Genomic DNA, 54,939 nt, shown 5'->3' with positions numbered 1-54,939 from the left:
CGCCGCCGCGCCAAGGGGCGGGACGGCGACGGCGCGGGGATCGCGCTGTGGATCGTCCTCGGGCTCGTGCTCACCGTGGCGCAGCTGCTCGGCCGTACCGGCCTGCACTGGACCGACGGCCTGCTGCCCTGGCTCGGCTGGACCCCGTTCCTGTGGGGCTTCCTGCTGCTGCAGGCCGTGTGGTGGGCGGTGCGGCGGTACGCGCCGGGCGAGCCGCAGGCGGTCCTCGGGATCCTCGCCAACATCCTGCACGCCGCCGGTCTGCTGGTGATCGTCGTCGAGGTGTGCCTGATCTACGCCACGGCGGGCTGGTACAAGGTCCAGGGCTCGCGCTGGCAGGACGGCACCGCGGTGTACTACCCGCTCCACCTGGACGACTTCAGTCCCTGGCCGGGGCTGTCCCACGCGATGGCCGCCAGCGGACTGATGGTCATGGTGATCACCTACGGCACGGTGATCGTCCAGGTCGCCTTCCCCTTCACCCTCTTCAACCGCCGGGTGAAGAACGTGCTCCTCGCGTTGATGATGCTGGAGCACGCCTCGATCGCGGTCGTCCTCGGACTGCCGTTCTTCTCGCTGGCGATGATCGCCGCCGACGCGGTCTTCCTGCCCACCGGCTTCCTGCGCTGGGCGGGCGACCGGGTGACGCGTCCGCTGCGGCGCGGCTCCGCCGGGGAGCCGGAGGACGGCCGGCCGCAGGACGCGGAAGGCGGGGAAGGCGGGGAAGGCGGGGAAGGAGCGGGGGACGTGCAGGCGCGGGCGGTCGCGGGGCAGCGAGAGCCGGGACCGGCCGGCGAGCCCGCCCCCTCTAATCTCGTGGTGTGAGCACCAGCCAGGACGACGCGGCCGAGCCGCTGCAGTACGACGATGGCTTCGGCCCCGAGGTCGGGGTCGGGCCGCACCCGCGGCCCTGGCCGGAGGACCCGCGCTACGACGCCGAGCTGCTCGCGCAGGGCGACCGCCGCAACGTGGTGGACGAGTACCGCTACTGGACGCGGGAGGCGATCGTCGCCGACCTCGACACCCGGCGCCACGACTTCCACGTCGCCGTCGAGAACTGGCAGCACGACTTCAACATCGGGTCCGTGGTGCGCACCGCCAACGCCTTCCTGGCCAAGGAGGTGCACATCGTGGGGCGGCGCCGCTGGAACCGGCGCGGCGCCATGGTGACCGACCGCTACCAGCACGTGCGCCACCACCTGGACGTCGCGGCGCTGGCCACGTGGGCGGCCGCGGAGGACCTGCCGATCATCGGGATCGACAACCTCCCCGGTGCCGTGCCGCTGGAGACCACCGAGCTGCCACGGCGCTGCGTGCTGCTCTTCGGGCAGGAGGGGCCCGGGCTGACCGACGAGGCGTGGAAGCACGCGGCGGCGGTCTGCTCGATCGCCCAGTTCGGCTCCACGCGCTCGATCAATGCGGGCGCCGCGGCGGCCATCGCCATGCACGCCTGGATCCAGCGCTACGCGCAGGTGGGTACGGAGCAGCCCCGTCCGGAGTGACAGGGCTGCTCCGGACGGGGCTGTCGGTGGTGCGGGCGGGCCGGATCAGGCCTGGCGGCGGACCTCGATGACCCGGAAGCGGCTCGCGACGAAGGCGCCGTCGCACAGGGCCGCGTTGGCGGCCGGGTTGCCGCCGGAGCCGTGGAAGTCGGAGAAGGCGGCCGTCTGGTTGACGTACACCCCGCCGGTCAGGTTGAGGGAGAGCTGGGCGGCCTCCTCCAGGCAGACCTCCTCGATCTGCTGTTCCACCTCGCCGGAGGTGGTGTAGGCGCCGACCGTCATGGCGCCCTTCTCCCGCACGGTGCGGCGCAGCAGGTCGACCGAGTCCTTGGAGGAGTCCATGGCGACCGCGAAGGCGACCGGGCCGAAGCACTCCGACATGTAGGCGGCCTCGTCGTCCGGCTTCGCGCCGTCCAGCTTCACGATCACCGGGGTGCGGACCACGGCGTCCGGGAAGTCGGGGTGCGCGACCTCGCGGGAGGCGAGCGCGACCTCGCCGAGGGAGGCGGCGGCCTCCAGGCGTGCCTTCACATCGGGGTTGACCAGGGCGCCCAGCAGGGCGTTGGCCCGGGCGTCGTCGCCGAGCAGCCCGCCCACGGCGGCCGACAGATCGCCCACCACCTCGTCGAAGCCCTTGTGGCCGTCGTCGGTGGCGATGCCGTCACGCGGGATCAGCAGGTTCTGCGGGGTGGTGCACATCTGGCCGCTGTACAGGGACAGGGAGAAGGCCAGGTTGGACAGCATGCCCTTGTAGTCGTCCGTGGAGTCGACGACGACGGTGTTGACGCCGGCCTTCTCGGTGAAGACCTGGGCCTGGCGGGCGTTGTCCTCCAGCCAGTCGCCGAAGGCGGTGGAGCCCGTGTAGTCGATGACGCGGACCTCGGGGCGCAGCGCCAGCGTCTTGGCCAGGCCCTCGCCGGGGCGCTCGGCCGCCAGGCAGACCAGGTTCGGGTCGAAGCCGGACTCGGCGAGCACCTCGCGGGCGATCCTGACCGTCAGCGCGAGCGGGAGCACGGCGCGCGGGTGCGGCTTGACCACGACCGCGTTGCCGGTGGCCAGGGAGGCGAAGAGGCCCGGGTACCCGTTCCAGGTGGGGAAGGTGTTGCAGCCGATCACGAGCGCGATGCCGCGCGGCACCGTCGTGAAGTCCTTGCGCAGGGTCAGCGGGTCGCGCTTGCCCTGCGGCTTGACCCACTCGGCCGTGCCGGGGGTGCGCACCTGCTCCACGTAGGCGTACGCGACCGCTTCGAGGCCGCGGTCCTGCGCGTGCGGGCCGCCGGCCTGGAAGGCCATCATGAAGGCCTGGCCGGAGGTGTGCATGACCGTGTGGGCCATCTCCGTGGTGCGCGCGTTGATCCGGGCCAGGATCTCCAGGCAGACCAGGGCCCGGTTCTCCGGGCCGGCCTCGCGCCAGGCGGGCATCGCGGCCTTCATCGCGGGGAGGAGCACGTCGACGTCCGGGTGCGGGTACTCCACACCCAGCTCGATGCCGTACGGGGACACCTCGCCGCCGGTCCAGCCGTCGGTGCCGGGCTGGTCCAGGTCGAAGCGGGTGCCGCGCAGGGCGTCGAACGCGGCCTGGGCGGTCTCGCCGTCCGCGTATGCCTTCGGGTGCTCGGGGTACGGAGACCAGTACTCGCGGGTACGGATCGCCTCGAGCGCCTTGTCGAGCGTCTCGCGGTGCTGTGCGACCGACGTGACAGCGGTGGGTTCGGCAGCCATGGGGCCAACTCCTCGTCGAGCTGGATTGGGGTGGGCAGGGTGCTGGCTTCCCCGCTAGATTAACCGAATGTTCGGTCGGGACAAGGGGGCCGACCGAAGCTGTGGACAACTGGCGAGGAGCAGTGGCGGCGATGAGCGCTCTTGACCGATCCAGCACGGTCGCGGTGGTGGGCACGGGGACGATGGGCCAGGGGATCGCCCAGGTCGCGCTGGTGGCGGGCCATTCCGTACGGCTCTACGACGCGGGCCCCGGCCGGGCCGAGCAGGCCGAGCGGGCCCTGGCGGAACGGCTGGACCGCCTGGTGGAGAAGGGCCGGCTGCCCGCCGCCGAGCGTGACGCGGCCCGCGGCCGGCTCTCGGCCGTCCGGGAGATCGAGGAACTGGCGGGCGTGTCGCTCGTCGTCGAGGCGATCCTGGAGGACCTGGGCGCCAAGCAGCAGCTCTTCACGGCCCTGGAGTCGGTGGTCGCCGAGGACTGCCTGCTGGCCACCAACACCTCCTCCCTGTCGGTCACCGCCGTGGGCGGCGCGCTGCGGCGCCCGGGCCGTTTCGTCGGCCTCCACTTCTTCAACCCCGCCCCCCTGCTGCCGTTGGTCGAGGTGGTCTCCGGCGCCGCCACCGACGAGGCCGCCGCCCAGGCCGTGTACGACACCGCCGCCGCCTGGGGCAAGACGCCGGTGCGCTGCACCGACACCCCCGGCTTCATCGTCAACCGGGTCGCCCGCCCCTTCTACGCCGAGGCCTTCCGGCTCCACGAGGAGCGCGTGGCCGACCCCGCCACCATCGACGCGGTGCTGCGGGAGAGCGGCGGCTTCCGGATGGGCCCGTTCGAGCTCACCGACCTGATCGGCCAGGACGTCAACGAGGCCGTCACACGCTCGGTGTGGGACTCCTTCTTCCAGGACCCCAAGTTCACCCCCTCCCTCGCCCAGCGGCGGCTGGTGGAGTCCGGGCGGCTCGGCCGCAAGAGCGGGCACGGCTGGTACGACCACGCCGAGGGCGCCGCCGCCCCGGCCCCCCACACCGCGGGGCCGGAGAAGCCGCCCGCCGAGCTCACCGTGTGCATGGGCGGCCGCGGCCCGGCCGCGGTGCTGCCCCGGCTGATCGCCGAGGCGGGCATCGAGGTGCTGGACGGCGAGGTCGCCGACCCGGACGACGGGTACCTCGAGCTGCCCGGCGGCGGCCGGCTCTACCTGGCGGACGGCGGCCCGGCCACCACGGGCCCGGCCCTCGACTACGTGCAGTTCGACCTCGCGCTGGACTACCGGGTGGCCACCCGGGTCGCGATCGCGCCGTCCGACTCGGCACGCCCGGAGACCGTGCAGGCGGCGATCGGGCTGTTCCAGGCGCTGGGCAAGAAGGTCAGCGTCATCGAGGACGTCCCGGGCATGATCGTCGCCCGTACCGTGGCGATGCTGGTGGACTTCGCCACCGACGCCGTCGCCCGGGGGGTGGCCTCACCGGAGGACGTCGACGCCGCGATGCGGCTCGGCGTGAACTACCCGCGCGGTCCGCTCGCCTGGGGGGCCGAACTCGGCCCGGAGTGGGTCCGCGAGGTGCTGCGCAACCTGCACCAGGCGTACCCCGGCGGGCGCTACGCGCCGTCCCGTCCGCTGAACCGCCGCGCGGCGGCCGAGGGGAGACTGCTGTAATCATGACCATGGCACAGCGCGACAACTCCGCCCCCAAGAGGGACACCTACACCCCGGACTCGCTGCTGGCCGTGGCCGTGACGGTCTTCATCGAGCGCGGTTACGACGGCACGTCCATGGAGCACCTGTCGCGGGCCGCCGGCATCTCCAAGTCCTCGATCTACCACCATGTGCGGGGCAAGGAGGAGCTCCTGGAGCGCGCCGTCGGCCGTGCCCTGGACGGTCTCTTCGGCATCCTGGAGGAGCCCGGAGCGCGCGGTGGGCGCGCCGTGGAGCGGCTGGAGTACGTCACGCGCCGCACCACGGAGGTGCTGATGGCGGAGCTGCCCTACGTCACGCTGCTGCTGCGGGTACGAGGGAACACCAGGACCGAGCGCGCCGCCCTGGAGCGCCGCAGGGAGTTCGACCACCGGGTCGCCGACCTGCTGAAGTCGGCCGTCGCGGAGGGGGACCTGCGCGGTGACGTGGAGCCCAGGCTCGCGACCAGGCTGCTCTTCGGAATGATCAATTCCATAGTCGAGTGGTACCAGCCGCACACGGCCGGTACCCGGGAGCACGACGACGCCGCGGTCGTGGACGCCGTCGTGCGACTGGCCTTCGACGGCTTGCGCGTCTCTTGACGCTGGTCCAGACCAACCCTCACGATCAGGGCCATGTCCTTCACCCTCCGTGCCCGCCTGTGCGCCGCCTCAGCCGCCGTCCTGCTGCTCGCCGGGTGCGGAGGGGGTGACGGCGGCGGTCAGGCCGCCGACGCCACACCGCCGGAGGACTTCGGCTGCCTCACGGCCGCGCAGGCGAAGTCCGGGTCCGTCAGCTACGACGACACCGACGACAACCCCGTGGACGCCTGGTTCGCCGGCAAGGGCGACACCTCCGTCCTGCTGATGCACCAGGCGGACGGCGACATGTGCCAGTGGCTGCCGCAGGCCGACCTCCTGCTCAAGGACGGCTACCGCGTCCTGGTCGTCGATTCCAACGGCAGCGAGGTGCCCGAGGTCGTGGGCGGGGTGGCGTTCCTGCGCGCCAAGGGCGCGCGGCACGTCCTGCTGATGGGCGCGTCCAAGGGCGGCACGGCGGTCCTGGAGGGCGCCGCATCGGTGGACCCGCCGGTCGACGCCGTGGTCTCGCTCTCCGCGCCCGAGACCTACGGGACCATGGACGCGGGCTCCGCGGTGCCGCGGCTGACCGCGCCCGTGCTCTACATGGCGGCCGCGGGCGACACCGCGTTCGCGGAGTCGACCGAGGCGCTGAGCAAGGCCACGAAGAAGGCGGCCGAGAACCGGCTCGACATCGTCAGCGGACCCCAGCACGGCGTGGGCATGCTCACCTACGACCCCAACTGGGCCACCGTGACGGCCTTCCTGCAGAAGTACGCCGGATAGCCGCGCCGGGGGAGCCCGCGGGCGGCGCCGACGGGCGGCGCCGGTGGGTCAGTCGGTCAGCACCCGGTCGGTCTCCTCGAAGACCAGCAGCGTGCGGCTGCTGAGCACCTCGGGCACCGCCTGGATGCGGGTGAGCACCAGTTCGCGCAGGCTGCGGTTGTCGGGGGTGTGGACGAGCAGCAGCACGTCGAAGTCCCCGCTCACCAGGGCGATGTGCGCCACCCCCGGCAGTTCCAGCAGCTTCTCCCGCACGGTGCGCCAGGAGTTCTGCACGATCTTCAAGGTGATGTAGGCGGACGCGCCGTGACCTGCGCGTTCGTGGTCGACCCGGGCCGTGAAGCCGCGGATGACCCCGTCCTCGATGAGGCGGTTGATCCGGGCGTAGGCGTTGGCGCGGGACACGTGGACGTGCTCGGCCACCGATCGTATGGACGCCCGCCCGTCCTCCTGCAGGTAGCGCAGGATCGCGCGGTCGATCGCGTCCAGCGGACGCACCGCCGCAGGACCGGTGTCCGGCGCCGCTGCCTGCGGTCCCGGGGCACCGCCCCGAGAAATTTGGGAATCCGTCACGCCCCCGAGCCTCCCTAGCATGGACGTACTGGCTCCATCTCAGGGTGTGGAGAACCGTTTGTCCACAGGCGGGACACACCTGTAGCCAAAATGCCTCCGGCGACCGAACAATCGGTAGGGGAGCGATACCCGCTCCCCCCACCGAACACGCCCACGAGGAGGTGCTCGCGATGACCGTCCTGGACCAGCACGTCTGGCAACCCCGCACCGACCCGGCGCCGCTGCTGCCCGACCCTGAGCCGTACCGACTGCTCGGCACCCCCGAGGCAGGCGCGCTCGACGCCGGAGTGCTGACCACGATGTACGGACAGCTGGTGCGCGGCCGCCGTTACAACCGGCAGGCCACCGCGCTCACCAAGCAGGGCAGACTGGCCGTCTACCCCTCCAGCACCGGTCAGGAGGCGTGCGAGGTCGCCGCGGCACTCGCCCTGGAGCCCCAGGACTGGCTGTTCCCGAGCTATCGCGACACCCTGGCCGCCGTCGCCCGCGGCGTCGACCCCGTCGAGGCGCTGACGCTGCTGCGCGGTGACTGGCACACCGGCTACGACCCGCGCGAGCACCGGGTAGCCCCGCTCAGCACGCCGCTGGCCACCCAGCTGCCGCACGCCGTGGGCCTCGCGCACGCCGCCAGGCTCAAGGGCGACGACGTCGTCGCCCTGGCCATGGTCGGCGACGGAGGCACCAGCGAGGGCGACTTCCACGAGGCGCTGAACTTCGCCGCCGTGTGGCACTCCCCCGTCGTCTTCCTCGTGCAGAACAACGGCTTCGCCATCTCGGTGCCGCTCGCCAAGCAGACCGCCGCCCCGTCGCTGGCCCACAAGGCCGTCGGCTACGGGATGCCCGGGCGGCTCGTCGACGGCAACGACGTCGCGGCCGTCCACGCCGTGCTCACCGAGGCCGTGGCCCGCGCCCGCGAGGGCGGCGGCCCGACCCTGGTGGAGGCGATCACCTACCGCGTGGACGCCCACACCAACGCCGACGACGCCACCCGCTACCGGGAGGACGCCGAGGTCGAGGCCTGGCGCGAGCACGACCCGATCGCCGTGCTCGAGCGCGCCCTGCGCGAGCGCGACCTGCTCGACGACGCGATGGTCCGCGCCGCCGAGGAGGACGCGGAGCGGATGGCCGCCGCGCTGCGGGAACGGATGAACGAGGACCCGGTCCTCGACCCGATGGACCTGTTCGCACACGTCTACGCCGAGCCCACCCCGCAGCTGCGCGAGCAGGCCGCGATGCTGAGGGCCGAGCTGGAGGCCGAGGCACAGTCATGAGCACCGCCACCACCGCGACCCCCGTGGCCACCGGACGCAAGCCGGCCACCATGGCCCAGGCGCTCAACCGCGCGCTGCGCGACTCCCTCGCCGAGGACCCGTCGGTCCACCTCTTCGGCGAGGACATCGGCACCCTCGGCGGCGTCTTCCGGATCACCGACGGCCTCGCCAAGGAGTTCGGCGACAGCCGCTGCACCGACACCCCGCTCGCCGAGGCCGGCATCCTCGGCACGGCCGTGGGCATGGCGATGTACGGCATGCGCCCCGTGGTCGAGATGCAGTTCGACGCCTTCGCCTACCCGGCGTTCGAGCAGCTCGTCAGCCACGTCGCCAAGATGCGCAACCGTACGCGCGGCACCATGCCGCTGCCCCTGACCATCCGGGTGCCGTACGGCGGCGGCATCGGCGGCGTCGAGCACCACAGCGACGCCTCCGAGGCGTACTACGCGCACACCCCCGGGCTGCACGTCGTCACCCCCGCCACGGTGGCGGACGCCTACGGGCTGCTGAGGGCCTCGATCGCCTCCGACGACCCGGTGATCTTCCTCGAGCCGAAGCGGCTGTACTGGTCCAAGGCCGACTGGTCGGTGGACGCGCCGGAGGAGGTGGCCCCCATCGGACGGGCCGTCGTCCGCCGCAGCGGCCGCTCCGCGACGCTCATCACCTACGGCCCGTCGCTCACGGTCTGCATGGAGGCGGCCGAGGCCGCGGTGCAGGAAGGCTGGGACCTGGAGGTCGTCGACCTGCGCAGCCTGGTGCCCTTCGACGACGAGACGGTCACCGCGTCGGTGCGCCGTACCGGCCGCGCGGTCGTCGTCCACGAGTCCTCGGGCTTCGGCGGTGTGGGCGCCGAGATCGCCGCCCGGGTGAGCGAGCGCTGCTTCCACCACCTGGAGGCCCCGGTCCTGCGGGTCGCCGGCTTCGACATCCCCTACCCGCCGCCGATGCTGGAGCGGCACCACCTGCCCGGCGTCGACCGCATCCTCGACGCGGTCGGGCGCCTGCAGTGGGAGGAGGCGTGATGGCCGTCGTCCGCGAGTTCGCCCTCCCCGACCTGGGTGAGGGGCTGACCGAGGCCGAGATCGTGCGCTGGCTGGTGCAGGTCGGCGATGTCGTCGCCATCGACCAGCCGGTCGTCGAGGTCGAGACGGCCAAGGCCGTGGTCGAGGTGCCCTGCCCCTACGGCGGCGTGGTCACCGCGCGCTTCGGCGAGGAGGGCCAGACCCTCGACGTCGGACGGCCGCTGCTGACGGTCGCGGTCGGCTCCCCCGACGGGCACGCCACCGGCGCACCCGCACCCGCACCCGCCGCCCCGGCCGCCGCGGCCGACGGCGACTCCGGATCCGGCAACGTGCTGGTCGGCTACGGAACCAGCGGCCCCGCGGCCCGGCGCCGCCGGGTGCGTCCCGCGCCGGCCACCGCCGCCCCGGTCCCGGTGCCCGTCCCGGTCCCGGTGGCCGCGGTCGCCGCGCCGGTCCGGCACGAGGGTCCCGTCGCCGTCATCTCCCCCCTGGTGCGGCGCAGGGCCCGTGAGCACGGCCTCGATCTGCGCGCGCTGACGGGCTCCGGCCCCGACGGGCTGATCCTGCGTTCCGACGTGGAACGGGCCATCACGACCGGGTCCGCGGCGCCGGTCACCGTGGCCGCCCCCGCGGCGCCCGCGGCCCCCGCCGCCGAGGGCACCCGCATCCCGCTGCGCGGCATCCGCGGCGCCGTGGCCGAGAAGCTCGGCCGCAGCAGGCGGGAGATCCCCGACGCCACCTGCTGGGTGGACGCCGACGCGACGGAGCTGCTCGCGGCACGGGCGGCGATGAACGCCGCGGGAGGTCCCAAGGTCTCGGTGCTCGCGCTGTTCGCGCGGATCTGCGCGGCGGCCCTGGCCCGCTACCCGGAGCTCAACTCCACGGTGGACACCGAGCGCGGTGAGATCGTCGTGCTGCCGCAGGTGCACATCGGCTTCGCGGCGCAGACCGATCGCGGCCTGGTCGTGCCGGTCGTCCGGGACGCCCACCGGCGCAGCACCGAGGAGCTGTCGGCGGAGATCGGCCGGCTCACCGAGGCGGCCCGCGCCGGCGGCCTGACCCCGGCCCAGCTGACCAGTGGCACCTTCACGCTCAACAACTACGGCGTGTTCGGTGTCGACGGATCCACGCCGATCATCAACCACCCCGAGGCCGCGATGCTCGGCGTCGGCCGGATCACCCCCAAGCCGTGGGTGCACCAAGGCGAGCTGGCGGTGCGTCAGGTGGTCCAGCTGTCGTTCACCTTCGACCACCGGGTGTGCGACGGCGGCACGGCGGGCGGCTTCCTCCGCTTCGTCGCGGACTGCGTGGAACAACCGGCGGTGCTGCTCCGGGCGGTGTGAACGCGTCACGGTGGGCGATACTCCGGGCATGACTCCGGAGCCAGGTGAGCCGCGTGACCACCCCTCGCCGCGTTCGCCGCACGAGCAGCCCTACGACGCGGTCGTCCTCGCCGGCGGCGCCGCCAGGCGCCTCGGCGGGGCCGACAAGCCGGGACTGCCGGTCGCCGGGCGCGCGCTGATCGACCGTGTCCTGGACGCGTGCGCGGGCGCGGCCACCACGGTGGTCGTCGGCCCGCGCCGCCCCACCGTCCGCCCGGTGGCCTGGGCCCGCGAGGAACCACCGGGCGGGGGCCCGCTGCCCGCGCTCTCCGCCGGGCTGCGCGAGGTCACCGCGGACGTCGTGCTGGTGCTCGCCGCCGACCTGCCGTTCCTCTCCCGTGCGACGGTGGGCGCGCTGCTCACCTCGCTGCGCGGCGGGCAGGGCGAGGACGGGGTCGTGCTCACCGATCCCGACGGCCGTGACCAGACGCTGGCGGCCGCCTACCGCACGGAGGCGCTGCGCCAGCACCTTGCGCTGATCGCCGCCGAGCACGGGACCCTCGCCGGGCTGCCGTTGCGTCTGCTCACCGGTGAACTGGCCCTGCGGAGGCTGCCCGACCCCACCGGGCAGGCCTCCTTCGACTGCGACACCTGGGACGACCTCTCCACAGCCCGGGCCCGCATCAGGGAGCATGGGGGCGTGTTGGATGAATGGATCACCGCAGCCAAGGCCGAACTCGGCATCGACCTCGACGTCGACATCCGTATGCTCCTCGATCTCGCCCGGGACGCCGCGCACGGCGTCGACCGCCCTGCCGCGCCGCTGACCACCTTCCTGGTGGGCTACGCGGCGGCCACGGCGGGCGGCGGCGAGCAGGCCGTCGCGGAGGCCGTCAGGCGCGCCGCCGCGCTGGCCGAGCGGTGGGCGAAGGAAGCGGAGAGCGGGGACCCGGGCGCATGAACCTGCCGGGTGCGGCGGGCGGTGCCCGCGACACCGGTGCCGGGGACGCCGCCGACGACGAGTTGGCCGCGGCGCTCGCCCTGGCCAACGGGCGGGCCACCGGGCGGTACGACCCCGTGCAGCCATCATCAGGCGGCACCGGCGCCGACGGCTCCCGGTCGTCCCTCCCCCGTCCCCACGGGACCGACGGCCGGACGCACGGCGGGACCCGGGCCGGCGCCCACGGCGGGCACCACGACCTGCCGTGGCCGCGGGCGCGGCACATCGCAGGCTCCGCCGCGGGACCGCTGGGACGGCTGTCCGTGCCGCTCGGCGCCGCTCTGGGGCACGCGCTGGCCGAGCCGTTGACCGCGCTCACGGACCTGCCCGCCTTCGACACCTCCGCGATGGACGGCTGGGCCGTCGCGGGCCCCGGCCCGTGGCGCACCGAAGGCAGCGTCCTGGCCGGGCAGCGTTCCGCGGCCCCGCTGCTCGACGGCCACGCGACCGTCATCGCCACCGGGGCCGCACTGCCCCCCGGCACGACGGCGGTGCTGCGCCGGGAGCACGGACGCGTCACCGCCGACGGGCACCTGCACGCCACGCGGGGCGGTCCCGGGCCCGGGCAGGACGTGCGGCCCCGCGGCCAGGAGTGCCGTGGCGGCGACGAGTTGCTGACGGCCGGCGTGCTGGTCACGCCCGCGGTGCTCGGCTTGGCCGCGGCGGCGGGCTACGACGAACTGACCGTCACCGCGCGGCCCTCGGTGGAGGTCCTCGTCCTGGGCGACGAGCTGCTGGACGCCGGCGCCCCCGGCGGCGGACGGGTGCGGGACGCGCTCGGCCCGCTGCTGCCCGCATGGCTCACCGCGCTCGGGGCCGGCACGGTTCGCGCGCGGCGGCTCAAGGACGACGCCGGCCTGCTGCAGGACGCCGTCACCGCGTCCACCGCCGATCTCGTCGTCACCACAGGCGGCACGGCGGGCGGCCCGGTGGACTTCGTCCACCCCGTGCTGGAGCGCATCGGCGCGCGGTTGCTCGTCGACGGCGTCGCGGTCCGCCCCGGTCACCCCATGCTGCTGGCCGAACTGCCCGGTGGCGGCCGCCTGGTGGGCCTGCCGGGCAACCCGCTCGCGGCGGTCTCCGGGGTGCTGACCCTGGCCGTCCCCCTGCTGCGCGCGCTCGCGGGCCGCCCGGCCCCTGTGGCGTACGAGGCGCGGCTGACCGGCGACGTGCACGGCCACCCCACCGACACCCGCCTGGTGCCGGTGGTCGTCGACGAGGAGTCGCAGGCGGCCCCGCTGCACTTCAGCGGTCCCGCCATGCTGCGCGGCATCGCGACGGCCGACGGCATGGCCGTCATCCCGCCCGGCGGAGCCGTCAAGGGCGACCGTACGGCCGTCCTGGAGACGGGCTGGGGGCGGCTGTGAGGGACGCGGGCCGCGGACGCACCACCGGGTGGGCGGACGGCGACGTCGTCCACCTGCCCCACAAGAGCCCCGTCGGCCCACTGCGCCAGGTCGTCCGGCGGCTGCTGATGGCGCTGTTCGTCCTGGTGCTCACCGTGCTGATCGTGTACCTGGACCGGGGCGGCTACCACGACAACGCCGGCGGTTCGATGTCGCTGCTGGACTGCGTCTACTACGCCACCGTCACCCTCTCCACCACCGGCTACGGCGACGTCGTCCCGTACAGCCCGAGCGCGCGGCTGACCAATGTGCTCCTGGTGACGCCGCTTCGCGTGCTCTTCCTGATCATCCTCGTCGGCACCACTCTGGAGGTGCTCACCGAGCGCACCCGCGAGCAGTACCGGCAGCAGCGCTGGAGGTCCACCGTGCGCGACCACACCGTCATCGTCGGATACGGCACCAAGGGACGTTCCGCGGCCAGGACGCTGACCGGGCACGGCGTGCCCGCCCAGCAGATCGTGGTGGTCGACCCCGACCCCAAGGCGGTGGAGTCCGCGGTCGCCGCCGGGTTCGCGGGCGTCACCGGTGACGCGACCCGCAACGCCGTCCTGCTGCGTGCGGAGATCCAGCGGGCCAAGGAGCTGATCATCGCCGCGCAACGGGACGACACCGCCGTCCTGGTGGCGCTCACGGCCCGCCAGTTGAGCAAGCGGATCAACATCGTCGCGTCCGTGCGCGAGGAGGAGAACGCCCCGCTGCTCCGCCAGTCCGGTGCCAACGCCGTCGTCACCAGCTCCGGCGCGGCGGGCCGGCTGCTCGGGATGTCGATGCTCAGCCCGAGCGCCGGCGAGGTGATGGAGGAGCTGATCACCTACGGCAGCGGGCTGGACCTGATCGAGCGTCCCGTCACCAAGGCAGAGGCCGGGCTCGATCCGCGGGAGGTCGCCGACCTGGTGGTGGTCGTCAAGCGCGGCCACCGGATGCTCGACCACGACAACCCCGAGGCGAGCCCCCTGCAGTTGACCGATCGGCTCATCGTCATCCACAGGACGAGTCAGGACGACCCGTCGCACGTCCCGCAGGGGTAGCGTCGGCCCCATGCATGCGATCACCATCCCCGAACCCGGCGGCCCGGACGCGCTCGTCTGGGCCGAGGTCCCCGATCCCGTACCCGCCGAGGGCGAGGTGCTGGTCGAGGTCGCCGCGACCGCCGTCAACCGTGCCGACCTGCTGCAGCGGCAGGGCTTCTACGACCCGCCACCCGGTGCGTCCCCCTACCCGGGCCTGGAGTGCTCGGGTCGCGTCGCCGCCCTCGGCCCGGGGGTGAGCGGCTGGACCGTGGGCGAGGAGGTGTGCGCGCTGCTCGCGGGCGGCGGCTACGCCGGGAAGGTGGCCGTCCCCGCCGGTCAGCTGCTGCCGGTGCCCAAGGGCGTGGGGCTCGTCGAGGCCGCGGCCCTGCCCGAGGTCGTCTGCACCGTCTGGTCCAACGTCTTCATGGTCGCCCACCTGCGCCCCGGCGAGACGTTGCTGGTCCACGGCGGTTCCAGCGGCATCGGCACGATGGCGATCCAGCTGGCCAAGGCGGTAGGCGCCAAGGTCGCGGTCACCGCGGGCAGCGAGGACAAGCTCGCGAAGTGCCGCGAGCTGGGCGCGGACCTCGGGATCAACTACCGCGAGCAGGACTTCACGGCCGAGGTGCGGGAGGCGTTCGGCGGCGCCGACGTCATCCTCGACATCATGGGCGCGAAGTACCTGGGCCGGAACGTCGACGCCCTCGCGGTCAACGGCAGGCTGGCCGTCATCGGGCTCCAGGGCGGCGTCAAGGGCGAGCTCGACCTCGGCAAGATGCTGGCCAAGCGGGCCGCGATCACCGCGACGTCACTGCGTGGACGGCCACTGGAGGAGAAGGCGGCCATCGTGGCGGCGGTGCGGGAGCACGTCTGGCCGCTGCTGGAGTCCGGCGTGGTGCGCCCGGTGGTGGACCGCGCCCTGCCGATGAGCGAGGCGGCGCAGGCGCACCGGCTGGTCGAGGCCAGCACCCACGTCGGCAAGGTGCTGCTCACGGTATGAGCCGCCGCCGGACGGCCGGTACGGGCCCGGTGGGCACGACTGGCCGCCCATGACGCTCCGTGTGACGCTGAAAGCATGGAGTTGCGGAAGGTGGTCGTGGCGGCGACGGTGACCGGGGTCGCCCTCCTGGTCACCGGCGCGGCCGCGCCGCCCCCGCCCCATCCGGCGGCGTCCTCCGGGCCGGCCGGCAGCGAGGCCGGCGAGGGGCGCAGGCACCCGGGGCGGGCGGAGCCGCCCGCGACCCCGGGCGACGGTGACGGCCGGCCCTCCGCGACGCTCCCCGTCCACGTCGAGGAACCGCAGGACCAGGGCCCGGCCGCCGTCCGGGCGCCCGTGGGACGGGTGCTGGAGGTGCTGCCGCTCGGTGCGGGGCTGGTGCTGATCGGGCTGGGTCTGGGTTTCCTCGGCCTGCGGCTGCGCCGTGGCCGCTGACGTCGCCCGCCCCCCGCACACCGGTCCCCGGCACGTCCACCGGCCGCGCACACGTCCGGGTCGCGCACCGGGCCGGCCTGGCCGAGGCGGACGAGTGCCGCGCGGGAGGGGTAGCGCGGGGCGGCGGGGGGCACAAATCCCGGAGGGGCGACGGTGCGCGACAATGGCGGCATGGAGATGCCGATGAACGAACGGTCGCAGGAGAGCCCGCAGGTCCTGGTCGTCGGCCCGGACGGGATGGCCCTCGGCGGCGGCGGACACGCCGGCCGCGCCGGAGAAGGCGACGAGCAGCGCGAGGTGCCCGTGACGGAGATGGTCGAACAGCCCGCGAAGGTCATGCGGATCGGCAGCATGATCAAGCAGCTCCTGGAAGAGGTCAAGGCGGCGCCGCTGGACGAGGCGAGCCGGGCGCGCCTGAAGGAGATCCACCACAGCTCCGTGAAGGAGCTGGAGGCGGGGCTCGCCCCCGAGCTCGTCGAGGAGCTGGAGCGGCTCTCGCTGCCCTTTGCCGAGGACGGCGTGCCGAGCGACGCCGAGCTGCGGATCGCCCAGGCGCAGCTGGTGGGATGGCTGGAGGGCCTCTTCCACGGCATCCAGACCGCCCTGTTCGCGCAGCAGATGGCCGCCCGCGCCCAGCTGGAGCAGATGCGCCGTGCGCTGCCGCCCGGTGTGGGCCACGAGGGCGACGAGGAGGGGCACGCCCCGGGCGGGGCGCGCACCGGCCCTTATCTGTGAGCGGTCGGCATCCGGACGGTACGTACGCGTAGGTACAGACGGCGGGGACCCGAGGGGTCACCCGCCGTCCGTCGTTGCCCCTCCGTCGTCGCCGCGAGGGCCCGCCCGGGGCGGGTCAGCCGCCCTGGCCGGTGGAGACCCAGATGGTGATCTTGTCCTTCTCCGGCTTGAGCGCGGTGTAGGTCTTGGGCTTCTGGTCGACGACCGCGCCCTTCCCGTAGATCTGCTCGTTGCGGTACTTGACCTCGTACTCCCAACCGGCCGCGTCCATGCAGGACTTGACGGAGTCGACGTACTTGGTGAAGAAGTCCGGCATCACCACGGCGTCCGGGTCGTCGCCCAGGTAGCTCTTGGTGGCCTCGGTGCAGCGCGAGGCGTCGATGGTGCGGGTCTGGTCGGCCTGGCTGACGCCCGGCGCGGGTTCGTCACCCGCCGGCTGCGAGGGGGTCTCCTCGCGGGCGGTGGCGGAGGCGTTGCCCCGGGAGTCGTAGGTGGGGGTGCCGCCGGTGTCCCCCATATCGCCCTTGCCGCCCATCGACATCGCGATGACGACGACCACGACCACCGCGATCACGGCGACCGTGGCGCCGATGGCGACGACCGCCGTCGAGGCGCCGCCGCCCCTGCGGCCGCTGCCCGCCGGGGTGCCCGGGCGCATCGTGTAGGGCGGGGTGGCGTGCTGCTGCACGGCCTGTGGATGGGGCTGGTGGGTCTGGTGGGGCGCGTGCGGGGCGTTCTGCGGGTAGCCGTAGGCCGGGCCCGGGCCGGGCGGCGGGGTGTGCGCGGGACCGCCCTGGCCTGCTGTGCCCCAGCGCTGCTGCGGCTGCGGCTGCGGCTGGGGCCGCGGGTAAGGAGCCGGGGCCTGGTACGGGGTCTGCACGTTCGGCGGCGGGGTGCGCAGGTCCCCCTGCACCGGCGGGAAGACCGCGGAGGAGACCTCCTCGCCGCGGCCGCGCGGGCGCGGTCCGCCGCCGATGATCAGCGGTGTGGTCCCGGCGCCGCGCGCCGGCGCGGCGACCCGCTCCGCCTCGTCGCGCATGGTGTCGGCGGTGGGGAAGCGCTCGGCGGGGTTCTTCTTCAGGGCCCGCGCGACGAGCGCGTCGACGCCCGGCTGCACCGCCCGGTTGAGCGCCGACGGGGCCGGCGGGAGCTCCTGGACGTGCTGGTAGGCGATGGACAGCGGGGAGTCGCCGTCGAAGGGCAGCCGTCCGGTGAGCAGCTCGAAGAGCAGACAGCCCACCGAGTACAGGTCGGAGCGCTCGTCCACGCCGCGTCCCAGTGCCTGTTCCGGCGACAGGTACTGCGGGGTGCCGACCACCATGCCGGTCTGCGTCATCGACGAGACGCCGGACTGCATCGCGCGGGCGATGCCGAAGTCCATCACCTTCACCACGCCGCGCTTGGTGAGCATCACGTTGCCCGGCTTGATGTCGCGGTGGACCAGGCCCATGCTGTGGCTCTCGGAGAGCGCCGCGAGCACGTCCGCGGTGATCTTCAGGGCCTTCTCGGTGGGCATGGCCCCGAACTGCGCGATGTCCTCGTCGAGCACCTCGCGCAGCGGCTTGCCCTCGACGTACTCCATGACGATGTACGGCACGAGCGCGCCGTCGACGGTGTCCTCGCCGGAGTCGAAGACCGAGACGATGTTGGTGTGGTTGAGCTTGGCGACGGCCTGCGCCTCGCGCCGGAACCGCTCGCGGAACGACTGTTCCCTGCCGAGGTCGGTGTGGAGCGTCTTGACGGCCACCGGCCGGTCCAGCACCGTGTCGTGTGCCAGGTGCACGGCCGCCATGCCGCCCTGGCCCAGCAGGTCGCGGAGGACGTAGCGACCGTTGCCGACCGAACGCCCCGAATGAGTGCCCCGCGTGCCGTCCCCGCTCATCCGTACCCGTCCCCTTGACGATCCCCCTGGGCGCACCGCGCGTACGCACAAGACAGTTGCCCCGATCCTGACCGCCCAGTCTGCCGGACGGCCTGGACAGGTCAAGTTCGTTGACCTGTTCGTCACCGGATGCGTATGAATCCCTTCATCGGGGGCACGGGTGCCACGGGAGCGCGTCCGTCCTGGAACGCGGTAGCGTGGTGCGCTGGAGGACCCTGTACGGCGACGATCGACGGCGAGGACTGATGGCACAGACGACAGCCGCCGGGGGCCCTGACGAGCCCTCTGCCGACGGCCGGGGCGTGCCCGACTCGCCCGAGCTGTGGGGCGCCGCGGGCCTGGTGGGCGACGGCCGCTACCGGCTGACCGGGCGTCTCGGACGCGGCGGCATGGCCGAGGTCTTCGCGGCGGAGGACGTGCGCCTGGGGCGGACGGTGGCCGTCAAGCTGCTCCGCTCCGACCTCGCCGAGGACCCGGTGTCCAAGGCCCGCTTCACGCGCGAGGCGCAGTCGGTCGCCGGGCTCAACCACCATGCGGTGGTGGCGGTGTACGACTCGGGCGAGGACGTCACGCCGGGCGGCACCGTGCCCTACATCGTGATGGAACTCGTGGAGGGCCGCACGATCCGCGACCTGCTGGTGGGTTCCGACGAGCCGCCGCCGGTCGACCAGGCGCTCATCATCGTCTCGGGCGTGCTGGAGGCGCTGGCCTACAGCCACGCGCACGGCATCGTCCACCGGGACATCAAGCCGGCGAACGTGATCATCACCAACACCGGCGCGGTGAAGGTGATGGACTTCGGCATCGCGCGGGCGCTGCACGGCGCCTCGACCACGATGACGCAGACCGGCATGGTCATGGGCACCCCGCAGTACCTGTCGCCGGAACAGGCGCTCGGCAAGACGGTCGACACCCGCTCCGACCTGTACGCGACGGGCTGCCTGCTCTACGAACTCCTGGCGCTGAGGCCGCCGTTCACCGGTGAGACCCCGCTGTCGGTGGTCTACCAGCACGTCCAGGACGAGGCGCGCCCGCCCTCCGAGCTCAGCGACCGGGTGCCGCCGGAGCTGGACGGGCTGGTGCTGCACGCGCTGGCCAAGCAACCGGACGACCGCTTCCAGACCGCCGAGGAGATGCGCGGCGTCGTCCAGTACGCGCTGGCCATGCTGAGCGAGCGCGGCGGTCACACCGGCACCTGGAACACCGGTTACGTGCCCGTGGCGAACGCCGCCCCGACCGCGCCGATGGGCGTCCCCCCGCAGTACGGGCAGCAGCACCCGCACACCACCGCGGAGTTGCAGCCGCCCCTGCTGCTCGGCCCGCCCGGCGGTGACGGCGGCGGCCACGGCTACGACGACGGACGGCCCCCGCACGGCGGCGGGCGGTGGGTGAAGCCCGTGCTGTTCGTGATCGCGGCGGTGCTCGCGGTCGCGCTCGGCATCTACTTCGCCGTCTCCAAGACCGGCGACAAGGCGCCCCCGGCGGAGAAGGTGACACCCACTCGGTCACAGCCGGAGAAGCCGACGTCGCAGCCGACCCAGGACGACTCGACGGGCGGTACGCAGGACAGCAGCGGCAGCGTCTCGGAGCAGCCCTCGTACACCCCGAGCCCCTCCTACACGCGGCCGACCTCGCAGGCCCCCTCGACCCCCGTGACGCCGACGCAGAAGCCGAGCACCCCGGCCACCTCCGCGCCGCCCACGCCGACGCCGACCGCGTCCGAGACCGGCGGCACCGAGGGGACCTCGGGGGACGTGTCCGGCGGCACGGCCGGCACCGAGGGCGCCGCGGACGGCGGCCTCACGGGCGGCTGACCGGCCGCCCACCGCCGGGTCAGCCCGTGAAGGCCTCCAGCACGGCCTCGTACGCCGCGGTCCACCAGACGACCAGGGCGGACGAGGCCGGGAAGAGGGGGTCGGTCCTGCGGTCGTCGAGGACGTAGCGCCAGCGCAGCATCCAGAAGTCGTTGAGCCGTTCCCACCACACCCGGTGCACGGCCGCGGCCAGTTCGTCCCCGGATACGCCCGCGGCGGCGCGGTAGGCCCGGGCGTACGCGCGGATCTTGTCGAGGTCCAGGGCGCCGCCGGGCTGCACGAAGAAGATCACGGCGGCCCGTACCGCCTCCTCGGCGCGCGGCTGCACGCCGAGCCGGTCCCAGTCGACGATGGCGACGGGTTCGTCCTCGCGGTAGAGCAGGTTGAGCGGGTGGAAGTCGCCGTGCACCCAGCCGGACACCGGGCCGGCCGCGTCGGGCGGGCGGCGGTGGGCGTGACGTTCCAGCAGGGCGCGGCGCTCCAGCAGCCGGTGCTCGGCCAGTTCGTCGAAGGTCTCGCGCGGGGCGCTGGCGCGCACCCGCCGCAGCAGCGCGGTGATCAGCGCGTAGGTCAGTTCGGGGTCGGCGCTGGCGTGCCGGCCCGGCTCGGGGGCGGGCTGCACCTGGGCCAGGGTGGTGTGGACGAGACCGAGCAAGGCGCCCAGGCGGCGGGAGTCGGCGGTGGTGAGTTCGCCGCCCTCGCGGTGCCGCCCCTCCACCCACGGGTAGAGCGCGAAGCAGCGGCCGCCGACCACGGCGACGGTACGGCCGTCGGCGTCGGGCACCGGGGAGGCGACGGGCAGGCCCACCTCGTCCAGCCGCTGGGTCGTCCGGTGCTGGCGGGCGATGACGGCGGAGTCGGCGGTGGCGCCGTCGACGTACAGCTTGAGGAAGTAGCGGCCGCTGGTGGTGGCCAGCCGGAATCCCCGGTTCAGTAGGCCCTGGGCAACGGGTTCGCAGGACAGCGGGGCGCCGGCGTCCGTGTATCGGCGCAGCAGGGTGTCCAGTGTCCCGGCGGAGGGCGGCGCCGTCGCCGAACTCCCGATCACCAGGCAGATGCTAGATCATTCCGGTGGTGGACTCGCGGGTCGAGACGTACGTACACATGGCCCGGCTCCCGGCTTGTATCGTTTTGACGATCTGTGCCGAAGAGCGCCCGCTGCGCCGTCGAAGGATGGAAGGCGCGTGCCGTCCCGAGGAACTGCACCGCCCAGCCCGCTTCGACGTCGTCCGCCTGGTAGGCCACGACCGTGCCGTCCACGCCCCATGAGCGGTCGGTGCGGATCAGCACGGAGCCGTCGGCGACGACGTGCCGGGCCACGGCGATGTACGGCAGGGCCCCCCGCGTCAGCGCCAGCCGCCCGTACCGGACCTTTCCCAGCAGCGCCAGCGCAGCGCGCCCCTCGAGTTCCATGGGAACCACCTTGCCGGGCCGGCCCCCCGCAGGCGCAGAGCACTCCGCCCCCACCTCCGGGGCCGATGGTCCCTGATGGGGCCATACCGCCTCAACCGGCCGAATCCGGCACCGGCAGCCCGAGCACGCGGTCGCGCAGCACCGGGAAGTCCGTCCGGGTCTTGGCCACCAGGCCGGGGTCGAGGTCGGCGGTGATGACCTCCTCGCCCGGTCCGGCCTCGGCGAGGACGGCGCCCCAGGGGTCGACGACGAGGCTGTGCCCGGCCAGCTCCACCCCGGCGTGGGTGCCCGCGGTGCCGCAGGCCACCACGTAGGCCTGCGACTCGATCGCGCGGGCACGGGCCAGCAGGGTCCAGTGCTCGCGGCGCCGCGCGGGCCAGCCGGCCGGGAGCAGGACGACGGTGGCGCCCGCGTCGACGAGCAGCCGGAACTGCTCGGGGAAACGCAGGTCGTAGCAGGTGGCCAGGCCCACGGGGACGCCCTGGACGTCGGTGGTGACGACGCGGTCGCCGCCGTGCATGAGCACGGCCTCGCCCTGGTCGAAGCCGAAGCGGTGGATCTTGCGGTAGGTCTCGCGCAGTTCGCCGTCGGGGGAGAAGAGCAGCGAGGTGTTGTACAGCGCGCCGTCGGGGGCGCGCTCGACGATCGAGCCCGCGTGCAGCCACACGCCCGCGTCGAGCGCGGCGGCGCTCATCACCTGCGCGGTGGGGCCCTGGAGCGGCTCGGCCTCTGGCTGGAAAAGATCGGCGGCGAAGGCGCCGACCGGCCACAGTTCGGGCAGGACGACCAGGTCCGACCCGGCTTGTCCGCGGACGAGCGACGCGACCCGTTCACGCCGGGCGTCCACCGCTTCGCCGGGGTCGACGTCGATCTGGAGCAGGGAAACGCGCACAGTACCACCGCCCATGAGTTCGGCATGTTCTTGCGGGCCTACGATCGTCACACGAAAGCACTCCCGTGGTGTCACTGCGCAGCGTAATTTAAGGCGCACACCACGACCGCGCCCGACCGTCGAGGGGTCCCGTGACCGGCACCGTCCACAGCCAGATCCAGCCGTACATCGACGCCTGGACCCACTCCATAGAATCCATAGCCGAGTTGGTCCGCCCCGTTCCGGCGGGCGCCTGGAACCGGCCGACCGAGTGCCCGTACTGGTCCGTGCGCGACATCGTGTCGCACGTGATCGGGTTCGAGTGCGAGCTGCTCGGCGATCCCCGGCCGATCCACACGCTCCCCAGCGACCTGCGGCACATGACCACGGAGCACGCCCGTTACGTGGAGGTGCCGGTCGACAAGCGGCGGCACCACACCGCGCCGGAGGTCGTCGGCGAGCTCGACTACACGATCATCCGCCGGTCCCGGCAGCTGCGGAACGAGACCCGTGGCGCGCAGGACACCGTCCGCGGCCCCATGGGCAGGGAGATGACCCTCGAGGGGCTGCTGCAGTGGCGGGTCTTCGACGTGTGGGTGCACGAGCAGGACCTGCGCCGGGCGCTGGGCGAGCCCGGCAACCTCGACTCCCCGGGCGCGGTCGTCGCCCGGGACCACATCCTCTCCGAGCTGCCCAAGGTGGTCGCCGAGCGCGCGGGCGCCCCGGCGGGTTCCGCCGTGGTGTTCGACGTCCACGGCGAGCTGGAGTTCATGCGGACGGTCCGGGTCGACACCGACGGCCAGGGCACGATCGACGGCAGCGTCTCGCTCGGCCCCGCGGTCACGCTGACCCTGGACTGGGAGACCTTCGTCCGGCTGAGCTGCGGGCGTACGCGCGCGCACGCGGTGGAGGGCCGGCTGAAGACCGAGGGCGACCAGGCGCTGGCCGCCGCGATCCTGGCGAACATCGCCGTCACACAGTGACGCCGGGGGGAGCGTTCATGTCCCCGCGGGGACGTGGACGCTCTCGACGCGGCTGACGGCGATGCGCTGCCGCTCCAGCTGCGCCGCCCGGCCGCGCAGCCGCAGGATCTGGACCAGGCCCAGCGCCTGCAGGACGAACACGCTGCTCCACGCCACCCGGTAGTCGTCGCCGCTGGCGTCCAGCAGGACGCCGATGGCCAGCAGCGCGGCCATCGAGGCGGTGAACCCGCCGATGTTGACGATGCCGGAGGCCGTGCCGAAGCGCTCGGGCGGGTTCGCCGGGCGCGCGAAGTCGAAGCCGATCATCGACGCCGGGCCGCAGGTGCCCAGCACGACGCAGAGCAGCACGAGCAGCCACAGCGGGGCGTGGTCCGCGGGCCAGACCAGGACCACCGCCCACATCACCGCGGTCGCCCCGACGACGCCCAGGGTGAGCGGCATCCGGGCACCGTGGTGGCGGCCGATGATCTGCCCGAAGAGCATCCCGAAGACCATGTTGGCGATCACGACGACCGTCAGCAGGGTGCCGGCCGTCTCGCGGGACAGTCCCTGGGCCTCGACGAGGTACGGCAGGCCCCACAGCAGCAGGAAGACCATCCCGGAGAACTGGGTGGTGAAGTGCGTCCACATCCCCAGCCGGGTGCCGGGCTCCCGCCAGGCGGCGGCGATCTGCCGCTTCACGTAACCGCGTCCGGGGTGCTCCGCGGGCGCCGGCGCGAAGCCCTCGGGGTGGTCCTTCATGAAGGCCAGCACCAGGACGAGGACGAGCGCGCCGCCCAGCGCCGTGCCGACGAAGGTGGGGGTCCAGCCCGCGGAGTGCAGCAGCCGCGCGAGCAGCACGGTGCTCAGCAGGTTGCCCGCCACGCCGAACAGCGCGGCACCCTGCGCGATCATCGGCCCGCGGCGGGCCGGGAACCAGCGCGAGCCCAGCCGCAGCACGCTCACGAAGGTCATGGCGTCGCCGCAGCCCAGCACCGCGCGGGCGGCCAGGGCCGTGCCGTAGGTGTGGGAGAGGGCGAAGCCGAGCTGGCCCAGGGTGAACAGGACGATGCCGATGCTCAGCACCCTCTTGGTGCCGAGGCGGTCGACCATCAGGCCCACGGGTATCTGCATGCCCGCGTAGACCAGCACCTGCAGGATGGAGAAGGTGGACAGCGCCGAGGCGCCGATGTGGAAGCGCTCCGCGGCGTCGATCCCGGCGACGCCGAGGCTGGTGCGGTGCACGACCGCGACCGTGTAGACGAGGGTGCCGATGCTCCAGACCGCGACCGCCTTGGTGCCGCCGGGCGGTTCGCCGGCCGGGGTGGCGTTCGCTGCCATCACTCGCCCCTGGCCAGGTACTTCACCCAGCTGACGTGCCGTTCGACCAGCGTGGCCGCCAGGGCGGCGTCCCCCGCGCGCAACGCGTGGAGGATCTCGGTGTGTTCGGCGACGTTCTTGGCGATCCGGCCCGGCTCCGCGTGCATCGTCGCCACCCCCATGCGCAGTTGACGGTCCCTCAACTGGTCGTACAGGTGCGCCAGGATGCGGTTGCCCGCGGCGCGCACGATCTCGGCGTGGAAGCAGCGGTCGGCCGCCGCGAAGGCGGCCAGGTCGCCCGTCGCTGCGTGCCCGCGCTGCTCGTCCAGCAGCTCCTCCAGGCGGGTCAGCAGCCGCTGTGGGGCAGGCACCACCTTCATCACCGCGTGGCGCTCCACGAGCAGCCGGGTCTCCACGACGTCCGCGATCTCCTGCGCGGAGACCGGCAGCACCAGGGCGCCCTTCTTCGGGTAGAGCTTCAGCAGGCCCTCGGCCTCCAGGCGCAGCAGCGCCTCGCGGACCGGGGTGCGCGAGACGCCCACGGCCTCGGCCAGCTCGCCCTCGCTCAGGAGGGTGCCGCCCTCGTAGCGGCGGTCGAGGACCGCCTGTTTGACGTGCGTGTAGACCCGCTCGGCGGCGGGCGGCTGCTTGGCGGCCGGCTCGGCGGTGGTGCCGGCGGTCGCGACGGGGCTCCGGGTCATGATGCGCACATCATAGATACAAGACGTATGCGCCAGCAGCCCACGTCCGGCATACGGACTGGTACGTGGGTCGCCGGGGCCCGGATCCGGACCGTCAGGATCCGGACCGACCCGGGCCCGTCCCCGCTCCCGTGTCCGGCCCCGGCGAGCCGCCGCTGCGCAGCCGGGCGACGTAGGCGGCGGCCTGGGTGCGCCGTTGCATCCCGAGCTTGGCGAGCAGGGAGGAGACGTAGTTCTTGACCGTCTTCTCCGCGAGGTGCAGCCGGTCGCCGATCTGCCGGTTGGTGAGGCCCTCGCCGATGAGGTCGAGGATCCGCTTCTCCTGGTCGGTCAGGTCGGCGAGGCGGCCCTCCTGGCGTTCCCCGCCGCCGCGCAGGCGCTCCAGGACGCGGGCGGTGGCGACCGGGTCCAGCAGTGACCGGCCGGCGGCGACGTCCCGTACGGCGCCGACCAGGTCGGTGGCGCGGATGTCCTTCAGCACGTAGCCCGACGCGCCCGCCATGATCGCGTCGAAGAGCGCCTCGTCGTCCGCGTAGGAGGTGAGCATCAGGCACGCGACGCCGGGCTGCGAGGAGCGGATCTCCCGGCACACCTCGACGCCGCTGCCGTCCGGCAGCCGGACGTCCAGCACCGCCACGTCGGGCCGCACGGCCGGGATCCGGGCCAGCGCCTCGGCGGCCGTGCCGGCCTCGCCGACGACCTCGATCCCGTCCTCGGCGGCGAGGAGCTCGTGCACCCCGCGCCGGACGACTTCGTGGTCGTCCAGTAGGAACACCGTGATTACCGACTTTTCGGTCACAACTTCAGCGTTGCACACGCGACCCGCGCCGACCTCTTACGAAGAATCGATCCTCGGGATACCGTGCCGTTGTCCCGGTGGCCTGCGAGAACGCCCATTTACTAGGAAATCCAAACAAAACCGCAGGTAGAACACCCTTCGCGCGAAAGCGGGAGGTGTGGGTAACGTTCACTTCGCAGGGCTGCCTGCCGGGTCGACCAACACTCCCGGCTCGGCCGTGCCGCACACACCCCGTGCGCCGCGACGAGTCGGGCAGGAGCCGCACTGGCCGCCGGCGGATCCCGGGGGCCGGACAGACGGAGGAGCAAGCGTGAGCGTGAAAAGCACTGCCGCGAAGCCCCGTACGCCCCGTACGGGCACGCGCGGTGGAGCGAAGCGCCGTGAGGGCGAGCCGGAGCTGGTGCAGCTCCTGACCCCCGAGGGCGAGCGCGTCCAGCACAGTGAGTACTCCATCGACCTGAGCCCCGAAGAGCTGCGCGGTCTGTACCGGGACATGGTCCTGACCCGCCGGTTCGACGCGGAGGCCACCTCCCTGCAGCGGCAGGGCGAGCTGGGTCTGTGGGCGTCGCTGCTGGGCCAGGAGGCCGCACAGATCGGCTCCGGGCGGGCCACCAGGCCGGACGACTACGTCTTCCCCACCTACCGCGAGCACGGCGTCGCCTGGTGCCGCGGGGTGGACCCGGTCAACCTGCTCGGCATGTTCCGCGGGGTGAACCACGGCGGCTGGGACCCGAACGAGAACAACTTCCACCTGTACACGATCGTGATCGGCTCCCAGACGCTGCACGCGACCGGCTACGCGATGGGCATCAGCAAGGACGGCGCGGATTCCGCCGTCATCGCCTACTTCGGCGACGGTGCCTCCAGCCAGGGCGACGTCGCGGAGGCCTTCACCTTCGCCGCCGTCTACAACGCCCCCGTGGTCTTCTTCTGCCAGAACAACCAGTGGGCGATCTCCGAGCCCACCGAGAAGCAGAGCCGCGTCCCGATCTACCAGCGCGCCGCCGGCTTCGGCTTCCCCGGCGTGCGGGTCGACGGCAACGACGTCCTCGCGGTCCTCGCGGTCACCCGTGCCGCCCTGGAGCACGCCCGCTCCGGCCAGGGACCGATGCTCGTCGAGGCCTTCACCTACCGCATGGGCGCCCACACCACGTCCGACGACCCCACCCGCTACCGCCTCGACGAGGAGCGGGAGCAGTGGGAGCACAAGGACCCGATCCTGCGGCTGCGCAGCTACCTGGAGAAGGACGGCATCGCCGACGAGGCCTTCTTCGCCGGTGTCGAGGAGGAGAGCGAGGCGCTCGGCAAGCGGGTCCGCGAGGCCGTGCGCGCCATGCCCGACCCCGACCCCATGTCGATCTTCGAGAACATCTACGCCGACGGCCACGCCCTCGTCGACGAGGAGCGCGCCCAGTTCGCGGAGTACCAGGCGTCCTTCGCCGACAGCACGGAGGGTCACTGACCATGGCAACGATGACCATCGCCAAGGCCCTCAACGAGGCACTGCGCAAGTCCCTGGAGACCGACCCCAAGGTCGTCCTCATGGGTGAGGACATCGGCAAGCTCGGCGGTGTCTTCCGGATCACCGACGGTCTGCACAAGGACTTCGGCGAGCAGCGGGTGATCGACACCCCGCTCGCGGAGTCCGGCATCGTCGGCACCGCGATCGGCCTGGCCCTGCGCGGCTACCGCCCCGTCGTGGAGATCCAGTTCGACGGCTTCGTCTTCCCCGCGTACGACCAGATCGTCACCCAGCTCGCCAAGATGCACGCGCGCGCCCTGGGCAAGATCAAGCTCCCGGTCGTCATTCGCATCCCCTACGGCGGTGGCATCGGCGCCGTCGAGCACCACAGCGAGTCGCCCGAGGCGTACTTCGCGCACACCGCCGGGCTCAAGGTCGTCTCCCCGTCGACCCCGCAGGACGCCTACTGGATGCTGCAGCAGGCGATCGACTCCGACGACCCGGTGATCTTCCTCGAGCCCAAGCGCCGTTACTGGGACAAGGGCGAGGTCGACACCGACGGCATCCCCGCGCCGCTGCACAAGGCCCGTACCGCCCGGGAGGGCACCGACCTCACCCTGGCCGCGTACGGCCCCATGGTGAAGGTCTGCCTGGAGGCGGCCGCCGCGGCCGCCGAGGAGGGCCGTAGCCTGGAGGTCGTGGACCTGCGGTCGCTGTCCCCGCTCGACTTCGACGCCGTCCAGGCGTCGGTGGAGAAGACCCGCCGCCTGGTCGTCGTGCACGAGGCGCCGGTGCAGCTCGGCATGGGCGCGGAGATCGCGGCCCGCATCACCGAGCGGTGCTTCTACCACCTGGAGGCCCCGGTGCTGAGGGTCGGCGGCTTCCACGCCCCGTACCCGCCGGCCCGGGTGGAGGAGGAGTACCTGCCCGGCCTGGACCGGGTGCTGGACGCCGTCGACCGATCGCTGGCGTTCTGAGGAGAGGGTTGTGACGACAGTGGCAGCACCGCAGCGCTTCCGTGAGTTCAAGATGCCGGACGTCGGCGAGGGACTCACCGAGGCCGAGATCCTCAAGTGGTACGTCAAGCCCGGCGACACCGTCACCGACGGCCAGGTGGTCTGCGAGGTGGAGACCGCCAAGGCCGCGGTCGAGCTTCCGATCCCGTTCGACGGGGTGGTGCACGAGCTGCGCTTCCCCGAGGGCGAGACCGTCGACGTCGGCACCGTGATCATCGCCGTCGACACCGGTGAGGGCGAGGGCGGCGAACCGGCCGCCGTGGCCGCACCGGAGCCGGCCGCCGCGCCGGCCCCCGCCGCGGAGCCGGCGCAGAAGCGCCAGCCCGTGCTGGTCGGCTACGGCGTCGCCGCCTCGTCGACCAAGCGCCGGGCGCGCAAGCAGCCCGCCGTGCCGGCGCAGACCGGGGCGCAGCAGGCCGTCCAGGGCGAGCTCAACGGCCACGCCCCGGCGCCGGCCGCCGCAGCCCCGGCCCCGGCGGCTCACGCCGGGTTCGCCCCCGCCGAGGTCCGCCCGCTGGCCAAGCCGCCGGTGCGCAAGCTCGCCAAGGACCTGGGCGTGGACCTGGCCGCGGTCACCCCGACCGGGCCGCAGGGCACGATCACCCGTGAGGACGTCCAGAAGGCGGCGGCCCCCACCGCCGCGCCGGTCGCCCCCGCGCAGGTCACCGCCGCCCCGGTGGCGGTACCGGCTCCCGCCCTGGCACCCGCCGCGGGCGCGCTGGAGACCCGCGTCCCGATCAAGGGCGTCCGGAAGGCGACGGCCGCGGCCATGGTCGCCAGCGCCTTCACCGCGCCGCACGTGACCGAGTTCGTCACCTTCGACATCACCCGGACCATGCGGCTCGTGCAGGAGCTCAAGACCGACCCGGCCTTCGCCGGGCTCAAGGTCAGCCCGCTCCTGCTGGTCGCCAAGGCCCTGCTGGTCGCGATCCGCCGCAACCCGGAGGTCAACGCCGCCTGGGACGAGGCCAACCAGGAGATCGTCCACAAGGGCTACGTCAACCTGGGCATCGCCGCCGCCACCCCGCGCGGGCTGATCGTCCCCAACATCAAGGACGCCCAGGGCAAGACCCTGCCCGAACTGGCGTCCGCCCTCGGTGACCTGGTCGCCACGGCCCGTGAGGGCAAGACCTCACCGGCCGACATGCAGGGCGGCACGGTCACCATCACCAACGTCGGCGTCTTCGGCATCGACACCGGCACGCCCATCCTCAACCCCGGGGAGTCCGCGATCCTCGCCTTCGGCGCGGTCAAGGAGCTGCCCTGGGTCCACAAGGGCAAGGTCAAGCCCCGCCAGGTCACCACGCTCGCGCTCTCCTTCGACCACCGCCTGGTCGACGGCGAGCTCGGCTCCAAGGTCCTCGCCGACGTCGCGGCGGTCCTGGAGTACCCCAAGCGCCTGATCACCTGGGCCTGATCGGCCCCGGGCACGGCAACGGGAAGGGCCCGGACATTTGTGCGTCCGGGCCCTTCCCGCGCGTGTCGCCCCCACCCCGGTGGCGATCTGTGACGTCATACGGCCATGGCGGTATCCATCTCCGTGGTCCTGCTCCTGATCGTGATCACGCTCATCCTGCTCCGGGCGAAGTCGCTGAAGGTCTCCCACGCGATCCTCTGCGTCCTCCTCGGCTTCTGCCTCGCCGGCTCCAGTCTCGCCCCCACCATCCACTCCGGCCTCGTCGCCACCACGGACGTCGTGAGCGACCTGCGCCCCTGAGCCCCGCACCGCCGGACCTCGCGGCGGACCCCGCCGTCCGGGGCGGGCGTCACGGGGAAGGGCCCGGGCAAGCGGCTGCCCGGGCCCTCCCGCCGTCGAACCCGCCCCCGCTACTGCGGGAACGCGGCGAGCAGCGGGATCACCCGGGCGGAGGCCGCGGTGATGCCCTTGGTGCCGCCGGGCAGCAGCACGCCCGACTGTTCGTAGCTGCCCCCGGAGGCCAGGAGGTCGGCGTCGCCGTCCCGGTCGAGGTCGCGCAGACGGATGAACCAGCCGAACCCGGAGTACTCCGTGGCATCGCCGGGGACGCCCGCGGTCTGCAGGTTGAACCACTGGGAGCCGGTACCCGTCAGACCCTTCTTGCCGCCGCGCAGGACGTGCACGCCGCCCGCGTGCTTGGCGGTGCCGATCTTCTCCCCGGGCACACCGACCGCGAGGTCCGGGTAGCCGTCGCGGTTCGTGTCACCCGCGGAGACCGTGGAGCCGAACGCGTCGCCGCCGGTGGCGCCGGTGACGACACCGGCGGTGGCCTGGGTGAGGCGGTAGCCGGTGGTGGGGCCGCTGGAGCCGCCGCGCAGCACGAAGACGGCCCCGGCGCCCTTGTTGTACGGGTGGTCGCCGACCGCGAGGTCGCCGTAGCCGTTCTTGTCGAAGTCCGCGATCACGCCCGAGGGGCCGTAGTTCGGGGACGAGGTGTTGTACGTGGTGAACTTGCCCGCCTTGACGGTGGAACCGCCGCGCAGGAACCAGGCGACCGAGGTGGCCCTGTTGTTCCGGTAGCCCTGGCCGAGGACGTACAGGTCGGTGGCGGCGTCCTTGGTGACCTTGCCGGCGACGAGCCCGGCAGGTTCGAGCATGTTGCCCGCGCCCGGGGCCGGGGTGTGGCGGGTGACCTTGCCCGTGGTGCCGGACTTGGCGAAGCCGCCCCGGTAGATGTACACGGACTCGACGTCCGTGACGGCCAGATCGATCTTGCCGTCGCCGTTGAAGTCGCCGGTCGCGAGTGAGGCGCCGAACTCGTACCCGGCGTGGGGGGACTTGAGCGGTATGCGGGTGGCGGTGGACGACAGCCCCGACTTGGAGCCCCAGACGACGGTGACCGCGCCCGCGGCGGCGCGGCTGCCCACCTTCTCGGAGCCGTCGCCGACCGCGAGGTCGGCGTACCCGTCGCGGTTGAAGTCGGCGGTCGCCAGGGAGTCGCCGAACATGTCGGCGTAGCCTCCGCTGTCGCCCGCCGTGCCGGGGATGCCGGCGCTGCTCTGGGTGAAGGTCTTGACCTTGGTTCCGGGACCGCTCGCGGTCCCGTACGTGACGGTGACCGAACCGCTGCCGCCGGTGGCGAAGTCGCGGTAGCCGTCGCCGTTGAAGTCGTCGGCGTACTTGGCGGGTGCGGCGGCTGCGGTCCCCGCCGAGACGGTGAGCAGCCCTCCGGTCAGTGCGACGGCTGCGGCCGTCGCGGCGACCAGGCGGAGGTTCTTGCGCGTGGGCATACGAGCTCCTGCTGCGTGCGGGGCCTTTCGGCGGCCCGCGCCGGTCTGGATCGGCCGTCCGGACGGGGGAGCACGACGCGGCCGAACGCTGCGGTGCCCCTGGTCGTGCCGTGGCACGAGGGACGGTCGGTACAGGAGAGACGGTCCACCACGGGAAAAGGTTGTACCGGGCCCACGGCCGTGATCGCCCCTCGCGCGGGGTGGCACCCTTGCAGCATGAACGATTCGGCCTCCGCGTCCTCCCCCAAGCCCCGCCGTGCCCGTGTCCGTGCCCCCGAGCTGGTCGGGAAGGGCGGCTGGCTCAACACCGGCGGCAAGCAGCTGGACCTTTCCGACCTGCGGGGATCGATCGTGATCCTCGATTTCTGGACCTTCTGCTGCATCAACTGCCTGCACGTCCTCGACGAGCTGCGCGAGCTGGAGGAGAAGCACCGCGACACCGTGGTGATCGTCGGCGTCCACTCGCCGAAGTTCGTGCACGAGGCGGAACACCAGTCGGTCGTGGACGCCGTGGAGCGCTACGGGGTGCACCACCCGGTGCTGGACGATCCGGAGCTGGCCACCTGGAAGCAGTACGCCGTGCGGGCGTGGCCGACGCTGACCGTGATCGACCCGGAGGGCTACGTCGTGGCCCAGCACTCCGGGGAGGGGCACGCCCACGCGCTGGAGGCGCTGGTCACCGAGCTGGAGGCGGAGCACGCGGCGAAGGGGACGCTGCGCCGCGGGGACGGGCCGTACGTGCCGCCGGAGCCGGTGGCGACGGACCTGCGGTTCCCGGGGAAGGCGCTGCGGCTGCCGTCGGGGAACCTGCTGGTGTCGGACTCGACCCGGCACCAGCTGGTGGAGATGGAGCCGGACGGGGAGACCGTCGTGCGGCGGATCGGCGGGCCGGGGGACTTGAGCGAGCCGCAGGGGCTGGCGCTGCTGCCGGACGGCACGGTGGTCGTCGCGGACACCGTGAACCACCGGCTGCGGACGTTCGACCCGGCGGGCGGGGCCCTGGAGACGGTGGCCGGCACCGGGAGGCAGTGGTGGCAGGGGTCGGCGACCTCGGGCCCGGCGCTGGGGACCGACCTGTCCTCGCCGTGGGACGTGGCGTGGTGGGACGGCAAGGTGTGGATCGCCATGGCGGGCGTCCACCAGCTGTGGACGTACGACCCGGCGGACGGGACGGTCGCCGTGGCGGCCGGGACGACGAACGAGGGGCTGGTCGACGGGCCGGCGGAGCAGGCGTGGTTCGCGCAGCCGTCGGGCCTGGCGGCGGCCGGCGAGCGGCTGTGGGTCGCGGACTCCGAGACGAGCGCGCTGCGCTGGGTGGAGCGGGCCGGTGACGGCGCGGGGTACGTGGTGCGCACCGCCGTCGGCACGGGGCTGTTCGACTTCGGTCACCGGGACGGTGCCGCGGAGCAGGCGCTGCTGCAGCATCCGCTGGGGGTGACCGCGCTGCCGGACGGGTCGGTCGCGGTCAGCGACACGTACAACCACGCGCTGCGCCGCTTCGATCCGGCGACCGGTGAGGTCGGCACGCTCGCGACGGACCTGCGGGAGCCGTCGGGCGCGGTGGTGGACGGCGCGGAGATCGTGGTGGTGGAGTCCGCCCGTCACCGGCTGACGCGGCTGCGCCTGCCGGAGGAGGCGGCGCGGGTCGAGGGTGCGGCGCACCGTACGCAGCGGCCCGCGACGGACGTGGCGCCGGGGCCGCTGCGGCTGGACGTGGTGTTCTCCGCCCCGGCCGGCCAGAAGCTCGACGAGCGCTACGGCCCCTCGACGCGGCTGCTGGTCAGCGCGACGCCGCCGGAGCTGCTGCTGGAGGGGGCCGGCAAGGGCACGGACCTCTTCCGGGACGTCGTCCTGAACGGGGACGTCGGCGAGGGGGTGCTCCACGTGTCGGCGATGGCCGCGTCGTGCGACGACGACCCGGACAACGAGTTCCCGGCCTGCCACGTGCACCAGCAGGACTGGGGTGTCCCCGTCCGGCTGACGGCCGAGGGGGACACCCGGCTCGCCCTGGTGCTCGCGGGGATGGACGCCTGACGCCCCCGCACGTCCGTCACACGTGCGGGTAGTTGCGGGCGCGCTCGTCCATCACCGGCATCGGTTCCACGACCCGGCGCTTCTTGAAGATGCTGACGTACGCGGCCAGGCCGATGACGCCGACCGCCATCATGATCAGTCCGACCAGGTCAAGGTTGACCCCCGCCATGTGCCAGTCGGTCGCGAAGGTGAGGATGGCCCCCACCGCGATCAGACCGATGCAACCGCCGATGCCCATGATGTCCGCCTCCGAACTGGGTTGGCACTACGGACTCGTAGAACCCGTGTACCCCGGGGCGGACGTCTCATGACCGGTCCCCGCCGGTGAAGTCCGCTCCCGGCGGGCGGACTTCACCGTCGGGGCCCGCGGATCAGCCCTCCAGGAACGCCTTCAGGGCGCTGGCCAGCAGGTACGGGTCGTCGGCGCCGCACAGTTCGCGCGCGGAGTGCATCGAGAGGATCGGCACGCCGACGTCCACGGTCGTGATGCCGTGCCGGGCGGCGGTGATGGGGCCGATGGTGGTGCCGCAGGGCATGGCGTTGTTGGAGACGAAGGCCTGCCAGGGCACGCCGGCCCGCTCGCAGGCGGCGGCGAAGATGCCGCGGCCGGTGCCGTCGGTGGCGTAGCGCTGGCTGACGTTGACCTTGAGGATCGGGCCGCCGTTGGGCATCGGGCGGTGCGTCGGGTCGTGCTTCTCCGCGTAGTTGGGGTGGACGGCGTGGCCGGTGTCGGAGGAGGCGCACACGGTGCCGGCGAAGGCGCGGGCGCGGTCCTCGTAGCTGCCGCCGCGGGCGAAGACGGAGCGCTCCAGGACGTTGCCGAGCAGCGGGCCGACGGCGCCGGTGTCGGACTCGCTGCCGGTCTCCTCGTGGTCGAAGGCGGCCAGCACGGGGATGTACGGCAGGTCGGCCCCGGCGACGGCCGCCAGGGCGGCGGTGCCGGCGTGCACGGAGAGCAGGTTGTCGAGCCGGCCCGCGGCCAGGAACTCGCGGTCGCGGCCGAGGTAGGCGGGCGGCTGGACGTCGTGGGTCATCAGGTCCCAGCCGACGACGTCGGCGGCGGCCACGCCGCTCTCCTCCGCGAGGAACGCGATCAGGGCGCCCTCGTCGACCTCGCCGAGGCCCCAGACGGGCTGCATGTGGCGCTGCTTGTCGAGCTTGAGGCCCTCGGTGTTGACGGCGCGGTCGAGGTGGACGGCGAGCTGCGGCACCCGCAGCAGCGGCCGGTCGACGTGGACCAGCGTCGTCGTGCCGTCGCGCAGCACCAGCCGGCCGGACAGGCCCAGGTCGCGGTCGAGCCAGGTGTTGAGGAGGGCGCCGCCGTAGATCTCGACGGCGATCTGGCGCCACCCGAAGGAGCCCGAGTCGGGACGGGGCTTGACGCGCAGGTTGGTGGAGTCGGTGTGGGCGCCGACCACCCGGTAGGGGGTGGCGGGTCCGGCCCCCTCGGGCACGTACCAGGCGATGATCGCGCCACCCCGCAGCACGTACTTGCCGCCCGCCCCGGCGCCCCACGCCTCGGTCTCGGCCACCTGCTGGAATCCGGCCTTCTCCAGGCGCTCGGCGGCGCTCGCGACCGCGTGGTACTGGGACGGGCTGGCGGTGAGGAAGGCTGCGAGGTCGTCGGTGTGGCCGCGGCCGAAGTGGGGCTGAGGGTTCATGCTTCAAGCATAAGGAGGCGCGACGGCCCGCTCCTCGTGGGAGGAGCGGGCCGTCGTTGCCGTATCGGTCCCGGCCGGAACCGGTCAGGACCGGGTCAGAACGCCTCTTCCGGCAGGTCCATGACGTCGAGGGTGACGCCGTCGGCGACGGACCGCGCGACGGAGACCTGCGGCAGGATTTCGGCGGCGAAGTGCTTCGCGGCGGCGATCTTGCCGGTGTAGAAGGCGGTGTCCTTGGCGGAGGCGCCGGCGGCCAGCTTCCCGGCGGCGACGGCGGCGCCCTTGAGCAGCAGGTAGCCGACGACGACGTCGCCGGAGGCGAGCAGCAGGCGGGTGGTGTTCAGGCCCACCTTGTAGATGGACTTCACGTCCTGCTCGGTGGCGGCGAGGTCGGTGAGCATCTTGCCGACGATGGCCTCCAGGTCCACGGCGGCCTTGGCGAGCTGCTCGCGGGCGGCGGCCAGCTCGTCGCCACCGGTGGCCTCGGCGAGGAACTTCTTGATCTCCTCGGAGAGGGTGGTCAGCGCGGCGCCCTGGTTGCGGACGATCTTCCGGAAGAAGTAGTCCTGGCCCTGGATCGCCGTGGTGCCCTCGTAGAGGGTGTCGATCTTGGCGTCGCGGATGTACTGCTCGATCGGGTACTCCTGCAGGAAGCCGGAGCCGCCGAAGATCTGCAGGGACTGGGCGAGCTGCTCGTAGCCCTTCTCGGAGCCGTAGCCCTTGACGATCGGCAGGAGCAGGTCGTTGAGCGCCTCGAGGGCCTTGGCCTCCTCGCCGGCCGCCTCGGCGACGGCGATCGCGTCCTGGACGGAGGCGGTGTGGAGGACCAGGGCGCGCATGCCCTCGGCGTAGGCCTTCTGCGTCAGCAGGGAGCGGCGCACGTCGGGGTGGTGGGTGATGGTGACCTTGGGCGCGCTCTTGTCCATGAACTGCGCGAGGTCCGGGCCCTGCACGCGCTCCTTGGCGTACTCCAGCGCGTTGAGGTAGCCGGTGGAGAGGGTGGAGATCGCCTTCGTGCCGACCATCATGCGGGCGAACTCGATGATGCGGAACATCTGGCGGATGCCGTCGTGCTTGTCGCCGATGAGCCAGCCCTTGGCGGGGTGCTGGTCGCCGAAGGTCATCTCGCAGGTGTTGGAGGCCTTCAGGCCCATCTTGTGCTCGACGTTCGTGGCGTAGACGCCGTTGCGCTCGCCCAGCTCGCCGGTCTCGAAGTCGAAGAGGTACTTCGGGACGAGGAAGAGGGACAGGCCCTTGGTGCCGGGGCCGGCGCCCTCGGGGCGGGCGAGGACGTAGTGGAGGATGTTCTCCTCCATGTCGTGCTCGCCGGAGGTGATGAAGCGCTTCACGCCCTCGATGTGCCAGGAGCCGTCCTCCTGCTCGACGGCCTTCGTGCGGCCGGCGCCCACGTCCGATCCTGCGTCCGGCTCGGTGAGGACCATCGTGGAGCCCCAGGTCTTCTCGACCGCGATCCCGGCGATCTTCTTCTGGACCTCGTTGCCCTCCTCGAAGAGGATGCGGGCGAAGGCCGGGCCGGAGGAGTACATCCATATCGCCGGGTTGGAGCCGAGGATCAGCTCCGCGTACGACCAGATCAGGGACGGCGGGGCGGTGGTGCCGCCGATGCCCTCCGGCAGGCCCAGGCGCCAGTACTCGGAGTCCATGAAGGTCTTGTAGCTCTTCTTGAAGGAGTCCGGCACGGGGGCGGTGTTGGTCTCCGGGTCGAAGACCGGCGGGTTGCGGTCGGCGTCGGCGAAGGAGTCGGCGAGCTCGTTCTCCGCGAGGCGTGCGACCTCGGACAGGATGTCCTTGGCGGTCTCGACGTCCATCTCGGCGAACGGGCCGGTCCCGTACAGCTTGTCGCGTCCGAGGACCTCGAAGAGGTTGAACTCGATGTCGCGAAGGTTTGACTTGTAGTGGCCCATGGCGACGGCTCCGTCGGGGTCGGTCGGACGGCGGGAAGGGTTCGCAGTCCTCGCAGCTTTATCACTTACCAGTCGGTAATGATGCTACCCGCGGGTAATAAAAACAACCCCTATCCGGCCGGATGTGACGGAGGGCCTTCGACTTCTGGAGGAACGTCCGGCTCATGGCGCCGGAGTTCGTCCAGGGCCCCGAAGGCGGCGGCCGCGATCGGCACCGCCAGCAGCATCCCGAGGATGCCCGCCAGGCTCGCCCCCGCGGTGATCGCCAGCAGCACCAGCGCGGGGTGCATGTGCACCGTGCGGCTCTGCACGATCGGCTGCAGTACGTGCCCCTCCAGCACCTGCACCGCCAGCACCACCCCCAGGGCCCACACGCCGATCACCCACCCCCGGTCGGCGAGGGCGACGAGCACCGCCACCGCGCCGGAGATGAACGCCCCCAGGTACGGGATGTAGGCGCCGATGAAGACCAGCGCGGCCAGGCCCGGCGCCCCCGGCACCCGCAGGATCAGCAGGCCGATGCCGATGAGCGTGGCGTCGATCAGCGCGATCACCGTCGTGCCCCGCATGAAGCCCTGGACCGCCGCGAAGGCGCGGTGGGCGATCCGCTCCAGCAGGGGACCGGTGCCGCGCGGGGCGGCCTCGCGCAGCAGCACGGGGAACCGGGCGCCGTCGCGCAGGAAGAAGAAGGTCAGCAGCAGCGCCAGCACGGCGGTCGCGATGAGCTGTCCCACGATGCTGATGCCGGACACCACCCCGGAGGCGGCGCGGGCGCCGTACTTGGTGGCGAAGGACTTGAGGCTGTCGATGGTGTCGTTCAGCGAGGTCCCCGACGCGCCCAGGCGTGGCAGCAGTTTCCGGGCCGCGTCCTTGAGCGAGGCCACGATCTCGTCCCCGGTCTCCACCAGGCTGTGGACGACCACGAACCCCGCGGCCGCGACGAAGACCACCAGCGCCACGCAGGTCAGCGCCGCCGCCGCAGACCGCTGCACCTTGACGGCCCGCAGCCGCCGGTACAGCGGGCCCAGCAGGGCGCTGCCCAGCAGGGCCAGCAGGACGGGCGTGACGACCGCCGCGAAGGTGACGACCAGCCAGACGACGAGCGCGCCCACACCGGCCACCAGCAGCACGACGCCGCACCACGCGGCCGTCCGTCGCGCGGAGGCCGGCAGAAGGGGCGCGTCCACCCGGCCAGCCGATCACGGCCCCGGCCGTGTCCGCATGCCGGAAAGGGCGAACGGGTGGACCTTCCCGGTCGGATACGATATTGACGGTCCGTAGAGGAAATCCTCACCCACAGTAGCGACTTGGGAGCAGCCGGCAATGGCTCGACACCTCATCACCAGCGCCCTTCCGTACATCAACGGGATCAAGCACCTGGGCAACATGGTGGGGTCCATGCTCCCGGCCGACGTCTACTCCCGGTACCTGCGCCAGCGCGGCCACGAGGTGCTCTACATCTGCGCCACCGACGAGCACGGCACCCCGGCCGAGCTCGCAGCGCAGGAGGCCGGCCTGCCGGTCGACGCGTTCTGCGCGCAGCAGCACGACGCGCAGAAGGCGGTCTACGACGGCTTCGCGCTCTCCTTCGACTACTTCGGCCGCAGTTCCTCGCAGCAGAACCGCGAGATCACCCAGGCCATCGCGCGGGAGCTGAAGGAGAACGGCTTCATCGAGGAGCGCGCCATCCGCCAGGTCTACTCCCTGGACGACGAGCGCTTCCTGCCCGACCGCTACATCGTCGGCACCTGCCCGCACTGCGGCTACGACAAGGCACGCGGCGACCAGTGCGAGAACTGCACCCGTGTGCTGGACCCGACCGACCTGATCGAGCCGCGCTCCGCGATCAGCGGCAGCAGCCGGCTGGAGGTCCGCGAGACCAAGCACCTCTTCCTGCTGCAGTCCAAGCTCTCCCACGAGGTCGAGGCCTGGGTCGACGAGCACGGCAAGGACTGGCCGACGCTCGCCTCCTCCATCGCCCGCAAGTGGCTGACCGAGGGCCTGCAGGACCGCGCCATCACCCGCGACCTCGACTGGGGCGTGCCGGTGCCGGCCGACACCTGGCCGGACCTGGCGGCCGAGGGCAAGGTCTTCTACGTCTGGTTCGACGCGCCGATCGAGTACATCGGCGCCACCAAGGAGTGGTCGGACGCCGCGGGCGACGGCGAGACCCGCGACTGGCGCTCCTGGTGGTACGACGTCGACACCGACGTGCGCTACACCGAGTTCATGGCCAAGGACAACGTCCCCTTCCACACGGTGATGTTCCCGGCGACCCTGCTGGGCACCCGCGACAAGTGGAAGAAGGTCGACTACGTCAAGGCCTTCAACTGGCTGACCTACTACGGCGGCAAGTTCTCCACCTCGCAGCGGCGCGGCATCTTCACCGACGCCGCCCTGGAGATCCTGCCCGCCGACTACTGGCGCTACTTCCTGATCGCGAACGCGCCGGAGTCCGACGACACCTCCTTCACCTGGGAGCACTTCGCGGCCTCGGTCAACAAGGACCTCGCCGACACCCTCGGCAACTTCGTCAACCGCGTGCTGTCCTTCTCCCGCAAGCGCTTCGGCGACGAGGTGCCCGCGGGCAGGGAGGCCGGGGAGGCCGAGGAGCGCCTGGGCGCGCAGATCGCCGAGCTCCTCGCCGAGTACGAGCGGCACATGGAGGACCTGCAGTTCCGCAAGGCCGCGCAGGCGCTGCGCGCCCTGTGGAGCGCCGGAAACTCCTACCTGGAGGAGAAGGCCCCCTGGCTGGAGATCAAGACGGACGCCGACGGCGCCGCCCTGACCCTGCGCACCGCGATGAACCTGATCCACCTCTACGCGGTCGTCTCCGAGCCCTTCATCCCGGCCACGGCCGCCGCCATGCGCGGTGCCTTCGCCCTGACGGACGACACCGCGGCCTGGGTCACCCCCGAGGAGGCCCGCGCGCTGGCCGCCGTCCCGGCCGGGAGGGCCTTCACCGTCCCGCCGGTGCTCTTCGCGAAGATCACCGAGGAGGACCTGGACGCCTACCGCGAGCGCTTCGGCGGGGAGCCGGAGGCGGTCTGATGCCGACCACGGTCAGGGACAGGTCCCCGCTGGTGCTGATCCTGGCGGTGGGCCTGACCCTGGTGCTGGTGGTGGCCGGGGTGATCCTCGCGGTCTCGCTGACCGGCTCGGGCGACCGCCGCTCCGGTGCCGCCCCGGGCCGGGACGGGGCGTGCCGCGGCAGCAACGTCACGCTGGCGGAGGCCGCCGGGCGCTTCGGCCTGCGACTGCCCGACGACCCGCAGGACGTGCACTACCTCGCGCAGGGCGGCGGGCTGTCCGGCGCGCACGACCTCGAACTGAGCTTCCGCACCACCGCCACAGGCCTGGAGCGGTTCCTGTCCGCCTCCGGCTTCGGCGCGCTCGGCCCCGACGTGCAGGCCCTGCGGGTCGGCGAGCCCCCCGCCGACCCCTGCCGCCGCGCCGCCGGTGGCCTCACGCACGCCCGCTACGCCGGCGACCACGTGCCAGCCGGCGCGGACCACGGCGCCTACAGCCGCGGTGTCGCCGTCGACGACAGCGACCCGGCCCACCCGGTGGTCGCCCTTGTCGCCCTGGACGGCTGAGCGTCCGGCCGCGCGCCGCCTCCTTCGGCGGACGCACGAAGGGGCCCGTACCGACCGAGCACGCCGGAGGGCCCGGAACCGTACGGTTCCGGGCCCTCCGGCGTCACGGCGTGGTGCGGGCCGTCAGGCCTTCTTCTCCGGCGGCAGCCGCAGCGCGAGGTGGAGCTCCTTCAGCCGCGCCTCGTCGACCGTGCTCGGAGCGCCCATCAGGAGGTCCTGGGCGTTCTGGTTGAGCGGGAAGGCGATGGTCTCGCGGATGTTGGGCTCGTCCGCGAGCAGCATGACCATGCGGTCGACGCCCGGGGCGATGCCGCCGTGCGGCGGGGCGCCGAAGTGGAAGGCGCGGAGCATGCCGCCGAACTCGTGCTCGACGGTGTCGCGGTCGTAGCCGGCGATCTCGAAGGCCTTGTACATGATCGCGGGCTCGTGGTTCCGGATGGCGCCGGAGGACAGCTCGACACCGTTGCAGACGATGTCGTACTGCCAGGCGAGGATGTCCAGCGGGTCCTTGGTCTCCAGCGCCTCCAGGCCGCCCTGCGGCATGGAGAACGGGTTGTGGGAGAACTCGACCTGGCCGGTGTCCTCGTTCTTCTCGAACATCGGGAAGTCGACGATCCAGCAGAAGCGGAAGACGTCCTCCTCGAACTGGCCGGCCCGCTTCGCGGCCTCGACCCGGACGGCGCCCATGATCTTGGAGACCTCGTCGAACTCGCCCGCGCCGAAGAAGACCGCGTGGCCGGGCTTGGCGTCGACGGCGGCGAGCAGCGCCTTGACGTCGTCCTCGGTGAGGAACTTGGCGATCGGGCCGGTGAGGGTGAGGTCGTCGCCGACCCGGACCCAGGCCAGGCCCTTGGCGCCCTGCTCGACGGCGTAGTCGCCGAGGTTGTCGAAGAACTTGCGCGGCTGCTCGGCGGTGTCCGGCACCGGCAGGGCGCGGACGTGCTTGCCGGCGAAGGCCTTGAAGCCGGAGTCCGCGAAGACCGACGAGACGTCGACCAGCTCCAGGCGGGCGCGCAGGTCCGGCTTGTCGTTGCCGTACTTGACCATCGACTCGCGGAACGGGATCCGCGGGAAGGGCGAGGTCACGTGGCGGCCGCCGCCGAACTCCTCGAAGAGGTCGGTCATGACCTTCTCGATGACCCCGAAGACGTCCTCCTGCTCGACGAAGCTCATCTCGACGTCGAGCTGGTAGAACTCGCCGGGCGAGCGGTCGGCGCGGCTGTCCTCGTCGCGGAAGCAGGGCGCGATCTGGAAGTAGCGGTCGAAGCCCGCGATCATCAGCAGCTGCTTGAACTGCTGCGGGGCCTGCGGCAGCGCGTAGAACGTGCCGGGGTGCACGCGGGAGGGCACGAGGAAGTCGCGGGCGCCCTCGGGCGAGGTCGCGGAGAGGATGGGGGTGGCCAGCTCGTTGAAGCCCAGCGCCGTCATCTCGCGGCGCAGGAAGCTGATCACCTGGGTGCGCAGCATGATGTTGCGGTGCATGCGGGCGCGGCGCAGGTCGAGGAAGCGGTTGGTGAGCCGCATCTCCTCGTTCGCGTTGTCCTCCGGGAAGACCGGGAACGGCAGCTGGTCGGCGGCGCCGAGCACCTCCAGCTCGGTGACCTCGACCTCGACCTCGCCGGTGGGCAGGTCGGGGTTGACGTTCTCCCCCGAACGGGCGACGACGCGTCCGTCGACGCGGAGCACCGACTCCTTGGACTGGTGGCTCAGGGCCTCGTACGCGGGCGAGCCCGGACGGGCGACGAGCTGGACCACCCCGTAGTGGTCCCGGAGATCGACGAACAGGATGCCGCCCAGATCCCGGCGATTGTGCAGCCAACCACTCAGGCGCACTTCCGCGTCTACGTCGGTGGCGCGCAGCTCACCGCAGGTGTGGGACCGGTACCGATGCATCGTTCATCCAAGTCGTCTGATTTCGGGGATGAGGCCTCCCCAGTCTACGGGGGTACGCGCGCCCGACCCCATTCGTATGAAAGCCGCGGAAAACCATAAACTATGCGAATGCGCATCGAGGACGTGCTGGCCGCGCTGGGCACGGGCGTCTGGCGCTGGGACAGCGCCACCGACATGGTGGAGCTCGACGCCGTGAGCGCCGGGCTGATAGGGCTTCCGCCCCAGCCGCAGAAGGTCCATTCGGGGGTGACCCGGGCCCGTTACCACGCCTCCGACTACGTGGACATGGCGGCGGCGGTCGCCCTGGCGATAGCCGAGGGCACCGCGTCGGAGTCGCTGCTGCGCGTGGTCCGGGAGGACGGACGGGTCGTCCGCACGGTGGTGGTGCGCGCCTTCGGGCTCCCCTCCGCAGGCGGCCGGCCGGAGGAGGTCGCCGGCACGCTGCAGGAGGCCCCCGCGGTGCACGGCCTCCCGGGCGCGGGCACCGGCACCCGCCCCACCGCGGCGGCACCCGCCGCCCCCGCGGACTGGCGGCGGTCCCGCGAGGCCTTCCTGCTGGACGCGGGCCGGGCGCTGGCGGAGGCGGACAGCACCGAGGAGGTGCTCCGCGTGGCCGCCCACCTGTCCATGCCGGGCTTCTCCCCCGACCGCCTCGCCGTCTTCGGCGTCCAGGGCGACCGGCTCCGCGCCATCGGGTTCCACGGGCAGCGGCCGGGCGACGAGGTGCCCTTCCTGGACATGCCGCTCCGCACGGAGTACCCGGCGGCGGTCGTGGTGCGCACCGGCCGTGCGGTCTACCTGCCGAGCCCGCAGGCGTACGAGGAACGCTTCCCCGCCACGTGGCCGCTGGTGCGGGACTTCGGGCGGTCGTCCTGGGCGTACCTGCCGCTGGTCCACGCGGGCCGCACGATCGGCGCGTGGATGGCGGCCTTCCGGGAACGCGTCGCCTTCACCCCGGACGAGCGGTCGGTGCTGACCACCGTCGCCCGGATGCTCGCCCAGGCGCTGTCCCGGGCGCATCTGCACGAGTCCGAGCGGGAGCTCTCCGACGGGCTGCAGCGCGCGATGCTGCCGGGGCGGCGGCCGCAGGTCGAGGGGATGACGCTGACCGCCCGCTACGTGCCGACCGGCGGCGGGCTGCAGGTGGGCGGCGACTGGTACGACGTGATCGACCTGCCGTCGGGGCGCACCGCCCTGGTCGTCGGCGACGTGCAGGGCCACGACGTCCGCGCGGCGGGGGTGATGGGGCAACTGCGCATCGCGCTGCGCGCGTACGCCGCCGAGGGGCACCGCCCGGACGCCGTGATGTCCCGGACCTCCCGCTTCCTGGCCGGGCTCACCCAGTGTTCCGCGGACGGGGAGGACGGCCGCTTCGCCACCTGCCTCTACCTGGAGGTCGATCCGGTCAGCGGCACCCTGGACGTCGTACGGGCGGGGCACCTGGACCCGGTCGTCCGGCTCGCGGACGGCACGACGATCATCCGGCGCACGGCCGGCGGCCTCCCCCTGGGGATCGCCCCGGACTCCGACTACCCGACCACGCGGCTCACCCTGGAGCCCGGCGAGACGATGCTCATCTGCACGGACGGGCTGGTCGAGACCGGCGGCCACGACCTGGGCACGGGGTGGCGGCGGCTGCGCTCGGTGCTGGAGGACGCGGTCGACGACGGGCTGGAGGCGCTCGCCGACACCCTGGTCGAGGCGGTGCACGGCCCGGCCTCGCACCATCTGACCGGCCCGTTCGCCGACCGCCGGGAGGACGACATCGCGCTGCTGCTGGTGCGCCGCGACCCCGTCGGGACGCTCCGCGACGTCCCGGTGCGGCGCAGCGTGCTCACCGTCGCCCAGACCGACCCCCGGCAGCTGCGGGCGGCCCGGGAGGAGGTCCGCGCGCTGCTGCACGACTGGACGTCCGGGGACCAGGTCGACGCGGCCGTGCTGCTGGTGTCGGAGCTGGTCACCAATGTGCTGCTGCACACGGACGACGACGCGGTGCTGGGCGCGCAGCTGCTCGGCGTGCCGGGTGTCCGGCGGCTGCGGGTCGACGTGACCGACCGCAGCGACGACATGCCGCACCGCCGCACCCCGGGCGAGATGGCCGCCTCCGGACGCGGACTGCTGCTCCTGCAGGAGATGGCGGACGCCTGGGGCGTGGATCCGCTCGGCGACGGCAAGGCGATCTGGTTCGAACTCCATGAGGCTCCCGTGCCGGGCTAGCGGCCCGATACGCTGTGTGCCGTGTACGGCTACGACCAGAACGGGATGGCAGGGGCGGCGCCGCCGATGGGCGGGGCGCCGATGGGCGCGGGCTACCCCGAGCCGTCACCGCCCTCGCTGGCGGACGCGGTGCGCGCGTTCACCACGGGCTCGATGTCGGCGGAGGACTTCCAGGCGGTCTTCGCCACGTCCAAGGTCTACTGCCCGCGCGGCGACAACCCCGGATTCCTGGCGCTGCACGACACGCAGCAGCCGGTGATCCCCATGTTCTCCTCGCTGAAGCAGCTGCGCCGCTACGCAGGCAAGGAGTCCAAGTACTTCGTGATCACGGGTGCCGAGGTGCTGGACCTGCTGCCGACCGGCTACGGCTTCGTGCTGGACATGGAGGGCGAGCACCGGATGGTGTTCGACGCGAAGGCGGTCGAGCAGATGGTGGAGTTCACCATGCGGCGGATGTACGGCTGATCCGGCCCTCACCCCACGTAAACCGGACAAAGGCCGGGGAACGGTTGCGGGAAGTTCAGCGTTCAACTATGTTGAACGTTGAACAATCCGAGGAGGATCCTGGCCATGCCTGCAGTGACCGTCGAGAACCCGTTGACCCTGCCGCGCGTCCACGCCCCCGCCGACGCGGTGCAGCGGCGTGCGCTGCAGGTGACCACCGCCCCGAGCGGCTTCGAGGGGGAGGGCTTCCCCGTCCGCCGTGCCTTCGCGGGCATCGACTACAAGAACCTCGACCCGTTCATCATGATGGACCAGATGGGTGAGGTGGAGTACGCGCCCGGCGAGCCCAAGGGCACGCCCTGGCACCCGCACCGCGGCTTCGAGACCGTCACCTACATCATGGACGGCGCGTTCATCCACCAGGACTCCCACGGCGGCGGCGGCACCATCACCGATGGTGACACGCAGTGGATGACGGCCGGCAGTGGCCTGCTCCACATCGAGACGCCGCCGGAGGAGCTGGTCATGACCGGCGGCCTGTTCCACGGCCTGCAGCTGTGGGTCAACCTGCCCGCCAGGGACAAGATGATCGCGCCGAAGTACCAGGACATCCGCGGCGGCAGCGTCAAGCTGCTGGCGTCCGAGGACGGCGGCGCGCTCATCCGGATCATCGCCGGCGACATCGACGGCCACCAGGGCCCGGGCGCCACGCACACCCCGATCACCATGCTGCACGTCTCGGTGAACCCGGGCGCCCAGCTCACGCTGCCCTGGCGCGCGGACTTCAACGCCCTGGCGTACGGCCTGGCCGGCCGCGGCACCGCGGGCCCGGAGAACCGGCCCTTCCGCATGGGTCAGGCGGTGGTCTTCGGGCGAGGCGATTCCCTTACGATCCGCGCCGACGGGTCCCAGGAATCGCGCAGCCCCAACTTCGAGGTCGTCCTTCTGGGCGGGCTGCCGATTCGTGAGCCGATGATGCAGTACGGCCCGTTCGTGATGAACACCCACGCCGAACTCGCCCAGGCCTTCGACGACTTCAAGGCCGGCAAGCTCGGCACCGTTCCCGCCGGTCAGGAGTGACGGCGGCGGCCGCGGTGCCTCGTGCATTAAACGGCCCCGCCCGGGAATCCGATTCCCGGGCGGGGCCGTCGCATACGGTGGGAGCAATTCCGGCGGACGGTTCGTTGGCCCTTCATTGGCCGCTGCATTCACCCTGAGTGACTGCACGTGCACCTGCACGTGCAGATGCACGTGACACCGTCTCTGGCTATCATCTCCCCTGTCCTGCACGGCACTTACCTGGAGAGAAGCATGCGCCACACGTACAACGGCATGGCAGCGTCCGATCTCCACGGACTGGTGTGGCAGAAGAGCCGGCACAGCAATGCGAACGGTCAGTGCGTGGAGCTGGCCGCGCTTCCGGACGGGGACGTGGCCGTGCGCAATTCACGTTTTCCGGACGGACCGGCGCTGATATATACGAAGGAAGAGATTGAATCCCTCATCGTGGGGATGAAGAACGGGGAGTTCGATCATTTCGTGGCGAACTGACGACGGTCGTCCCCGTTACGGCTCAATGTGACGGGCCGTCGTTCTGTCCGGGCATACGGAAGAGCGCCCAGACGACTTTCCCCATGCCGGTGAGGGGATGCCAGCCCCAGGTCTCGCTGAAGGACTCCACCAGATGCAGCCCGCGCCCGGACTCGGCGACGAAGTCCGGGGCCTTGGCGACGGGTCCGTGGCTGCTGGGGTCCCGCACCGCGCACACTACGCGCGTTGACCATCTGACCAGGCTGAGCCGGACGCACCCGTGGGCCGCGTCCTCGGGGACCGCGTAGCGCAGGGCGTTGGTCACCAGTTCCGAGGCGACCAGTTCGATGCCGTCCTGGAGTTCTTCCAAGCGCCAGGCGTGCAGGGTCGTCCGCGCGAATCTTCGTGCGTCGCCGACCGCCTCGTAACGCGGCGGCAGCGGGCAGGAGGTGGCACTCGACGACGAAAGGCGCTCCGGAACCAGCCCGTCCCATAAAGGCTGCACCCCGGCCGAGCTCTCAGTCCACATGCGCACCACCCGGTATCGGCACGTACGCAATCGTCCCGTACGGCCTGCGGCCGATGCAAGGGGCGGATGCACGTGCATTTGCATGGCACGAGGCAGATGGGCCGGGAGTGACGATCGAGAGTGACCGATCGAGTACTGAACGCAGCGCGAAGGTGGCAGACTGCTGGATGCCACGGGGAGAAGGTAGGCGCAAATGACCACAGTGCAGTCGGGAAGCGGATCGATGGTGCGCCGCATCCTCCTGGGCTCGCAGCTGCGCAGGCTGCGCGAAGCGCAGGGCATCACCCGTGAGGCCGCGGGCTACTCGATCCGCGCGTCCGAGTCGAAGATCAGCCGCATGGAGCTCGGGCGCGTGAGCTTCAAGGAGCGCGACGTGGCCGACCTGCTCACCCTCTACGGCATCACGGACGACGGCGAGCGCACGGCCCTGCTCGGCCTGGTGCGCGAGGCGAACGTCGCCGGCTGGTGGCACGGCTTCGGCGACGTCCTGCCCGCGTGGTTCCAGACGTACGTGGGCCTGGAGGAGTCCGCCTCGGTCATCCGCTCCTTCGAGACGCAGTTCGTGCACGGCCTGCTCCAGGCCGACGACTACAGCCGCGCCGTCATCGAGCTGGGCCACCCGGGCGCCCCCGCCGACGAGGTGGAGCGCCGGCTGGACCTGCGGCACAAGCGGCAGAAGCTGCTGACCTCGGAGCTCGCCCCGGAGATCGTGGCCGTGATGGACGAGTCCGTGGTGCTCCGCAGGTTCGGCGGGCGGGAGGTGATGCGGGCCCAGCTGGTGCACCTCATCGAGGCCTCGCAGCAGCCGAACGTGACGGTGCAGCTGCTGCCGCTGGAGTTCACGGGGTACTCCGCGGGCGCCAGCGGTACCTTCACCCAGCTGACCTTCCCGGAGTCCGACGTCCCGGACGTCGTGTACGTGGAGCAGCTCACCGGGGCGATGTACATCGACAAGCGCGAGGAGGTCGACCAGTACCGCGTCGTCATGGCGAAGCTGCGCGCCGACAGCCTCTCCCCGGACGCCACCCGGGACCGGCTGAACGCCGTCCTCCGCGCCCTCTGAGTGCACCCGGCGGCGACGCCGGGTACCGCTCTCCTCCCCTGTGAACAGGGGTTTTGCAGCTTTTCACAGGTCTCACTCGATCGAGTGAAGTGGACCTTGACGCATTGGTCGGCTCATCGGCCCGGTGATCTTATGCTCCGGTGAGCCCGTACCTGCGTACCCACACGATCGACGGGTGCGTCGTGGTGGAACTCAGCGGGGAGATCGACATCGTCGCGGCGATGGAGATCATTCCGCTGCTCGACGCGCTGACCCGCGCCCCGGGCCCCGGTCTCATCGTCGACCTGGACCCCGTCGACTTCATCGACTGCTCGGGACTCGCCGTCCTGTGCCGGCTGCGGAGCCGGGTCCACGGCCACGGCGGGCAGGTGCAGTTCGTCTGCGCCCGCCCCCCGACCCTCAGGATCCTGCGCGCCACCGGGCTGATGAGGGCCTTCCGCCCGGTGCCGAGCGTGGACGAGGCGCTCGCCCGGATCGGGCGGTGGTGACCGCCCCGTCCACACGGCCCCGGGTCAGTCCGAGCAGACGGCCGTGACGAACTCGGCGACCCGTTCCTGCGGCAGGTGGCGGGCCACGTCGGCCTCGCTGATCATGCCGATGAGACGGTGTGCGGGATGGTCGATCACCGGCAGCCGGCGCACCCGGTACTCCTCCATCAGTTCCAGCACCCGGTCGATCTGCTCGTCCCCCTCGATGATCTGCGGCCGGCCCATGGCCAGCTCGCCGCAGGAGACCTCGGACGGGTCGCGTCCCTCGGCGACGCACTTCAGCACGATGTCCCGGTCGGTGACGATGCCGACCAGCACGTCGTCGTCCCCGCAGATCGGCAGCGCGCCGATGTCCTGCTCACGCATGATCCGGGCCGCGTCGGCGAGGCTCTCCCGCTCCCCGACGCACATGGCGCCGGGATGCATGATGTCCAGTGCGGTGGTCATGACGGCGCCTCCTTGTGACAGGGACCGTTTTCCTTTCGCTCCATCGTCACCCTGGTGGAGTAGTTCCGCGATAGGGAGCACGCTGGAAGGAGACACCGGGACCGGGACCGCTGGAGGTGTTCCGTCATGCAGACCCTCGTCGGATGGCACATCGAGATGGACTTCCGGGAGGACGGCGCGAGGACGAAGGCCGCCGCGCTGCTCCGCCTTCCGGACGGCACGGAGGTCAGGTCGCACGGCCACGCCAACCGGCACCCCTCCGACCCGGACCAGGAACGGGTCGGCGAGGAACTCGCGGCGGCCAGGGCGCTCAACGACCTCGCGCGTCAGCTCCTCGGCAAGGCCGCGCACGAGATCGAGGAGGTCACGCACGTGCCCGCGCATCCCAGGATCTGAGCCCGCGGGGCCCTCACAGCCAGCCGCGCCGTTTGAAGACCAGGTAGAGGCTGACGCAGACCACGCCCATGAGCAGGATCGCGAAGGGGTACCCGAGCAGCCAGTGCAGCTCGGGCATGTGGTCGAAGTTCATGCCGTAGATGGTGCCGACGAGCGTGGGCGCGAAGAGGATGGCGGCCCAGGCGGAGATCTTCTTGATCTCCTCGTTCTGCTCGAAGCCGGCCTCCGCCAGCGCCCGCATCTCGGCGTTCTGCTGCTGCGCCACCAGGGTCGCGTTGAGGGTGAGCAGGTCGCCGAGCGCCTGCCGGAAGCCGTCCACGCGTTCGATGGTGTGCGTGACGTGGTCGGCGACGTCGCGCAGGTAGCGCTGCAGCTCCTCGTCCGTCCCGTACTTCACGAAGCCCGCCTGCAGGCCGTCCAGCATGGGGATGAGCGGGCGGGTGGCGCGCTGGAACTCCAGCACCTCCTGGGAGAGCTCGTAGATCCGGCGGGAGACCTGGGGGTCGCCGCCGAAGACCTGGATCTCGCTCTCCTCCATGTCCTTCTCGACCCCCGCGACGACCGGTGCGTAGCCGTCGACGACCGTGTCGAGTATCGCGTAGAGCACCGCCTCCGGGCCGAGCGTCAGCAGCTCGGGGTTGCTCTCCATGCGGCGCCGCACGGCGGACAGGTCGGGGGCCGCACCGTGGCGGACGGTCAGGACGAAGCCGGGGCCGACGAAGATGTGCAGCTCGGCGAAGTCGACCTCCTCCGGGGCGTCCAGGTAGCGGGCGGCGCGGAGCACGACGAAGAGGGTCTCCCCGTACCGCTCCAGCTTGGGGCGCTGGTGGGCCTGGATGGCGTCCTCCAGGGCCAGCGGGTGCAGGTCGAACTCCTTCGCCAGCGAGACCAGCTCGGCCTCGCTCGGCCGGTAGAGCCCGATCCAGGCCATCGCGCCGGGCTCGGCGCGCAGCTGCGTGTACGCCTCGGCGAGGGAGGAGGGCGTCGCGATGCGCCGGCCGTCCCGGTACAGGGCCGCGTCCATCACGCTGCTCACGGCGGCGGCCGCGGGGCCCGCGATCCGCGGCTCCAGGGGGCCCTCCCCCTCGCCGGACGGCGGCGCGGAGGCCTGGGCGGGACGGGCCGACCTCGCCGTCCTGGCCCTCTCCTTCGCCGAGTTCCTCAGTGCGCGCAGGGCACGCAGTCGACGCCCGGACACCGGCAGCACCCCCTCTTTCGGGCCTTCCGAGCAGGGTAGCCCGAGCCCGCCGGGGAAACGGCCGCACCGCACCCGGTCCCCGGCGCCGCCGCGCTCAGGCGTCCCGGCCCCGGTCCTCTTCCCCGCCGCCGCGCCCGTACGCGTCCAGGATCCGGCCGATCGTGCGGTCGAACCAGGCGTCCATGTCGACCGCAGGGCCAGCGTTCGCCAGCGCCGCGGCCAGGCGCGGGTACGCGCCCCCGCCGACCCGGTCCGTCAGATACGCCAGGCGCGCGGCCTGTTCCTCCAGCGGCGTCCACGGCAGGGCCCGGCTGCGCTCCTGGGTGGCCACCTCATTGCCCACGTACGTCATGACGGTGCCGTGGACCACCGCGAGCAGCTCCATCTTGGTGGCGTCGTCCTCGTCCAGGCCCTCCAGGGCGGCGAGGCAGTGCTCCAGGTAGCGCAGGCCGTTGGGGCTGAAGCCGTGGACGGAGGTGTACAGCCGCGGCACCCACGGGTGGCGGCGCAGCAGGTCGCGGCCGGCCCGGGCCAGGGCCATCAGGTCCGCGCGCCAGTCGCCGGAGGGTTCCTCGGGGAGCTCGTACTCGCCGGTGACGGCGTCGACCATCAACTCGTGCAGGTCCTCCTTGCGGGGCACGTAGTTGTAGAGCGACATCGTGCCCGCGCCGACCTCGGCCGCCACGCGCCGCATCGACACCGCGTCGATGCCCTCGGCGTCGGCGATCCGCACCGCGGCCGCGGCGATCTCGGCGCGGCTGTGGGCGGGCCGCGGGCCCCTGGCCGCCCGTTCCGGACGGGTCCAGATCACCTCGGGGGCGGCGGGTCGCCCGGTGCTGGCTGGCATCGATCATCACCTCGTCCACCATGGTAGTTACGTACGGCGTACGGAGTGGGGTATGGTGCCGTACATGGAAACAACGTACGCTGTACTCAGTGAGGGTCTGGAGAAGGGCTTCGGCGAGGTTCGCGCCCTGCGCGGGCTGGATCTGGCGGTGCCCGCGGGGCGTGTCTGCGGGCTCTTCGGGCCGAACGGGGCGGGGAAGACCACGGCCGTGCGGCTGCTGACCACGCTGCTCGTCCCCGACGCGGGCACCGCGCGGGTCGCCGGGCACGACGTGGTGCGGGAGCCGGCCGCGGTGCGCCGTGCCATCGGCGTCACCGGTCAGGAGGCCTCCCTGGACGAGGAGCTGTCCGGCCGGGAGAACCTGCGGCTGTTCGCCCGGCTGCAACGGCTCCGCGGTGCCCCCGGGCGGGCGCGGGCGGACGAACTCCTCGCCGGGGCCGGCCTGGAGGACGCCGCCGACCGGCCCGTGCGCGGCTACTCCGGCGGCATGCGACGGCGCCTCGACCTCGCGGTGAGCCTCCTCGCGCGGCCCCGGGTGCTCTTCCTCGACGAGCCCACCACCGGCCTCGACCCGACCGCACGGGAGGGCGTCTGGCGGTCGGTGCGCACGCTCGCAGACGAGGGCACGACGGTGCTGCTGACCACGCAGTACCTGGAGGAGGCCGACCGGCTCGCCGACGACATCGCGCTGGTCGACGGGGGCCGGGTCACCGCCCGCGGCACACCGGCCGAGCTCAAGGCCCGCATCGGCTCCTCCGCCGAGGTCGTGGTGGGCGAGGCCGGCGCGGTGGCCGGTGCGGCCGTCGTCCTGCGGTCGCTGACGGGCGCCGAGCCGGTGCTGGACCACGGTCGCCGCACGGTCGGCGTGGTCAGCGACGACCCGGCGCTCACGCTGCCGCGCATCGTGCTCGCCCTGGACGCGGCCGGCGTCCCGCTGGTGGACGCGAGCCTGCGGCCGCCCACCCTCGACGAGGTGTTCCACCGGCTGACCGGCGGCGCCGCCCCGCTCCTGCCCGTCCCGTCCACCGCTCCCGCGAAGGAGGAGGCCGCATGACCGCGCTCGCGCGACAAGGGGACGGCGGTGTCCTGGCCGACGGGGTGGCGATGCTCGGCCGCCATCTGCTGCGGGTGCGCCGGGCCCCCGGGCTGTTCGTCCTCACCCAGGCGATGCCGCTGATCCTGCTGCTCTTCTTCGGCTACGTCTTCGGCAGCGCGCTCACCCTCCCCGGGGACGCCGGGTACCGCTCCTACCTCCTGCCGGGACTGTTCACCGCCGTCGCCGCCGGCGGGCTCATGACCGGCATGATGCAGGCCGCGCAGGACGCGCAGCGGGGGGTCGCCGACCGCTTCCGCACCCTGCCGATGAGCCGGGCCGCGGTGCCGCTCGGCCAGGCGGCCGCCGACGCACTGGTCACCGCCGCCGGGCTGGTGCCACTGGCCTTGGTGGGGTGGGCGGTGGGCTGGCGCGTCGAGGCGGGCGCGGGTCAGGTGCTCGGCGCGTACGGCCTCCTGCTGCTCTTCCGCTTCGCCACCTGCTGGGCCGGGATCCATCTCGGGCTGCTGCTGCGCGACGAGGAGGCGGCGGCGCAGCTCGGCAGCGCCACCTTCGTGCTGCAACTGGTCTCCGGCGCCTACGTTCCCACCTCCGGCATGACGGGCTGGCTGCGCGCCGTCGCCGAGTGGAATCCGCTCAGCGCCGTGGCCGCCGCGTGCCGCGGGCTCTTCGGCGGCCCGGTCGCCCGGATCGCCGACGCCCCGGGGGCGGCGTGGCCCATGGCCCATCCGCTCGCGGCCTCGGTGGGCTGGTCGCTGGCACTGCTCGCGGTCTTCGTCCCGCTGGCGATACGGCGGCACGCACGCGGGGGGCGCTGACCGGGGCCGACGAGTAATCTGATTCGCGGGGGACACGGGGGCCGTACTCCGGAGGTCTTGATGGACGTCCCGGTGCTCTTCGGCCGGTCTCTCCCCGCGCCGCCCGTCCCCACGGGGGCCGCCGGCCGCCCCGAGGACCCGTCCCCGCCGGGCACGCTCTTGAGGCCGCCCACCCTCCCCTTCCGTTCCGGCCTCTCCTCCCGTTCCGGCCACGAGCCCGGGCGGGCAGCGGACGGCCCGCTCTCCTTCTTCCCGTGACGCCGTGAGCGGCGTTCGCCGAGTGGGAAGAACAAGAACGGTGAGCGGAGCGTAACGTTGCGGGCGGATACGGAGTGGCTGGCCATGGGGACTCCCGAGGAACGCGTGGACGCGGGCGTGGCGGACGCCGTCACGTTGCTGCTCGACGCCGAAGGGCGGCTGCTGAGCTGGCCGCCCGCCGCCGAGCGGCTGCTCGGCCGGCGGGCAGCGGACGTCATCGACACCCCCGCGGTGGCCCTGCTCGCCCCGGAGGACGCGGCGCGGCCGCCGGAGATCGCCGAGCGCTGCCGCACCGAGGGCGGCTGGACGGGTGTGCTGCGGCTCCGCCGTGACGACGGCATGCGGGTCACGCTGGGCGTACGGGTTGCCGGGCTCCCGGAGGGGATCGGCGGCACGTCCGTCCGCTGGATGGTCCTGGCGGCGGAGTCCCGCAGCACCGCCCGCTCCGTGGCGTCCGGGATGACCCCGGCGATGCTGGAACGGATCGCGGGCCAGACGCCGATCGGGCTGGCCGTGGTCGACACCGAACTGCGCTGCGTGTGGTCGAACGCGGCACTGGAGCGCTTCGGCGGCGGCCCCTCCCAGGAGCGGATGGGCCGCCGGCTCGGGGAGATCCAGCCGGGCCTGAACGCCACGGTCCTGGAGGCGCAGATGCGGCAGGTCCTGGAGACGGGCGTGCCGGTGATCGACTACGAGCACGTCGGGCGGTTCCGCACCGATCCACGCCGCGAGAAGGCGCATGCGATGTCCTTCGTACGGCTGGAGGACGAGCGCGGCGTCCCGGTGGGCGTCTGCTACTCCGTGGTCGACATCAGCGACCGCTGGCGGGCCCGGCAGCGGCTGTCGCTGCTGGACCGGGCCAGCGAGCACATCGGCCGCACCCTGGACGTGATGCACACCGCGCAGGACCTGGCGGACGTGGTCGTGCCCGACCTCGCCGACTACGTCGCCGTGGAGTTGCTGGAGTCGGTCATCAAGGGCGCGGAGCCGCAGCCCGGCCCGCTGGGCGACGCCGTCACCGTGCCGCTGCGCCGCGCCGGGATGCGGGCGGCGCGGCAGGGCGAGCCC

Annotated in this window: 53 protein-coding genes (2 of these 53 running past the window's edge); 34 read left to right on the top strand and 19 right to left on the bottom strand. The window is 72.5% G+C overall.

Features of this window, described 5'->3' with window-relative positions:
* Nucleotides 1-825, top strand: the 3' portion of a protein-coding gene (locus tag AC1VWI_RS22660) for an HTTM domain-containing protein (protein WP_499512853.1). It extends 600 nt beyond the left edge of the window; the window shows 825 of its 1,425 coding nt (coding positions 601-1,425); its start codon lies off the left edge, out of view; its stop codon occupies nt 823-825.
* Entirely contained in the window at nt 822-1,502 is a 681-nt protein-coding gene (locus AC1VWI_RS22655) for a TrmH family RNA methyltransferase (protein WP_499512852.1), read from the top strand. Before AC1VWI_RS22660 ends, AC1VWI_RS22655 begins: the two co-directional genes overlap by 4 nt.
* A gap of 45 nt (nt 1,503-1,547) precedes the next feature.
* On the opposite strand, the gene paaN is transcribed toward AC1VWI_RS22655, so the two are convergent.
* On the bottom strand, nt 1,548-3,224 hold the full coding sequence (gene paaN / locus AC1VWI_RS22650; protein ID WP_499512851.1) for a phenylacetic acid degradation protein PaaN: 1,677 nt from the start codon (nt 3,222-3,224) through the stop codon (nt 1,548-1,550).
* Nucleotides 3,225-3,355: 131 nt separating this feature from the next.
* Between paaN and AC1VWI_RS22645 the strand changes: the two genes are divergently transcribed.
* Genes AC1VWI_RS22645 through AC1VWI_RS22635 form a run of 3 tightly spaced genes read left to right on the top strand, consistent with a single transcriptional unit; the run spans nt 3,356 to nt 6,258 of the window.
* Complete coding sequence (locus AC1VWI_RS22645) at nt 3,356-4,876, top strand: 3-hydroxyacyl-CoA dehydrogenase (RefSeq protein WP_499512850.1); 1,521 nt, start codon at nt 3,356-3,358, stop codon at nt 4,874-4,876.
* Between the two features lie 2 nt (nt 4,877-4,878).
* A complete protein-coding gene (locus AC1VWI_RS22640) occupies nt 4,879-5,496 on the top strand; it encodes a TetR/AcrR family transcriptional regulator (RefSeq protein ID WP_499512849.1) in 618 nt (205 codons plus the stop codon).
* A 33-nt stretch (nt 5,497-5,529) separates the two neighbouring features.
* On the top strand, nt 5,530-6,258 hold the full coding sequence (locus AC1VWI_RS22635) for an alpha/beta hydrolase family protein (protein ID WP_499512848.1): 729 nt from the start codon (nt 5,530-5,532) through the stop codon (nt 6,256-6,258).
* A 48-nt stretch (nt 6,259-6,306) separates the two neighbouring features.
* Here AC1VWI_RS22635 and AC1VWI_RS22630 read toward each other — a convergent pair whose 3' ends face one another.
* Nucleotides 6,307-6,849, bottom strand: coding sequence for an Lrp/AsnC family transcriptional regulator (locus tag AC1VWI_RS22630; RefSeq protein ID WP_078619887.1), 543 nt, complete (start codon nt 6,847-6,849; stop codon nt 6,307-6,309).
* Nucleotides 6,850-6,998: 149 nt separating this feature from the next.
* Between AC1VWI_RS22630 and pdhA (AC1VWI_RS22625) the strand changes: the two genes are divergently transcribed.
* The 9 genes from pdhA (AC1VWI_RS22625) to AC1VWI_RS22585 all read left to right on the top strand — a co-directional run bounded on the left by pdhA (AC1VWI_RS22625) (nt 6,999) and on the right by AC1VWI_RS22585 (nt 16,026).
* Nucleotides 6,999-8,099 carry a pyruvate dehydrogenase (acetyl-transferring) E1 component subunit alpha gene (pdhA, locus tag AC1VWI_RS22625; protein WP_499512847.1) on the top strand — a complete coding sequence of 367 codons (1,101 nt, stop codon included), beginning with the start codon at nt 6,999-7,001 and terminating at the stop codon, nt 8,097-8,099.
* Nucleotides 8,096-9,121, top strand: coding sequence for an alpha-ketoacid dehydrogenase subunit beta (locus AC1VWI_RS22620; RefSeq protein WP_499512846.1), 1,026 nt, complete (start codon nt 8,096-8,098; stop codon nt 9,119-9,121). Before pdhA (AC1VWI_RS22625) ends, AC1VWI_RS22620 begins: the two co-directional genes overlap by 4 nt.
* Nucleotides 9,121-10,464, top strand: coding sequence for a dihydrolipoamide acetyltransferase family protein (locus AC1VWI_RS22615; RefSeq protein WP_499512845.1), 1,344 nt, complete (start codon nt 9,121-9,123; stop codon nt 10,462-10,464). Before AC1VWI_RS22620 ends, AC1VWI_RS22615 begins: the two co-directional genes overlap by 1 nt.
* Before the next feature lie 28 nt (nt 10,465-10,492).
* Nucleotides 10,493-11,404 (top strand): NTP transferase domain-containing protein, encoded by a 912-nt coding sequence (locus tag AC1VWI_RS22610; protein ID WP_499512844.1) that lies wholly within the window; start codon nt 10,493-10,495, stop codon nt 11,402-11,404.
* A complete protein-coding gene (locus AC1VWI_RS22605; RefSeq protein WP_499512843.1) occupies nt 11,401-12,810 on the top strand; it encodes a molybdopterin molybdotransferase MoeA in 1,410 nt (469 codons plus the stop codon). The genes AC1VWI_RS22610 and AC1VWI_RS22605 overlap by 4 nt, the downstream gene beginning before the upstream one ends.
* Nucleotides 12,807-13,877 carry a potassium channel family protein gene (locus AC1VWI_RS22600; RefSeq protein ID WP_499512842.1) on the top strand — a complete coding sequence of 357 codons (1,071 nt, stop codon included), beginning with the start codon at nt 12,807-12,809 and terminating at the stop codon, nt 13,875-13,877. Before AC1VWI_RS22605 ends, AC1VWI_RS22600 begins: the two co-directional genes overlap by 4 nt.
* Nucleotides 13,878-13,887: 10 nt before the next feature.
* Nucleotides 13,888-14,859 (top strand): NAD(P)H-quinone oxidoreductase, encoded by a 972-nt coding sequence (locus tag AC1VWI_RS22595; RefSeq protein ID WP_499512841.1) that lies wholly within the window; start codon nt 13,888-13,890, stop codon nt 14,857-14,859.
* A gap of 75 nt (nt 14,860-14,934) precedes the next feature.
* Nucleotides 14,935-15,291, top strand: coding sequence for a hypothetical protein (locus AC1VWI_RS22590; RefSeq protein ID WP_499512840.1), 357 nt, complete (start codon nt 14,935-14,937; stop codon nt 15,289-15,291).
* 171 nt (nt 15,292-15,462) lie between these two features.
* Nucleotides 15,463-16,026 carry a bacterial proteasome activator family protein gene (locus AC1VWI_RS22585; protein WP_499512839.1) on the top strand — a complete coding sequence of 188 codons (564 nt, stop codon included), beginning with the start codon at nt 15,463-15,465 and terminating at the stop codon, nt 16,024-16,026.
* A 115-nt stretch (nt 16,027-16,141) separates the two neighbouring features.
* Here AC1VWI_RS22585 and AC1VWI_RS22580 read toward each other — a convergent pair whose 3' ends face one another.
* A complete protein-coding gene (locus AC1VWI_RS22580) occupies nt 16,142-17,908 on the bottom strand; it encodes a Stk1 family PASTA domain-containing Ser/Thr kinase (RefSeq protein ID WP_499512838.1) in 1,767 nt (588 codons plus the stop codon).
* 245 nt (nt 17,909-18,153) lie between these two features.
* Here AC1VWI_RS22580 and AC1VWI_RS22575 point away from each other — a divergent pair, with 245 nt between their 5' ends.
* A complete protein-coding gene (locus AC1VWI_RS22575) occupies nt 18,154-19,722 on the top strand; it encodes a protein kinase domain-containing protein (protein ID WP_499512837.1) in 1,569 nt (522 codons plus the stop codon).
* 19 nt (nt 19,723-19,741) lie between these two features.
* Here the strand turns inward: AC1VWI_RS22575 and AC1VWI_RS22570 are convergent, their stop codons facing one another.
* The 3 genes from AC1VWI_RS22570 to AC1VWI_RS22560 all read right to left on the bottom strand — a co-directional run bounded on the left by AC1VWI_RS22570 (nt 19,742) and on the right by AC1VWI_RS22560 (nt 22,027).
* The gene (locus AC1VWI_RS22570) at nt 19,742-20,770 is read right to left on the bottom strand and encodes a phosphotransferase (protein ID WP_499512836.1); all 1,029 of its coding nucleotides are present in this window, start codon (nt 20,768-20,770) and stop codon (nt 19,742-19,744) included.
* Complete coding sequence (locus AC1VWI_RS22565) at nt 20,767-21,135, bottom strand: pyridoxamine 5'-phosphate oxidase family protein (protein WP_499512835.1); 369 nt, start codon at nt 21,133-21,135, stop codon at nt 20,767-20,769. Before AC1VWI_RS22565 ends, AC1VWI_RS22570 begins: the two co-directional genes overlap by 4 nt.
* A gap of 91 nt (nt 21,136-21,226) precedes the next feature.
* Entirely contained in the window at nt 21,227-22,027 is an 801-nt protein-coding gene (locus tag AC1VWI_RS22560; RefSeq protein WP_499516887.1) for a carbon-nitrogen family hydrolase, read from the bottom strand.
* Between the two features lie 131 nt (nt 22,028-22,158).
* Between AC1VWI_RS22560 and AC1VWI_RS22555 the strand changes: the two genes are divergently transcribed.
* Entirely contained in the window at nt 22,159-22,989 is an 831-nt protein-coding gene (locus AC1VWI_RS22555) for a maleylpyruvate isomerase family mycothiol-dependent enzyme (RefSeq protein WP_499512834.1), read from the top strand.
* 15 nt (nt 22,990-23,004) lie between these two features.
* Here AC1VWI_RS22555 and AC1VWI_RS22550 read toward each other — a convergent pair whose 3' ends face one another.
* From AC1VWI_RS22550 to AC1VWI_RS22540, 3 genes are all read right to left on the bottom strand, one after another.
* On the bottom strand, nt 23,005-24,309 hold the full coding sequence (locus AC1VWI_RS22550) for an MFS transporter (RefSeq protein WP_499512833.1): 1,305 nt from the start codon (nt 24,307-24,309) through the stop codon (nt 23,005-23,007).
* Complete coding sequence (locus AC1VWI_RS22545; RefSeq protein ID WP_499512832.1) at nt 24,309-24,989, bottom strand: GntR family transcriptional regulator; 681 nt, start codon at nt 24,987-24,989, stop codon at nt 24,309-24,311. Before AC1VWI_RS22545 ends, AC1VWI_RS22550 begins: the two co-directional genes overlap by 1 nt.
* Before the next feature lie 94 nt (nt 24,990-25,083).
* Entirely contained in the window at nt 25,084-25,788 is a 705-nt protein-coding gene (locus tag AC1VWI_RS22540; protein WP_499512831.1) for a response regulator, read from the bottom strand.
* A gap of 310 nt (nt 25,789-26,098) precedes the next feature.
* Between AC1VWI_RS22540 and pdhA (AC1VWI_RS22535) the strand changes: the two genes are divergently transcribed.
* The 4 genes from pdhA (AC1VWI_RS22535) (at nt 26,099) to AC1VWI_RS22520 (ending at nt 29,983) form a co-directional block, all read left to right on the top strand.
* On the top strand, nt 26,099-27,250 hold the full coding sequence (gene pdhA, locus AC1VWI_RS22535; protein WP_499512830.1) for a pyruvate dehydrogenase (acetyl-transferring) E1 component subunit alpha: 1,152 nt from the start codon (nt 26,099-26,101) through the stop codon (nt 27,248-27,250).
* 2 nt (nt 27,251-27,252) lie between these two features.
* On the top strand, nt 27,253-28,227 hold the full coding sequence (locus AC1VWI_RS22530) for an alpha-ketoacid dehydrogenase subunit beta (RefSeq protein WP_499512829.1): 975 nt from the start codon (nt 27,253-27,255) through the stop codon (nt 28,225-28,227).
* Nucleotides 28,228-28,279: 52 nt separating this feature from the next.
* A complete protein-coding gene (locus AC1VWI_RS22525) occupies nt 28,280-29,683 on the top strand; it encodes a dihydrolipoamide acetyltransferase family protein (RefSeq protein ID WP_499516886.1) in 1,404 nt (467 codons plus the stop codon).
* A gap of 105 nt (nt 29,684-29,788) precedes the next feature.
* Entirely contained in the window at nt 29,789-29,983 is a 195-nt protein-coding gene (locus AC1VWI_RS22520; protein ID WP_499512828.1) for a hypothetical protein, read from the top strand.
* A 110-nt stretch (nt 29,984-30,093) separates the two neighbouring features.
* Here the strand turns inward: AC1VWI_RS22520 and AC1VWI_RS22515 are convergent, their stop codons facing one another.
* Nucleotides 30,094-31,473, bottom strand: a complete 1,380-nt coding sequence (locus AC1VWI_RS22515) for an FG-GAP and VCBS repeat-containing protein (protein ID WP_499512827.1) — start codon at nt 31,471-31,473, stop codon at nt 30,094-30,096.
* Nucleotides 31,474-31,689: 216 nt separating this feature from the next.
* On the opposite strand from AC1VWI_RS22515, the gene AC1VWI_RS22510 reads away from it, so the two are divergent.
* Entirely contained in the window at nt 31,690-33,507 is a 1,818-nt protein-coding gene (locus AC1VWI_RS22510; RefSeq protein WP_499512826.1) for an NHL domain-containing thioredoxin family protein, read from the top strand.
* Between the two features lie 16 nt (nt 33,508-33,523).
* Here AC1VWI_RS22510 and AC1VWI_RS22505 read toward each other — a convergent pair whose 3' ends face one another.
* From AC1VWI_RS22505 to AC1VWI_RS22490, 4 genes are all read right to left on the bottom strand, one after another.
* On the bottom strand, nt 33,524-33,745 hold the full coding sequence (locus AC1VWI_RS22505) for a hypothetical protein (RefSeq protein WP_499512825.1): 222 nt from the start codon (nt 33,743-33,745) through the stop codon (nt 33,524-33,526).
* A gap of 133 nt (nt 33,746-33,878) precedes the next feature.
* Complete coding sequence (locus AC1VWI_RS22500; protein WP_499512824.1) at nt 33,879-35,168, bottom strand: M18 family aminopeptidase; 1,290 nt, start codon at nt 35,166-35,168, stop codon at nt 33,879-33,881.
* A 95-nt stretch (nt 35,169-35,263) separates the two neighbouring features.
* Nucleotides 35,264-37,093 (bottom strand): acyl-CoA dehydrogenase, encoded by a 1,830-nt coding sequence (locus tag AC1VWI_RS22495; protein ID WP_499512823.1) that lies wholly within the window; start codon nt 37,091-37,093, stop codon nt 35,264-35,266.
* Between the two features lie 110 nt (nt 37,094-37,203).
* Nucleotides 37,204-38,280: an AI-2E family transporter gene (locus AC1VWI_RS22490; protein WP_499512822.1), complete on the bottom strand. Its 1,077-nt coding sequence runs from the start codon at nt 38,278-38,280 to the stop codon at nt 37,204-37,206.
* 136 nt (nt 38,281-38,416) lie between these two features.
* Here AC1VWI_RS22490 and metG point away from each other — a divergent pair, with 136 nt between their 5' ends.
* Both metG and AC1VWI_RS22480 read left to right on the top strand, forming a co-directional pair.
* A complete protein-coding gene (metG, locus tag AC1VWI_RS22485) occupies nt 38,417-40,144 on the top strand; it encodes a methionine--tRNA ligase (RefSeq protein ID WP_499512821.1) in 1,728 nt (575 codons plus the stop codon).
* A complete protein-coding gene (locus AC1VWI_RS22480; protein WP_499512820.1) occupies nt 40,144-40,689 on the top strand; it encodes a hypothetical protein in 546 nt (181 codons plus the stop codon). Before metG ends, AC1VWI_RS22480 begins: the two co-directional genes overlap by 1 nt.
* A gap of 123 nt (nt 40,690-40,812) precedes the next feature.
* Here AC1VWI_RS22480 and aspS read toward each other — a convergent pair whose 3' ends face one another.
* Nucleotides 40,813-42,582 (bottom strand): aspartate--tRNA ligase, encoded by a 1,770-nt coding sequence (gene aspS / locus AC1VWI_RS22475; RefSeq protein WP_499512819.1) that lies wholly within the window; start codon nt 42,580-42,582, stop codon nt 40,813-40,815.
* Between the two features lie 108 nt (nt 42,583-42,690).
* Here aspS and AC1VWI_RS22470 point away from each other — a divergent pair, with 108 nt between their 5' ends.
* The 4 genes from AC1VWI_RS22470 (at nt 42,691) to AC1VWI_RS22455 (ending at nt 46,794) form a co-directional block, all read left to right on the top strand.
* A complete protein-coding gene (locus AC1VWI_RS22470; RefSeq protein WP_499512818.1) occupies nt 42,691-44,799 on the top strand; it encodes an ATP-binding SpoIIE family protein phosphatase in 2,109 nt (702 codons plus the stop codon).
* Between the two features lie 21 nt (nt 44,800-44,820).
* Nucleotides 44,821-45,264, top strand: a complete 444-nt coding sequence (locus tag AC1VWI_RS22465; RefSeq protein ID WP_499512817.1) for an SseB family protein — start codon at nt 44,821-44,823, stop codon at nt 45,262-45,264.
* A gap of 105 nt (nt 45,265-45,369) precedes the next feature.
* The gene (locus AC1VWI_RS22460; protein WP_499512816.1) at nt 45,370-46,323 is read left to right on the top strand and encodes a pirin family protein; all 954 of its coding nucleotides are present in this window, start codon (nt 45,370-45,372) and stop codon (nt 46,321-46,323) included.
* A gap of 231 nt (nt 46,324-46,554) precedes the next feature.
* Nucleotides 46,555-46,794 carry a DUF397 domain-containing protein gene (locus AC1VWI_RS22455; protein ID WP_499512815.1) on the top strand — a complete coding sequence of 80 codons (240 nt, stop codon included), beginning with the start codon at nt 46,555-46,557 and terminating at the stop codon, nt 46,792-46,794.
* Nucleotides 46,795-46,816: 22 nt separating this feature from the next.
* Here the strand turns inward: AC1VWI_RS22455 and AC1VWI_RS22450 are convergent, their stop codons facing one another.
* On the bottom strand, nt 46,817-47,302 hold the full coding sequence (locus AC1VWI_RS22450; RefSeq protein WP_499512814.1) for an ATP-binding protein: 486 nt from the start codon (nt 47,300-47,302) through the stop codon (nt 46,817-46,819).
* Nucleotides 47,303-47,495: 193 nt separating this feature from the next.
* Between AC1VWI_RS22450 and AC1VWI_RS22445 the strand changes: the two genes are divergently transcribed.
* Nucleotides 47,496-48,365 carry a Sco1979 family transcriptional regulator gene (locus AC1VWI_RS22445; protein WP_499512813.1) on the top strand — a complete coding sequence of 290 codons (870 nt, stop codon included), beginning with the start codon at nt 47,496-47,498 and terminating at the stop codon, nt 48,363-48,365.
* Nucleotides 48,366-48,505: 140 nt separating this feature from the next.
* Nucleotides 48,506-48,853, top strand: coding sequence for an anti-sigma factor antagonist (locus tag AC1VWI_RS22440; protein ID WP_499512812.1), 348 nt, complete (start codon nt 48,506-48,508; stop codon nt 48,851-48,853).
* Nucleotides 48,854-48,877: 24 nt separating this feature from the next.
* On the opposite strand, the gene AC1VWI_RS22435 is transcribed toward AC1VWI_RS22440, so the two are convergent.
* Entirely contained in the window at nt 48,878-49,300 is a 423-nt protein-coding gene (locus AC1VWI_RS22435; protein WP_499512811.1) for a CBS domain-containing protein, read from the bottom strand.
* Nucleotides 49,301-49,426: 126 nt separating this feature from the next.
* On the opposite strand from AC1VWI_RS22435, the gene AC1VWI_RS22430 reads away from it, so the two are divergent.
* The gene (locus AC1VWI_RS22430) at nt 49,427-49,696 is read left to right on the top strand and encodes a DUF1876 domain-containing protein (RefSeq protein WP_499512810.1); all 270 of its coding nucleotides are present in this window, start codon (nt 49,427-49,429) and stop codon (nt 49,694-49,696) included.
* 13 nt (nt 49,697-49,709) lie between these two features.
* Here the strand turns inward: AC1VWI_RS22430 and AC1VWI_RS22425 are convergent, their stop codons facing one another.
* Both AC1VWI_RS22425 and AC1VWI_RS22420 read right to left on the bottom strand, forming a co-directional pair.
* Complete coding sequence (locus AC1VWI_RS22425) at nt 49,710-50,894, bottom strand: magnesium and cobalt transport protein CorA (protein WP_499512809.1); 1,185 nt, start codon at nt 50,892-50,894, stop codon at nt 49,710-49,712.
* 94 nt (nt 50,895-50,988) lie between these two features.
* Nucleotides 50,989-51,741, bottom strand: a complete 753-nt coding sequence (locus AC1VWI_RS22420) for a TetR/AcrR family transcriptional regulator (RefSeq protein WP_499512808.1) — start codon at nt 51,739-51,741, stop codon at nt 50,989-50,991.
* A 64-nt stretch (nt 51,742-51,805) separates the two neighbouring features.
* Between AC1VWI_RS22420 and AC1VWI_RS22415 the strand changes: the two genes are divergently transcribed.
* From AC1VWI_RS22415 to AC1VWI_RS22400, 4 genes are all read left to right on the top strand, one after another.
* The gene (locus tag AC1VWI_RS22415) at nt 51,806-52,795 is read left to right on the top strand and encodes an ATP-binding cassette domain-containing protein (RefSeq protein WP_499512807.1); all 990 of its coding nucleotides are present in this window, start codon (nt 51,806-51,808) and stop codon (nt 52,793-52,795) included.
* A complete protein-coding gene (locus AC1VWI_RS22410; RefSeq protein ID WP_499512806.1) occupies nt 52,792-53,613 on the top strand; it encodes an ABC transporter permease in 822 nt (273 codons plus the stop codon). Before AC1VWI_RS22415 ends, AC1VWI_RS22410 begins: the two co-directional genes overlap by 4 nt.
* Before the next feature lie 60 nt (nt 53,614-53,673).
* Nucleotides 53,674-53,871: a hypothetical protein gene (locus tag AC1VWI_RS22405; protein WP_499512805.1), complete on the top strand. Its 198-nt coding sequence runs from the start codon at nt 53,674-53,676 to the stop codon at nt 53,869-53,871.
* A gap of 84 nt (nt 53,872-53,955) precedes the next feature.
* Nucleotides 53,956-54,939 carry the beginning of a SpoIIE family protein phosphatase gene (locus AC1VWI_RS22400; RefSeq protein WP_499512804.1) on the top strand. It continues 1,557 nt past the right edge of the window, so only the first 984 of its 2,541 coding nucleotides appear in the window; the start codon lies at nt 53,956-53,958; its stop codon lies off the right edge, out of view.

This window comes from Streptomyces sp. TOM-9 (assembly GCF_056858595.1).
Note: the sequence above shows the minus strand (reverse complement) of the source record. Positions and strands in the feature narration are given on the sequence as shown.

What these genes read in the sequence shown, in the direction of transcription:
- AC1VWI_RS22450 (WP_499512814.1), bottom strand. Translation starts at nt 47,302, where the DNA reads ATGTGGACTGAGAGCTCGGCCGGGGTGCAGCCTTTATGGGACGGGCTG.
- AC1VWI_RS22435 (WP_499512811.1), bottom strand. Translation starts at nt 49,300, where the DNA reads ATGACCACCGCACTGGACATCATGCATCCCGGCGCCATGTGCGTCGGG.
- AC1VWI_RS22525 (WP_499516886.1), top strand. Translation starts at nt 28,280, where the DNA reads ATGCCGGACGTCGGCGAGGGACTCACCGAGGCCGAGATCCTCAAGTGG.
- AC1VWI_RS22545 (WP_499512832.1), bottom strand. Translation starts at nt 24,989, where the DNA reads ATGACCCGGAGCCCCGTCGCGACCGCCGGCACCACCGCCGAGCCGGCC.
- AC1VWI_RS22520 (WP_499512828.1), top strand. Translation starts at nt 29,789, where the DNA reads ATGGCGGTATCCATCTCCGTGGTCCTGCTCCTGATCGTGATCACGCTC.
- AC1VWI_RS22470 (WP_499512818.1), top strand. Translation starts at nt 42,691, where the DNA reads ATGCGCATCGAGGACGTGCTGGCCGCGCTGGGCACGGGCGTCTGGCGC.
- AC1VWI_RS22635 (WP_499512848.1), top strand. Translation starts at nt 5,530, where the DNA reads ATGTCCTTCACCCTCCGTGCCCGCCTGTGCGCCGCCTCAGCCGCCGTC.
- AC1VWI_RS22530 (WP_499512829.1), top strand. Translation starts at nt 27,253, where the DNA reads ATGGCAACGATGACCATCGCCAAGGCCCTCAACGAGGCACTGCGCAAG.
- AC1VWI_RS22575 (WP_499512837.1), top strand. Translation starts at nt 18,154, where the DNA reads ATGGCACAGACGACAGCCGCCGGGGGCCCTGACGAGCCCTCTGCCGAC.
- aspS (WP_499512819.1), bottom strand. Translation starts at nt 42,582, where the DNA reads ATGCATCGGTACCGGTCCCACACCTGCGGTGAGCTGCGCGCCACCGAC.
- AC1VWI_RS22460 (WP_499512816.1), top strand. Translation starts at nt 45,370, where the DNA reads ATGCCTGCAGTGACCGTCGAGAACCCGTTGACCCTGCCGCGCGTCCAC.
- AC1VWI_RS22420 (WP_499512808.1), bottom strand. Translation starts at nt 51,741, where the DNA reads ATGCCAGCCAGCACCGGGCGACCCGCCGCCCCCGAGGTGATCTGGACC.
- AC1VWI_RS22580 (WP_499512838.1), bottom strand. Translation starts at nt 17,908, where the DNA reads ATGAGCGGGGACGGCACGCGGGGCACTCATTCGGGGCGTTCGGTCGGC.
- AC1VWI_RS22640 (WP_499512849.1), top strand. Translation starts at nt 4,879, where the DNA reads ATGACCATGGCACAGCGCGACAACTCCGCCCCCAAGAGGGACACCTAC.
- AC1VWI_RS22480 (WP_499512820.1), top strand. Translation starts at nt 40,144, where the DNA reads ATGCCGACCACGGTCAGGGACAGGTCCCCGCTGGTGCTGATCCTGGCG.
- AC1VWI_RS22515 (WP_499512827.1), bottom strand. Translation starts at nt 31,473, where the DNA reads ATGCCCACGCGCAAGAACCTCCGCCTGGTCGCCGCGACGGCCGCAGCC.
- pdhA (WP_499512847.1), top strand. Translation starts at nt 6,999, where the DNA reads ATGACCGTCCTGGACCAGCACGTCTGGCAACCCCGCACCGACCCGGCG.
- metG (WP_499512821.1), top strand. Translation starts at nt 38,417, where the DNA reads ATGGCTCGACACCTCATCACCAGCGCCCTTCCGTACATCAACGGGATC.
- AC1VWI_RS22615 (WP_499512845.1), top strand. Translation starts at nt 9,121, where the DNA reads ATGGCCGTCGTCCGCGAGTTCGCCCTCCCCGACCTGGGTGAGGGGCTG.
- AC1VWI_RS22455 (WP_499512815.1), top strand. Translation starts at nt 46,555, where the DNA reads ATGCGCCACACGTACAACGGCATGGCAGCGTCCGATCTCCACGGACTG.
- AC1VWI_RS22405 (WP_499512805.1), top strand. Translation starts at nt 53,674, where the DNA reads ATGGACGTCCCGGTGCTCTTCGGCCGGTCTCTCCCCGCGCCGCCCGTC.
- AC1VWI_RS22585 (WP_499512839.1), top strand. Translation starts at nt 15,463, where the DNA reads ATGGAGATGCCGATGAACGAACGGTCGCAGGAGAGCCCGCAGGTCCTG.
- paaN (WP_499512851.1), bottom strand. Translation starts at nt 3,224, where the DNA reads ATGGCTGCCGAACCCACCGCTGTCACGTCGGTCGCACAGCACCGCGAG.
- AC1VWI_RS22645 (WP_499512850.1), top strand. Translation starts at nt 3,356, where the DNA reads ATGAGCGCTCTTGACCGATCCAGCACGGTCGCGGTGGTGGGCACGGGG.
- AC1VWI_RS22610 (WP_499512844.1), top strand. Translation starts at nt 10,493, where the DNA reads ATGACTCCGGAGCCAGGTGAGCCGCGTGACCACCCCTCGCCGCGTTCG.
- AC1VWI_RS22605 (WP_499512843.1), top strand. Translation starts at nt 11,401, where the DNA reads ATGAACCTGCCGGGTGCGGCGGGCGGTGCCCGCGACACCGGTGCCGGG.
- AC1VWI_RS22505 (WP_499512825.1), bottom strand. Translation starts at nt 33,745, where the DNA reads ATGGGCATCGGCGGTTGCATCGGTCTGATCGCGGTGGGGGCCATCCTC.
- AC1VWI_RS22415 (WP_499512807.1), top strand. Translation starts at nt 51,806, where the DNA reads ATGGAAACAACGTACGCTGTACTCAGTGAGGGTCTGGAGAAGGGCTTC.
- AC1VWI_RS22430 (WP_499512810.1), top strand. Translation starts at nt 49,427, where the DNA reads ATGCAGACCCTCGTCGGATGGCACATCGAGATGGACTTCCGGGAGGAC.
- AC1VWI_RS22495 (WP_499512823.1), bottom strand. Translation starts at nt 37,093, where the DNA reads ATGGGCCACTACAAGTCAAACCTTCGCGACATCGAGTTCAACCTCTTC.
- AC1VWI_RS22500 (WP_499512824.1), bottom strand. Translation starts at nt 35,168, where the DNA reads ATGAACCCTCAGCCCCACTTCGGCCGCGGCCACACCGACGACCTCGCA.
- AC1VWI_RS22595 (WP_499512841.1), top strand. Translation starts at nt 13,888, where the DNA reads ATGCATGCGATCACCATCCCCGAACCCGGCGGCCCGGACGCGCTCGTC.
- AC1VWI_RS22550 (WP_499512833.1), bottom strand. Translation starts at nt 24,309, where the DNA reads ATGGCAGCGAACGCCACCCCGGCCGGCGAACCGCCCGGCGGCACCAAG.
- AC1VWI_RS22630 (WP_078619887.1), bottom strand. Translation starts at nt 6,849, where the DNA reads ATGCTAGGGAGGCTCGGGGGCGTGACGGATTCCCAAATTTCTCGGGGC.
- AC1VWI_RS22445 (WP_499512813.1), top strand. Translation starts at nt 47,496, where the DNA reads ATGACCACAGTGCAGTCGGGAAGCGGATCGATGGTGCGCCGCATCCTC.
- AC1VWI_RS22410 (WP_499512806.1), top strand. Translation starts at nt 52,792, where the DNA reads ATGACCGCGCTCGCGCGACAAGGGGACGGCGGTGTCCTGGCCGACGGG.
- AC1VWI_RS22590 (WP_499512840.1), top strand. Translation starts at nt 14,935, where the DNA reads ATGGAGTTGCGGAAGGTGGTCGTGGCGGCGACGGTGACCGGGGTCGCC.
- AC1VWI_RS22620 (WP_499512846.1), top strand. Translation starts at nt 8,096, where the DNA reads ATGAGCACCGCCACCACCGCGACCCCCGTGGCCACCGGACGCAAGCCG.
- AC1VWI_RS22510 (WP_499512826.1), top strand. Translation starts at nt 31,690, where the DNA reads ATGAACGATTCGGCCTCCGCGTCCTCCCCCAAGCCCCGCCGTGCCCGT.
- AC1VWI_RS22565 (WP_499512835.1), bottom strand. Translation starts at nt 21,135, where the DNA reads ATGGAACTCGAGGGGCGCGCTGCGCTGGCGCTGCTGGGAAAGGTCCGG.